Origin of the sequence: Fodinibius roseus (genome assembly GCF_900129315.1) — a bacterium.
In the GTDB taxonomy this organism is placed as follows: domain Bacteria; phylum Bacteroidota; class Rhodothermia; order Balneolales; family Balneolaceae; genus Fodinibius; species Fodinibius roseus.
This window is the reverse complement of record NZ_FQUS01000022.1, coordinates 1-57,671: the sequence shown is the minus strand read 5'-3', so window position 1 is coordinate 57,671 and position 57,671 is coordinate 1. Positions and strand designations below refer to the sequence as shown.

Annotated in this window: 46 protein-coding genes, 1 tRNA gene and 2 pseudogenes (1 of these 49 running past the window's edge); 15 read left to right on the top strand and 34 right to left on the bottom strand. The window is 49.0% G+C overall.

All coding sequences use genetic code 11. The features are described from left to right. Positions 1 to 61: the 3' portion of a trans-sulfuration enzyme family protein gene (locus BUB16_RS17005; RefSeq protein WP_073067295.1), read on the top strand. It extends 1,106 nt beyond the left edge of the window; only the last 61 of its 1,167 coding nucleotides appear in the window; the start codon falls outside the window, past its left edge; its stop codon occupies positions 59 to 61. A 146-nt stretch (positions 62 to 207) separates the two neighbouring features. Here the strand turns inward: BUB16_RS17005 and ilvD are convergent, their stop codons facing one another. After that, complete coding sequence (gene ilvD / locus BUB16_RS17000; protein WP_073067292.1) at positions 208 to 1,887, bottom strand: dihydroxy-acid dehydratase; 1,680 nt, start codon at positions 1,885 to 1,887, stop codon at positions 208 to 210. Positions 1,888 to 2,508: 621 nt separating this feature from the next. On the opposite strand from ilvD, the gene ilvB reads away from it, so the two are divergent. The 9 genes and pseudogenes from ilvB to BUB16_RS16955 all read left to right on the top strand — a co-directional run bounded on the left by ilvB (position 2,509) and on the right by BUB16_RS16955 (position 13,759). Next, the gene (ilvB, locus tag BUB16_RS16995) at positions 2,509 to 4,254 is read left to right on the top strand and encodes a biosynthetic-type acetolactate synthase large subunit (RefSeq protein ID WP_084088387.1); all 1,746 of its coding nucleotides are present in this window, start codon (positions 2,509 to 2,511) and stop codon (positions 4,252 to 4,254) included. A 3-nt stretch (positions 4,255 to 4,257) separates the two neighbouring features. Then, the gene (ilvN, locus tag BUB16_RS16990; RefSeq protein WP_073067290.1) at positions 4,258 to 4,785 is read left to right on the top strand and encodes an acetolactate synthase small subunit; all 528 of its coding nucleotides are present in this window, start codon (positions 4,258 to 4,260) and stop codon (positions 4,783 to 4,785) included. Positions 4,786 to 4,980: 195 nt separating this feature from the next. After that, positions 4,981 to 6,009 carry a ketol-acid reductoisomerase gene (gene ilvC / locus BUB16_RS16985; protein WP_073067288.1) on the top strand — a complete coding sequence of 343 codons (1,029 nt, stop codon included), beginning with the start codon at positions 4,981 to 4,983 and terminating at the stop codon, positions 6,007 to 6,009. Further along, entirely contained in the window at positions 6,009 to 7,601 is a 1,593-nt protein-coding gene (cimA, locus tag BUB16_RS16980) for a citramalate synthase (protein WP_073067285.1), read from the top strand. Before ilvC ends, cimA begins: the two co-directional genes overlap by 1 nt. Before the next feature lie 155 nt (positions 7,602 to 7,756). Next, positions 7,757 to 8,905: pseudogene (locus tag BUB16_RS16975) on the top strand (2-isopropylmalate synthase); the annotation flags it as partial. 84 nt (positions 8,906 to 8,989) lie between these two features. After that, entirely contained in the window at positions 8,990 to 10,303 is a 1,314-nt protein-coding gene (locus BUB16_RS16970) for a 3-isopropylmalate dehydratase large subunit (RefSeq protein ID WP_073067280.1), read from the top strand. Positions 10,304 to 10,341: 38 nt separating this feature from the next. Further along, positions 10,342 to 10,917 (top strand): 3-isopropylmalate dehydratase, encoded by a 576-nt coding sequence (locus BUB16_RS16965; protein ID WP_073067278.1) that lies wholly within the window; start codon positions 10,342 to 10,344, stop codon positions 10,915 to 10,917. Continuing rightward, entirely contained in the window at positions 10,908 to 12,017 is a 1,110-nt protein-coding gene (gene leuB, locus BUB16_RS16960; protein WP_073067276.1) for a 3-isopropylmalate dehydrogenase, read from the top strand. The genes BUB16_RS16965 and leuB overlap by 10 nt, the downstream gene beginning before the upstream one ends. Before the next feature lie 344 nt (positions 12,018 to 12,361). After that, positions 12,362 to 13,759 (top strand): glycoside hydrolase family 140 protein, encoded by a 1,398-nt coding sequence (locus BUB16_RS16955; protein ID WP_084088386.1) that lies wholly within the window; start codon positions 12,362 to 12,364, stop codon positions 13,757 to 13,759. Positions 13,760 to 13,840: 81 nt separating this feature from the next. Here the strand turns inward: BUB16_RS16955 and BUB16_RS16950 are convergent, their stop codons facing one another. The 6 genes from BUB16_RS16950 to BUB16_RS16925 form a co-directional block, all read right to left on the bottom strand. Then, positions 13,841 to 14,179, bottom strand: coding sequence for a ferredoxin family protein (locus BUB16_RS16950; RefSeq protein WP_073067274.1), 339 nt, complete (start codon positions 14,177 to 14,179; stop codon positions 13,841 to 13,843). Between the two features lie 223 nt (positions 14,180 to 14,402). After that, positions 14,403 to 15,086 (bottom strand): precorrin-2 dehydrogenase/sirohydrochlorin ferrochelatase family protein, encoded by a 684-nt coding sequence (locus BUB16_RS16945; protein ID WP_170864448.1) that lies wholly within the window; start codon positions 15,084 to 15,086, stop codon positions 14,403 to 14,405. A 1-nt stretch (position 15,087) separates the two neighbouring features. Further along, a complete protein-coding gene (locus BUB16_RS16940) occupies positions 15,088 to 15,867 on the bottom strand; it encodes a phosphoadenylyl-sulfate reductase (protein ID WP_084088384.1) in 780 nt (259 codons plus the stop codon). A gap of 12 nt (positions 15,868 to 15,879) precedes the next feature. Further along, positions 15,880 to 16,701 carry a uroporphyrinogen-III C-methyltransferase gene (gene cobA / locus BUB16_RS16935; RefSeq protein ID WP_073067270.1) on the bottom strand — a complete coding sequence of 274 codons (822 nt, stop codon included), beginning with the start codon at positions 16,699 to 16,701 and terminating at the stop codon, positions 15,880 to 15,882. 18 nt (positions 16,702 to 16,719) lie between these two features. Continuing rightward, positions 16,720 to 18,402: an NADPH-dependent assimilatory sulfite reductase hemoprotein subunit gene (locus BUB16_RS16930; RefSeq protein ID WP_073067267.1), complete on the bottom strand. Its 1,683-nt coding sequence runs from the start codon at positions 18,400 to 18,402 to the stop codon at positions 16,720 to 16,722. Between the two features lie 30 nt (positions 18,403 to 18,432). Further along, positions 18,433 to 19,275: a sulfurtransferase gene (locus BUB16_RS16925; protein WP_073067264.1), complete on the bottom strand. Its 843-nt coding sequence runs from the start codon at positions 19,273 to 19,275 to the stop codon at positions 18,433 to 18,435. A 945-nt stretch (positions 19,276 to 20,220) separates the two neighbouring features. Here BUB16_RS16925 and BUB16_RS16920 point away from each other — a divergent pair. From BUB16_RS16920 to moeB, 4 genes are read left to right on the top strand one after another with little or no spacing between them, the layout of a single operon-like run. Continuing rightward, the gene (locus BUB16_RS16920) at positions 20,221 to 21,165 is read left to right on the top strand and encodes a PLP-dependent cysteine synthase family protein (RefSeq protein WP_073067262.1); all 945 of its coding nucleotides are present in this window, start codon (positions 20,221 to 20,223) and stop codon (positions 21,163 to 21,165) included. A gap of 20 nt (positions 21,166 to 21,185) precedes the next feature. Beyond that, positions 21,186 to 21,626, top strand: a complete 441-nt coding sequence (locus BUB16_RS16915) for a M67 family metallopeptidase (protein WP_073067261.1) — start codon at positions 21,186 to 21,188, stop codon at positions 21,624 to 21,626. Positions 21,627 to 21,648: 22 nt separating this feature from the next. Next, the gene (locus BUB16_RS16910; RefSeq protein ID WP_073067259.1) at positions 21,649 to 21,969 is read left to right on the top strand and encodes a MoaD/ThiS family protein; all 321 of its coding nucleotides are present in this window, start codon (positions 21,649 to 21,651) and stop codon (positions 21,967 to 21,969) included. A 52-nt stretch (positions 21,970 to 22,021) separates the two neighbouring features. Further along, positions 22,022 to 23,206: a molybdopterin-synthase adenylyltransferase MoeB gene (gene moeB / locus BUB16_RS16905; RefSeq protein ID WP_073067257.1), complete on the top strand. Its 1,185-nt coding sequence runs from the start codon at positions 22,022 to 22,024 to the stop codon at positions 23,204 to 23,206. Between the two features lie 194 nt (positions 23,207 to 23,400). Here moeB and msrB read toward each other — a convergent pair whose 3' ends face one another. From msrB to BUB16_RS16850, 10 genes are all read right to left on the bottom strand, one after another. Next, entirely contained in the window at positions 23,401 to 23,850 is a 450-nt protein-coding gene (gene msrB / locus BUB16_RS16900; RefSeq protein ID WP_073067348.1) for a peptide-methionine (R)-S-oxide reductase MsrB, read from the bottom strand. A 270-nt stretch (positions 23,851 to 24,120) separates the two neighbouring features. Then, positions 24,121 to 24,195 (bottom strand) — tRNA-Pro (locus BUB16_RS16895). 513 nt (positions 24,196 to 24,708) lie between these two features. After that, the gene (gene gap, locus BUB16_RS16890; protein WP_073067255.1) at positions 24,709 to 25,713 is read right to left on the bottom strand and encodes a type I glyceraldehyde-3-phosphate dehydrogenase; all 1,005 of its coding nucleotides are present in this window, start codon (positions 25,711 to 25,713) and stop codon (positions 24,709 to 24,711) included. A gap of 136 nt (positions 25,714 to 25,849) precedes the next feature. Further along, positions 25,850 to 26,521: an ankyrin repeat domain-containing protein gene (locus BUB16_RS16885; protein ID WP_073067253.1), complete on the bottom strand. Its 672-nt coding sequence runs from the start codon at positions 26,519 to 26,521 to the stop codon at positions 25,850 to 25,852. An 85-nt stretch (positions 26,522 to 26,606) separates the two neighbouring features. After that, the gene (gene fmt / locus BUB16_RS16880; protein WP_073067251.1) at positions 26,607 to 27,521 is read right to left on the bottom strand and encodes a methionyl-tRNA formyltransferase; all 915 of its coding nucleotides are present in this window, start codon (positions 27,519 to 27,521) and stop codon (positions 26,607 to 26,609) included. A 16-nt stretch (positions 27,522 to 27,537) separates the two neighbouring features. Beyond that, positions 27,538 to 28,107, bottom strand: coding sequence for a peptide deformylase (gene def / locus BUB16_RS16875; protein WP_073067249.1), 570 nt, complete (start codon positions 28,105 to 28,107; stop codon positions 27,538 to 27,540). Next, on the bottom strand, positions 28,079 to 28,534 hold the full coding sequence (gene ruvX / locus BUB16_RS16870) for a Holliday junction resolvase RuvX (RefSeq protein ID WP_084088382.1): 456 nt from the start codon (positions 28,532 to 28,534) through the stop codon (positions 28,079 to 28,081). The genes def and ruvX overlap by 29 nt, the downstream gene beginning before the upstream one ends. A 2-nt stretch (positions 28,535 to 28,536) precedes the next feature. After that, on the bottom strand, positions 28,537 to 28,869 hold the full coding sequence (locus BUB16_RS16865) for an HU family DNA-binding protein (protein WP_073067245.1): 333 nt from the start codon (positions 28,867 to 28,869) through the stop codon (positions 28,537 to 28,539). A 366-nt stretch (positions 28,870 to 29,235) separates the two neighbouring features. Then, on the bottom strand, positions 29,236 to 31,485 hold the full coding sequence (locus tag BUB16_RS16860) for a RelA/SpoT family protein (protein ID WP_073067243.1): 2,250 nt from the start codon (positions 31,483 to 31,485) through the stop codon (positions 29,236 to 29,238). 572 nt (positions 31,486 to 32,057) lie between these two features. Continuing rightward, positions 32,058 to 32,636 carry a porin family protein gene (locus BUB16_RS16850; RefSeq protein WP_073067239.1) on the bottom strand — a complete coding sequence of 193 codons (579 nt, stop codon included), beginning with the start codon at positions 32,634 to 32,636 and terminating at the stop codon, positions 32,058 to 32,060. 493 nt (positions 32,637 to 33,129) lie between these two features. Here BUB16_RS16850 and BUB16_RS16840 point away from each other — a divergent pair, with 493 nt between their 5' ends. Beyond that, the gene (locus BUB16_RS16840; protein WP_073067346.1) at positions 33,130 to 33,348 is read left to right on the top strand and encodes a cold-shock protein; all 219 of its coding nucleotides are present in this window, start codon (positions 33,130 to 33,132) and stop codon (positions 33,346 to 33,348) included. Positions 33,349 to 33,556: 208 nt separating this feature from the next. Here BUB16_RS16840 and argJ read toward each other — a convergent pair whose 3' ends face one another. From argJ to BUB16_RS16765, 17 genes and pseudogenes are all read right to left on the bottom strand, one after another. Further along, positions 33,557 to 34,768 (bottom strand): bifunctional glutamate N-acetyltransferase/amino-acid acetyltransferase ArgJ, encoded by a 1,212-nt coding sequence (gene argJ, locus BUB16_RS16835; RefSeq protein ID WP_073067235.1) that lies wholly within the window; start codon positions 34,766 to 34,768, stop codon positions 33,557 to 33,559. Between the two features lie 54 nt (positions 34,769 to 34,822). Further along, a complete protein-coding gene (gene argC, locus BUB16_RS16830) occupies positions 34,823 to 35,860 on the bottom strand; it encodes an N-acetyl-gamma-glutamyl-phosphate reductase (RefSeq protein ID WP_073067233.1) in 1,038 nt (345 codons plus the stop codon). Beyond that, positions 35,847 to 37,043 (bottom strand): aspartate aminotransferase family protein, encoded by a 1,197-nt coding sequence (locus tag BUB16_RS16825; protein WP_073067231.1) that lies wholly within the window; start codon positions 37,041 to 37,043, stop codon positions 35,847 to 35,849. The genes argC and BUB16_RS16825 overlap by 14 nt, the downstream gene beginning before the upstream one ends. Before the next feature lie 791 nt (positions 37,044 to 37,834). Beyond that, positions 37,835 to 38,704 carry a glycerophosphodiester phosphodiesterase gene (locus BUB16_RS16820; protein WP_084088381.1) on the bottom strand — a complete coding sequence of 290 codons (870 nt, stop codon included), beginning with the start codon at positions 38,702 to 38,704 and terminating at the stop codon, positions 37,835 to 37,837. A gap of 212 nt (positions 38,705 to 38,916) precedes the next feature. After that, positions 38,917 to 39,162 carry a hypothetical protein gene (locus BUB16_RS22300; protein WP_350354147.1) on the bottom strand — a complete coding sequence of 82 codons (246 nt, stop codon included), beginning with the start codon at positions 39,160 to 39,162 and terminating at the stop codon, positions 38,917 to 38,919. A 26-nt stretch (positions 39,163 to 39,188) separates the two neighbouring features. After that, positions 39,189 to 39,923 (bottom strand): annotated as a pseudogene (locus BUB16_RS16815) (sulfatase-like hydrolase/transferase); the annotation flags it as partial. Between the two features lie 545 nt (positions 39,924 to 40,468). Continuing rightward, positions 40,469 to 42,148, bottom strand: coding sequence for a RagB/SusD family nutrient uptake outer membrane protein (locus BUB16_RS16810; protein WP_211483219.1), 1,680 nt, complete (start codon positions 42,146 to 42,148; stop codon positions 40,469 to 40,471). A gap of 136 nt (positions 42,149 to 42,284) precedes the next feature. Then, positions 42,285 to 45,548 (bottom strand): SusC/RagA family TonB-linked outer membrane protein, encoded by a 3,264-nt coding sequence (locus BUB16_RS16805; RefSeq protein WP_170864447.1) that lies wholly within the window; start codon positions 45,546 to 45,548, stop codon positions 42,285 to 42,287. A 465-nt stretch (positions 45,549 to 46,013) separates the two neighbouring features. Next, positions 46,014 to 46,784, bottom strand: coding sequence for an MIP/aquaporin family protein (locus BUB16_RS16800; protein WP_073067222.1), 771 nt, complete (start codon positions 46,782 to 46,784; stop codon positions 46,014 to 46,016). Positions 46,785 to 47,152: 368 nt separating this feature from the next. Continuing rightward, positions 47,153 to 48,712 (bottom strand): glycerol-3-phosphate dehydrogenase/oxidase, encoded by a 1,560-nt coding sequence (locus BUB16_RS16795; protein ID WP_073067220.1) that lies wholly within the window; start codon positions 48,710 to 48,712, stop codon positions 47,153 to 47,155. Between the two features lie 37 nt (positions 48,713 to 48,749). Next, on the bottom strand, positions 48,750 to 50,243 hold the full coding sequence (gene glpK / locus BUB16_RS16790; RefSeq protein WP_073067218.1) for a glycerol kinase GlpK: 1,494 nt from the start codon (positions 50,241 to 50,243) through the stop codon (positions 48,750 to 48,752). A 142-nt stretch (positions 50,244 to 50,385) separates the two neighbouring features. Further along, complete coding sequence (locus BUB16_RS16785) at positions 50,386 to 51,168, bottom strand: GntR family transcriptional regulator (RefSeq protein ID WP_073067215.1); 783 nt, start codon at positions 51,166 to 51,168, stop codon at positions 50,386 to 50,388. A gap of 597 nt (positions 51,169 to 51,765) precedes the next feature. After that, a complete protein-coding gene (locus tag BUB16_RS16780; RefSeq protein WP_211483218.1) occupies positions 51,766 to 53,403 on the bottom strand; it encodes a sulfatase family protein in 1,638 nt (545 codons plus the stop codon). A 228-nt stretch (positions 53,404 to 53,631) separates the two neighbouring features. Continuing rightward, positions 53,632 to 54,783, bottom strand: a complete 1,152-nt coding sequence (locus tag BUB16_RS16775) for an amidohydrolase family protein (RefSeq protein WP_073067213.1) — start codon at positions 54,781 to 54,783, stop codon at positions 53,632 to 53,634. Between the two features lie 139 nt (positions 54,784 to 54,922). Next, positions 54,923 to 56,335, bottom strand: a complete 1,413-nt coding sequence (locus tag BUB16_RS16770; protein WP_073067211.1) for a Gfo/Idh/MocA family protein — start codon at positions 56,333 to 56,335, stop codon at positions 54,923 to 54,925. Positions 56,336 to 56,341: 6 nt separating this feature from the next. Beyond that, the gene (locus BUB16_RS21640) at positions 56,342 to 56,485 is read right to left on the bottom strand and encodes a hypothetical protein (protein WP_170864446.1); all 144 of its coding nucleotides are present in this window, start codon (positions 56,483 to 56,485) and stop codon (positions 56,342 to 56,344) included. 1 nt (position 56,486) lies between these two features. After that, on the bottom strand, positions 56,487 to 57,398 hold the full coding sequence (locus tag BUB16_RS16765) for a PIG-L deacetylase family protein (protein WP_073067209.1): 912 nt from the start codon (positions 57,396 to 57,398) through the stop codon (positions 56,487 to 56,489). Between the last annotated feature and the right edge of the window lie 273 nt (positions 57,399 to 57,671).

Here is a 57,671-nt window from a genome sequence, read left to right as displayed (position 1 = left end):
TGCGGTGGGACTCGAATCTATAGAGGATATACAGGAAGATATTGGACAGGCCCTCAGATAAGATCAGCTACTTAACCTGTGTGTTAACGATGAAGTATCCGTTAACACTTAGCTAAACAGGCAGCATCATGCCCCCGCCCGTTATCCTACTTTTTTGCAGCGTTTTCAACGGACGCTTAAAGAAAGCATGTTTCACTGCCGCGATGATTACTGATCCGTAACGCATCCCTCGGAGGCGGAAGAGACCAACCGGGCATACTTGTAGAGCGCGCCGCTGGTAACCTGCAAAGGCGGGGCCTCCCAGTGTTCGCGGCGCTTTTCCAGCTCCTCATCGGAAAGTTCTACCTTTATGATGCGCTCATCGGCGTCAATAGTGATAGTGTCCCCGTCTTCGATCAACCCGATCGGTCCCCCTACCTGCGCCTCCGGCGTCACATGACCGATAACAAAACCATGGCTGCCGCCCGAAAAGCGTCCATCGGTAATAAGCGCCACCTCTTTACCGAGTCCCGCTCCCATAATAGCCGCCGTAATAGAGAGCATCTCGCGCATTCCGGGCCCCCCTTTGGGCCCTTCATACCGGATAACAACGACATCCCCTTTCTGTACTTTCCCATCCTGAATAGCTTTCAGGCTCTCCTCTTCCGAATTATAGACCCGGGCCGTCCCGGTAAACTTGGTCCCCTCTTTGCCCGTAATCTTTGCCACCGCGCCCTCCGGGGCCAAGTTGCCGTACAGGACCTGCAGGTGTCCCGTCTCCTTTATCGGATTCTCTACCGGGGCAATGATGTTTTGCTCTTCAAATAAACCGGGGACATCGGCCACATTCTCTTCGAGGGTTTTGCCGGTAACCGTAAGGCAATCTCCCTGCAGAAATCCTTCTTTCAACAATAACTTTTGCACCGCCGGAACCCCCCCCACATTGTAAAGGTCTTCCATCATATATTTGCCGCTGGGTTTGAGATCAGCCAGAAAGGGCGTCCGGTTGCTGATCTCCTGGAAGTCATCAATACTGAAAGGGACCCCGGCCGACCGTGCGATCGCCAGCAGGTGCATCACCGCGTTCGTCGACCCCCCGAGTGCCACCGTAATGGTGACCGCATTTTCCAGGGCTCTGCGCGTGATGATATCCCGCGGCTTGATATCTTTTTCCAGCAGGTGCAGGATAGCCTCTCCCGCCTTTTGGCATTCTTCTATTTTTTGGTTGTGCGTAGCCGGGATTGAAGAACTGAACGGGAGGCTCATGCCCATCGTCTCAATAGCCGAGGCCATGGTATTGGCGGTATACATACCGCCGCAGGCCCCGGCGCCGGGACAGGCATGCCGAATGACGTCATTCAGCTCATCCTCATCAATATTATCGGAAAGATATTCCCCATAGGATTCAAAGGCTGAAACGAGATTGAGGTCCTCTCCATTGAGCTTACCCGGCCTGATGGTCCCCCCGTACACCATAATCGAAGGACGGTTCAGGCGGGCCATGGCGATCACCGAGCCCGGCATATTCTTGTCGCACCCCACAATCGAGATATTCGCATCATACCACTGGGCCCGCATCACCGTCTCAATGGAGTCGGCGATAATCTCGCGCGACTGCAGCGAGTATTTCATGCCCTCCGTCCCCATGGAAATACCGTCACTCACCCCGATGCTGTGAAATATCAGCCCCACCAGTCCCGCATTCCAGGTGCTCTCGCGGACATGCCCGGCCAGGTCATTGAGATGCATATTGCAGGGATTCCCCTCCCACCCGGTACTGGCTATGCCCACCTGGGCTTTATCCATATCCTCATCCGTCAATCCCGCTCCGTAAAGCATGGCGCGGGAGCCCACCTGAGACTGCTGTTGTGTAAGTTGAGAACTGTATTTATTAAGTTTCCGGCCCATAAAATTTATTTATTTATCTGTTTAAAAACTGTTTCTGAGATTAGACCATCCAACCCGGACTTCATAAGAGGGCGCCTTTTTTGGGTGCAATGAACTTGCAACCGTAACTAAGGGATTAGTATCCCTTTTTTTATCGCACCTCACTAAACATATCAAGGTTTCGAAATCGAGGCTAATCATTTCAAATAACGTTTAAAAACTAAAAGAATCCACGAACTAAACAAGAGAAAAAAAAATAAAAAAAGTTGCTTTTTTATTTGACAACGAATGCTCCTTTTTCTATCATGCCTATTCTTAATTGAAAAGACAGCAACCGTTGAATACACAAGTATCACATACATCCGCAACTGCAGCACCTTCCGAACCTTTATTCGGATTGTCCTCGCAGGACTATATCTCGTTGATATTCGTTATTGCTTTATTCATATCGGCAGCTGTTTCTATCTCTCCTGAAATAGGTGTAATTAGTATTCTACTTATTCTACCTGTTCTAACTTCTGGCATTATTAACCTAATTCTAATTATCAGCTAATAATAGCAGCCAGGGGTTAGAATAAAAGTTCAACTAACAATTTTACTTCCTTCTGACCTCTGGTGGGAAAAGTATATTTACCAGGTCACATGGCACAAGCAAAAACACAAACAATCGACAGTGCAACCAACAAATCCCAGACACCCGAACCCGCTGTTTTAAACGGCGCGGAACTGCTGATCCGAACCCTTAAAGATATCAAGGTAGATACTATTTTCGGCTACCCGGGCGGGGCAGTACTCCCTATCTATGACGCGCTATTTGACGAGCACGATATCAATCATGTGCTGATACGACATGAGCAGGCCGGTGCCCACGCTGCGGACGGCTATGCCCGCGCTACCGGCAAGGCCGGTGTGGTACTGGTAACATCCGGCCCGGGCGGCACCAATACGGTCACCGGTATCGCCACCGCCGCGATGGATTCCATTCCGCTGGTTGTGTTTACGGGACAGGTGCCGACGGAGCTGATCGGCAATGATGCGTTTCAGGAGGCGGATATTGTCGGTATTACCCGTCCCATTACCAAGCACAACTACCTGGTCAAGGACGTCAATAATCTTGAGCAGGTGGTACGGGAAGCCTTTCATGTAGCGACAAGCGGGCGTCCGGGTCCGGTGCTGGTGGATCTTCCCAAGGATATGCTGAATACCGAGTGCCGCTACAGCGGACTGAAAAAGATTTCTATCCCCAGCTATAAGCCGACGGAAGAGGGTCACGCAACACAAATTTCCAAAGCGGCACAATTGCTCAGCGAAGCCAAAAAACCGCTGATCTATGCCGGAGGAGGTGCGGTACTGGGAGAAGCCTGGGAAGAACTTACGGCAATGGCCGAGCGGTTGAACATCCCCGTTACCACTACATTAATGGGGCTGGGTGGCTTTCCGGAAAGCAAGCCGCAGTCGGTAGGCATGCTGGGCATGCATGGCACCTATTATGCGAATATGGCGATGACCGAATGTGATGTATTACTGGCCGTCGGGGCCCGGTTCGATGACCGGGTTACGGGACGGCTGGATGGATTTTCTCCCCATTCGAAGAAAATCCACATCGATATTGACCCTTCCAACATCGGCAAGAATGTGCCGGTGGATATTCCCATTGTTGGCGATGTCAAAAAAGTGCTGCCCTCTATTGATCGTCAGGCGACGAAGCCAGATACTGAGAAGTGGTGGGATACCATCAACACCTGGAAGCGTGAACACCCGCTGAAGGTACCTGATTCGGAAACGACGATTAAACCACAGCTGATGATCGAACGAATCTCCCACTATACCAATGGCGAGGCTATTGTTGTGACGGACGTCGGCCAGCACCAGATGTGGGCGGCTCAGCATTATACCTTCAATTATCCGCGCTCGTTCCTCTCTTCCGGGGGACTGGGGACCATGGGCTACGGCTTCCCGGCGGCCATGGGAGCGGCTTTCGGCTGTCCCGACCGAACGGTGGTCTGTATCACGGGCGATGGCGGTTTCCAAATGACGGCCTATGAACTGGCGACGGCTGTCGAGTATGAGGTTCCCCTGAAAATTGCGATCATGAATAACGAATGCCTGGGGATGGTACGGCAGTGGCAGGAGCTGTTTTTTAACAAGCGCTACAGCCACTCGATCCTGAAGAAAGGGAATCCCGATTTTGTGAAACTGGCCGAAAGCTACGGGGCCGTCGGACTCCGGGCCACCAATCCCAAAGAAATGGATGAAGTCCTGGAACAGGCGATGGCGATCAATGACGGTCCCGTGGTCATGGACTTCAAGGTGGAAGAACACGAAAATTGTTATCCGATGGTTCCTTCAGGAGCCGCATTAAATGAAATGGTTGAAGGCGACGAGTAAATAATGAAACAGACAAACAATGTGACGAAGGAAAAAACAGTTGAAAAACACACGCTTTCGGTACTGGTAAGCTATAATTTAAATGCTCTTTCCCGCATAATCGGCATTTTCAGCGGCAAAGGCTTTGAAATTGACAGCATCAGCTTTGGCTCGGGCAAAAAATCAGACCTGGCTCGTATCACCATCACCACGCATGGCGATGTACAGATTATTGAGCAGATTACCAAACAGCTCAATAAGATTATTGACGTGGTAAAAGTCAACGACCTGACCTACGACAGCTTCGTGGATCGGGAACTGGCCCTGATCAAAGTGACCGCCACCCGATCCAGCCGGTCGGAAATCATGCAGATAGCCCAGGTTTTCCGGGCAAAAGTCATTGATATCAGCCCGGAGAAACTGACGATTGAAGTTACCGGCAACCGTGATAAAGTCAATGCCTTTATCGGCATGCTCTATCCTTTCGGAGTGGACGAAGTGGCGCGGACCGGGAGTGTTGCGCTCAAAAGAGAATTTGACGGAAATGTATAGAGGAGTTTGAAAACCAGGACCTTTGATCAGTCCAAAAGCCTGAGCGAATTCAAAACCAGAACATATTAAATATATGTCAGGATGTTGAATTCGCGAAAATGCAAAGGGTGGCCGAAAGAATGGTTTTGTAGAGCTCTCGTATAAAAATCTCATAAATAAGAAATAACTCATAAATCATTAAACGAAGAAGTAGACATGAAAGCTAAAACGTATTACAACGACGATGCCGATCTTAACTATCTAAGCGATAAAACGGTTGCCATCATTGGGTATGGAAGTCAGGGACACGCTCATGCTCTGAATCTCAAAGAAAGCGGCATCGATGTCGTCGTGGGACTTCGGGAAGACAGCTCCTCGCGGGAAGATGCCCGGAAAGCCGGCCTCAACGTATTGCCAACGGCGGAAGCGGCGGAAGCCGGTGATATCGTCATGATTTTAATTCCCGATCAACACCAGGCTGATGTCTATAAAAAGGAAATTCAACCGAATTTAACAGAAGGCAACGTACTGGCCTTTGCCCATGGCTTTAACATTCACTTCGGACAGATAGAGCCCGATCCGGATGTGGACGTGTTTATGGTTGCCCCCAAAAGCCCTGGGCACCTGGTACGCCGCGTGTATAAAAAAGGATCCGGCGTACCCTGCCTGATTGCTATCGAACAGGATTACACAGGAACAGCCCGGGAAACCGCCCTGGCCTATACCAAGGCCCTCGGAGGAACCCGGGCCGGGGTACTTGAAACGACCTTTGAAGAAGAAACCGAGACCGACCTTTTCGGGGAACAGGCGGTGCTCTGCGGCGGCGCCTCGGAACTGGTCAAACAGGGATTTGAAGTCCTTGTAGAAGCCGGTTACCAGCCCGAAATCGCCTACTTCGAGTGCCTCCACGAGCTGAAACTGATTGTGGATCTGATGTATGAGGGCGGTATTGAACGGATGTACTATTCGGTCAGCGATACAGCCGAGTACGGGGGACTTACCCGGGGGACCAGGGTGGTCGATTCCTCCACAAAAGAGCGGATGAAAGCAATTCTCAAAGAGGTGCAGGACCACACCTTTGCCGATGAATGGATCCAGGAGAACAAAGACGGGCTTCCCAGGCTTAAATCGCTGCGCAGTGATCTGAGCAAACATAAAATTGAAACCGTAGGCAGGGAACTCCGCTCTATGATGGACTGGATCGATGAAGACGATGAAGAAGTTGTAGAAACAGCAGCTGAATAATGAACAGATCAATTGACATATTTGATACCACGCTCCGGGACGGAACCCAGGGCGAAAAAGTGGCTTTTTCTGCAGAAGACAAGCTGCGGATCGCCCGACAGCTGGATGCCTTCGGCATTAATTATATCGAAGGCGGGTGGCCGGGCTCCAATCCCCGTGATATGGAATTTTTTGAACTGGCGGCCGATGCCTCGTTTGAACATGCCAGGATTGTAGCTTTTGGCAGTACCTGCCGCGCGGGGGCGTCCCCGGAGGAGGATCGAAACCTCCGGTTGCTGGTAGAAGCAGGCACCTCCGTCGTCTGCATTTTTGGCAAGAGCTGGTTGCTGCATGTCGAAAAAGCACTGCAAATTACGGCGGGACAGAATCTTGAAATCATTCGTGATTCCGTTGGCTTCCTCAAACAACACGGCAAGGAAGTCATCTACGATGCCGAACATTTCTTCGACGGCTACAAGTCGGATCCCGAGTATGCGCTCTCTACGCTCAAGGCGGCGGAAGAGGCCGGTGCCGACACGGTTGTTTTATGCGATACCAACGGGGGCACCCTCCCGCACGAGATATCCGAAATTGTTGCTGAAGTACACAAACGGGTTGACATCCCCGTGGGTATTCACGCCCACAACGACTGTGAGTTGGGGGTGGCCAATGCCATGGCCGCCGTGCGAAGCGGGTGCACCCATGTGCAGGGTACCGTTAATGGCTATGGCGAACGGTGTGGCAATACCAATCTCTGCTCGCTGATTCCGAACCTTCAGCTCAAACAAGATTATGAATGTATCCCTGATGAAAAGCTGGAAGAATTGACAGCCCTTTCGCGTTTTGTCAGCGAGCTGGCCAATCTGAATCCTGATATTCGTCAGCCGTATGTGGGGCGCAGTGCCTTTGCTCACAAAGGCGGTATCCACGTCAGTGCGGTCATGAAGAATGAAGATACCTACGAGCACGTCCCTCCCAGCCGGGTAGGCAATAGCCGGCGGGTACTGGTATCGGACCTGTCCGGCCGAAGCAACATCAGCTATAAAGCCGAACAGCTGGGGATCAAGCTGGACAAGTACGGTGATAACGTATCTGAAATCGTGCAAAAGCTTAAAGAGCTGGAAAATAAAGGCTATCAGTTTGAAGCGGCTGAAGCTTCATTCGAGCTGCTGGTCAAACGTATGACGGGCGTATGGGAAGAGTTCTTCAAATTGGAGGGATTTCGCATTATCGTGGAAAAAAACGTTTCCGGCAGCTCGCGCACAGAAGCGACCCTGCGGATCAAAGTCAATGACCAGGCGGAGCACTGCGCGGCCGAGGGCAACGGACCGGTCCACGCCCTTGATAAAGCACTCCGTAAGGCCCTGCACAAATTTTATCCGGAAATAAGCAATATGCATCTGAACGACTACAAAGTGCGCGTGCTGAATGAAAAAGACGGTACCGGCGCGGATGTACGCGTGCTTATCGACTCCGCCGAACACGGGAAAAGCTGGGGCACGGTGGGCGTTTCTCACAACATCATTGATGCCAGCTGGCAGGCTCTTACGGACAGCTTTGGCTATTACCTTGCGCAAAAACAGAAGAGCATACAACAAAAAGAAGTCATTTAATTCATGATTGGTAATAAGAATATGAATACCCTACGGACAGCACGAGACATTTTACCCTGCTATGCTATAACTGCAAAACGATTATCAGCTTTACATCGCCTGCAACCTTGCACTATTGTGAGAATTTAACTTTCAATATCTTTAATTCCACCACTATGGAAAACCAAATCAAAATTTTCGATACGACACTTCGAGATGGAGAACAGTCTCCGGGATTTAGCATGAACCAGGATGAAAAACTGCGGCTTGCCCTCCAGCTTGAACGTCTAAAGGCGGATGTTATCGAAGCCGGTTTTCCCATTGCATCGGAAGGAGACTTCAGAACGGTTCGAAAAATAAGCCAGCAGATCAAAGAAAGTACTGTAGCTGCGCTTTGCCGGACGACCACCAAGGATATCGACCGGGCCGCTGAAGCCGTTGAACCCGCTGCAAAACCGCGGATCCATACGTTTATTGCTACTTCGGATATTCATATGGAGTATAAGCTTAAGAAAAACAGGGAGCAGGTCCTGGAATCTGCGGTTTCGGCCGTGGAATATGCCGGTAAATTCTGTGACGAAGTGGAATTTTCGGCTGAGGATGCCTCCCGCAGTGATCCTGAATTCCTGTTCGAGGTTTTTACGGCCGTAATTGATGCGGGGGCCAAGGTTATCAACGTGCCCGATACGGTGGGCTATGCCCTGCCCTGGGAATTCGGAGAGCTGATCCGAAGCATCCGTGAAAACGTGCCCAACATAGAACAGGCCACCCTGAGTGTACACTGCCACAACGACCTGGGAGTGGCCGTTGCCAATTCGCTGATGGCGGTACGGAATGGCGCACAACAGATTGAATGTACCATCAACGGCATCGGGGAACGGGCAGGCAACGCTTCGCTCGAAGAAATTGTTATGGCCATCACAACCCGGAAAAACAACATTGGCAAATATACGAATATCGCAACGGATCAGCTGATGCCAACCAGCAGGCTCCTCACGGAGATCACCGGCAACGAGGTTCAGCTGAACAAGGCCATCGTCGGTGAGAATGCCTTCGCACATGAAGCCGGCATTCACCAGCACGGCGTCTTGAACAACCCGATGACCTATGAAATTATGACCCCGGAATCTGTGGGCCTGACCGGCAACAAAATTGTGCTCGGTAAACACTCGGGGCGCTTTGCACTCAACAAAAAGCTCCAGAAGCTGGGGTATTCTCTCGGCAAGGATGAGTTGAACCAGGTCTATGTGAAGTTCACCAATCTTGCCGATGAGAAAAAAATCGTTAACGAACAGGAATTGCTTGCGCTGGTCAGTGAAACGCTGCCGCAACAAAAGGTTTCGGGAGATACGACGGTGACCAGCTAACTTTCACTTATTAATTTCAAATACTCTTAAAAGATCAGAATTATGGGAATGACCCTCACAGAAAAAATATTAGCAAACCACAGTGGTGCTTCCTCCGTGGAGCCCGGCGAAAGTGTCTGGGTGGACGTAGATGTACTGATGACCCATGATGTTTGCGGTCCCCCGTCAATCGGCATTTTTAAAAATCAGTTTGGCGAAGACGCCCGCGTATGGGATAAAGAGAAACTTGTCATCATTCCGGACCACTACATCTTTACCAAAGATAAATACGCCAACCGCAATGTGGATATCCTCCGGGCTTTTGCCGCGGACCAGGACCTCCCCTATTTTTATGATGTCGGATCTGAGGATTACAAGGGTGTTTGCCACATCGCTCTCCCGGAAGAAGGATTTACGCGGCCGGGCGAAGTGCTTTTTGGTACGGATTCGCACACCTGTACGGCCGGAGCATTCGGACAATTTGCCACCGGTATCGGTAATACGGATGCCGCTTTCATCATGGGAACCGGGCAGCTTTGGGTCAAAGTGCCCGAAACCATGCGTTTTGAGTTTGAAGGCACATCCATGCCCCCCTATATCATGGCAAAAGATATTATTCTGAAAATTATCGGTGATATCGGCGTCGACGGCGCTACCTACCGCACCATGGAGTTTGGCGGTCCCGGGATCAGCGTCATGTCGATGGAAGACCGGATGACCCTCACCAATATGGTTATTGAAGCGGGCGGCAAAAACGGAGTCGTCGAACCGGATGCCAAAACGGAAGCGTATGTCCGACAGCGCACCGACAAGGATTTTGAACCCGTCTACAGCGACCCGGATGCCACCTACCACAGCAAATATCGGTACAATCTCGAAGACATGGTACCGATGGTTGCAAAGCCCCACAGCCCGGATAATAAAGCCACAGCCCTGGAGCTGGAAGGCACTAAGCTCGATCGCGCCTATATCGGCTCCTGCACAGGTGGGAAATTGTCTGACTTCGAAGCGGCGGCTGAGATTATTGCCGGCAACGACCTTAAGCTCGATACCTATATCGTACCCGCCACGACTGAAATTGCAGAGGGACTTGAAACACATACCCTGAACGGGAAGCCGCTGATCGATATCTTCAGAGAAGCGGGCTGTAAAATCGGACAGGCGTCCTGTGCAGCCTGCCTGGGCGGACCCTCCGATACGTTCGGCCGGCTCAACAACCAGGAAGTTTGTATCTCTACGACCAACCGTAACTATCCGGGACGCATGGGCTCTAAAGAATCACAGGTTTACCTGGCTTCCCCGTATACCGTGGCGGCATCGGCCGTAACCGGGAAGATTACCGACCCGCGTGTCTTTATACAGCAAACCGTTATATAGATCGAATCACAATCAATATTATTTCTTCATAATTTATTATGGCTAATCAGCAGCAAATTATTTCAGGAAAAGCGTTTGTGCTCGGTAAAAATATCGACACCGACCAGATTATTCCTGCCGAACACCTCGTGTACAGTTTAGACGACCCGGAAGAGCGAAAATTTTATGGCCGTTATGCCTTGTCCGGCGTGCCGGATGCCGAATCGGGGCTCCCCCAGGGGAACATCCCGCTGGTTGAGGAAGACCGGTTTGAAAGTGAGTTTAATATTATTGTGGGGGGACCTAATTTCGGGTGTGGGTCGTCTCGCGAGCATGCCCCGGCCTCCCTGGATATCGCCGGCGTGCAGGCGATCATCGCTCCCACCTTCGCACGGATTTTTTACCGCAACTCGGTAGACGGCGGCTTTGTCATTCCCTATGAGAGCCTGGAAGACCTGAGCAAAGAAGTTCACACCGGCGACAAGCTGGAAATACATCCCCAGGAGCGAGTGGTCAAAAACGTAACACAAAACGAAACCTATGATATTCGTCCCCTCGGCAGCGTGGCGGATATTGTAAATGCCGGCGGGATTTTTGAATTTGCACGAAAAGAGGGGATGATTCCATGTCAATAACCAAAGAAATTGCTGTACTATCCGGCGACGGTATCGGACCGGAAGTGACCTCAGTAGCCGTCAAAATTCTGCAGGCCGTCTGTGAGCGTCACGATTATACATTAAAAACGGAAAACCATGAGGTGGGCGGAGCCAGCATTGATCGCTTCGGACGTCCCCTTACCCGGGAAACACTGGAGGCCTGTAAAAAGGCCGATGCGGTCCTGCTGGGCGCCGTAGGCGGATCCCAGTGGGATGACCAGCCCAAGGACAAGCGTCCCGAAGCAGCGCTGCTGGGGCTGCGCAAGGAACTGGGCCTATACGCCAACCTTCGTCCCATTAAAACCTACGAATCGCTGATTCACGCCTCCCCCCTGAAAGAGGAGATCATCCGGGATGTGGACATCATGATTGTCCGTGAACTGACCGGCGGCATCTATTTCGGACGGCCCCGTCTGATCGAAAAAACCGACACCGGCGAGCGCGGCGTAGACACCCTGATCTATACCACTGAAGAAGTCAAGCGCATCGTTCATACCGCTTTTGAGACCGCTGCCGTCCGCAATCGCAAAGTCACTTCTGTGGATAAGGCGAATGTTCTCGATTCCTCGCGGCTGTGGCGGCGCACCGTGACGGAGTCGGCCAAGCAATGGCCGGAGGTAACCCTCGAGCACATGCTGGTCGACAACTGCGCCATGCAGCTGGTGCGGTATCCCAGCCAGTTTGACGTGATCGTGACCGGCAACATGTTCGGCGATATTTTGAGTGACGAAGCCTCCATGATCACCGGTTCCATCGGCATGCTTCCCTCTGCCAGCCTTGGTGAAAAGCATGCCATGTACGAGCCCGTGCACGGTTCGGCGCCCGACATAGCCGGGGAAAACAAAGCCAATCCCCTGGCAACCATCGCATCCGTGGCGCTTATGTGCCGGTATTCGCTGGATATGCCCGAGGCCGCCCGGGAGATTGAAGAAGCCATTGAGACCACCCTGAAAGACGGGTTCCGAACGGGCGATATCTCGACCGATCCCTCCAGGGAATATGTGGTGGATACCACGGAGATGGGCAGTGCGGTCCTGAAGCACCTCAATCCCAATCTACAGCCGGGTACGCTGCTGTAGGTAGTTGGGCAGTATGGCATCCGGGACCCGAAGGAAGAAACCGGAGTAACCAAAACGAATATGCGATATGCCGGGTTTCAAAGCCCCGGCATATCTGTTTTGAGGTAGATGTATTTATAATTTCCCTGCTCCAGCACTACCCTTCTTCCATAAATCAGCGCAGCATATCTTCCCGCGGGCTCCCAACTTTGTAAAGAGTACGCCTATGCCCTTTCAAACAGCCGGGCGACCCGGATCTCTTCATAACACATTTATTTCATTACATTACCATTAAAATGGTATCGCCATTCAGCTACTTTTTTGTATCATAATTATGACTAAAATTTCGAATCTATACAAAGATCATGTCTCATGACAGTATAATACGCCCATCACAAGTTGTTTCTGTTCTATCGGCTTTCATTCTCGTGTGCGTTCAGCCGGTCCTCCCCGCTCAGGCACAAACCCTGAAGGTCAGCGATAACAACCGGTATTTAATCAAAGAAGATAATACTCCTTTCTTTTGGCTGGGGGACACGGCATGGGAGCTTTTCCACCGTCTTGACCGAGAAGAAGCCACTCTGTACCTGGAAAACAGGGCGGCAAAAGGCTTCACCATCATCCAGGCAGTTGTATTAGCCGAGCTTAACGGGCTCGCCATCCCCAATCCCTATGGAGATCTTCCCCTGGATGACAAGGATCCCACTCGACCGAACGAAGCCTATTTCGAACATGTCGACTTTATCGTTGAAAAGGCAGAAGAATTGGGACTCCGTATCGGGATGCTTCCTACCTGGGGCGATAAGTTTAACAGGAAATGGGGCGAAGGGCCTGAAATATTCACCCCGTCAAACGCCCGGGATTTTGGCGCTTTTTTGGGCAGGCGGTATAAAGACGATCCGATCATCTGGATTATGGGAGGCGACCGTAATCCCGAAACAGAGCAACACCATAACATCATCCACGCTATGGCCGAAGGCATTCGACAGGGAGATGAAGGTCGTCATCTCATGACGTATCACCCGCAGGGAGGGAGCAGTTCAAGCCAATGGTTTCATGAGGCCGAATGGCTGGACTTCAATATGTTCCAGTCGGGACACGGAAAGGTCGACAACAAAAATTTTAGAATGATGTCTTCCAATTATCAGGAATCCCCGGTAAAGCCTGCACTGGACGGTGAGCCATGTTATGAAGATCATCCCGTTTCCTGGGATCCCGAAAATGGGTGGTTTCACGCTTTTGATGTACGTCAGGCGGCCTATTGGTCCATGCTGGCCGGGGCCCTGGGACATACTTACGGGAACCATAACATTTGGCAAATGTGGGAGCCCGGCCGTGAACCGGTATCTTCGGCTCGCACTCCATGGTATGAGGCAATGGACTATCCCGGGGCTTTTCAGATGAAATACCTGCGGACGCTTTTTACGTCCAGGTCATTTACCAAACTCATCCCCGACCAGGAGCTTATCGAAAAAGATTCGTTACTGGGCTCTGCTCCAGCCCGCGCGGCGAGGGCCCGGGACAACAGCTTCGCAATCATTTATATTCCACACGGACAAAGTCTGGATATAACCCTTTCGATATTTGACAACCATATTGTACAAGCCTGGTGGTATAATCCCCGGATGGGAAATAGCATACGCTTGAAACCATTTAAAGCTCAAAAAACCCATCATTTCGATCCCCCTGCGGATCCCATACGCGGCAATGACTGGGTGCTTGTAATTGATAAAGGAGAGGCTGAATATCCCCCTAACCGCTGAGATAACAATATACGGTTAATATTGTATTGATTGGATATTTGAGCCAGGTCATCCAGCATCCGAAAAGCCTGACAGAGCCGATCAATTCCACGACTCCACCAGCAGCTCTTCCTTGTCCTCTTTTTCCGCCCACTCGTCCGCATCGGGCATCGGGTCGGTAGTCTGATCGATATGGTGATCGATCCACTGCTCGGAAAGCCGGTCGTTCAAATCTATGTAATGTTCCCACTCCAGGGGTACTTCGTCATCGGGATAGATCGCCTCTACCGGACACTCCGGTACACAGGCATCACAATCGATGCACTCAAAGGGATCAATAACCAAAAAGTTGGGGCCCTCACGAAATGCGTCAACCGGGCAAACGGATGCGCAATGAGTGTATTTACAATTAATGCATGGTTCAGCAACTACGTACGCCATCGTTAAATTTTATTAGTCGAGTCAACAATTAGAATTATTATTAAAAAGGATTAACAAATCAATTGGCCATCCTGAAATGTCGTCGTTACAGGATTTCCTTTTAGCAACAATAGGAGGATTATACTCAGAAGATTCTTCGACAAACTCAGAATGACAAGCTTTAATGATCTTCAATGCCTACTGTCGTTCCTGTAGAAATAAATAAAATAAGTACTATTGCGAATCACGCCTCAATTTCTTCTATGGCTGATGCTCCCAGGGCGTCAGTCACCACCTCCTCGCCCACAATATCAGCGGTCCTGTGATAAGCTTCCTTTATCATCCCCTTCCGGAAAAGACTCAGCACATCAGAATCGATGACCTCATACCAGAGCCGCTTTCGCGTTTCAAACCGGGAGTGATGCCGGGACATCGGCTTCCTCAGCTTCTGCATAAAGTCCAGGAAATCACCGTACTCGGGACCGAACTCCTTCTCGAAGCGCTGGCGCAACCGCACCGACAGGGCCGGGGCCGCACCGCTGGTTGATATGGAAATAGTCAGCGGTCCCCGCTTAACGATAGAGCCGAAGGCAAAATTGGCGTGGGGAATATCGTCCATCACATTCACGAGGATGCCCCGCTCTTTGGCTTCCTGGTATACTTTTTTGTTTACGTCGCCTTCATACTCGGCCACGATAGCCATAAAAGCGTCCTCCAGGTCGCCCTGTTTATAGCTGCGCGGGATCCACTTGAAGCGGTTTTCCCCCACCCATCGCTGCATTTTTTCGGTTAAATGGGGACTGATGACCGTGAGCTTTGCATTTCGCTCTAACAGCTGTTCTGCCTTGCCCTCGGCCTCGTGGTCGCCCCCGACCAAGACGGTCCGGCGTTCATCCAAACGCCGTAAATAAATTGGAAACATATCCATATTACTGTCCATTACCATTCATATTTTTCTTTGCTGCATTGCCGTTTTTCTGCGTAGAGAGATGAATGCCGCATTCTGTTTTCTCCAACCCTTTCCAGCGGCCGGCCCGCTCATCGTCTACATCGCTGTCCACCGCCTGTGTACACGGGATACACCCGATACTCGGATACCCCTCGTCATGCAGTGGATTATAGGGGAGTCCCTTGCCCCGGATATAATTCCACACTTCCTTGCCCGTCCAGTTCGCCAGGGGATTGATTTTTACCACTTTGTTATCCGGGTCCCATTCGACAAACTGGGTATTGCTCCGGTCCTCTGACTGGCTTCTGCGCAGCCCGGTAATCCAGGCCTTCTTGTCGGAAAGATAATTACGCAGCGGAAGGACCTTCCTCAGATGGCAGCAGCGGTTGGGATTCGTTTCCCAGAGTTTTTCCCCGTATTTCTCAGCTTGTTCCTCCAGCGAAAGACCTGTTGTGACACGGGTGATCTCAAGGTCAAACCGATTTTCTACCCGATCTTTCAACTCGTAGGTTTCATCGAATAACAAGTGAGTGTCCAGGTAGAAAATGGGAATCTTGATCCCCAGCTCCCACAGGCGATAAATCAAAAACATTCCGGAGGGACCAAAACCGGTGCCCAGTACCATATCGGTCCCGAAAGTATGGTACCCCCAGAACAGCACCTGACTGGGACCCGCTACTTCGAATTGCCTGTTGAGGCGATCCAAAAAATCTTTGGATAACGTTTGATTGGGAATAATTTCTTCTTTAAGCTCTTGCATTGTTAAAATAGTTTAACCAGCAAATTGCGCTCGAGGTCTGGAGTTTGAAATAGTTTCCTGTTGGGTATTTTCCCCGGTCTTGCTATTAAACCAGGCCAGTTCCTTGCTTTTGGCTGCCAGCTCACCAATCACGATGGTCGCCGGTGGTGACAGCGATTCGGCCTTTTCCCCAATGGTCTCCAGCGTGCCCAGTACTGTTTGTTGAGACGAGTAGGTCGCCTGCTGAACAACACTGACCGGGGTATCCGCCGGACGCCCGAGACGCGTGAGCGTTTCAGCTATCTTCGGGAGACTTTTCACCCCCATAAGAATGACCAGCGTGTCAGCATTGACCAGGTGCTCCCAGTTGGCAAAAGTATCGGCATTTTTGACCGTATGACCGGTAACGACCGTAAACGACCGGGCCACCTTGCGATGGGTTACCGGGATGCCGGCAAAAGCGGGAGCCGCCAGCGCGCTGCTAATGCCGGGCACGACTTCGAATGAAATATTTGCGGCCTTCAGCGCCTCACACTCTTCGCCCCCTCGTCCGAAGACAAAGGGATCCCCGCCCTTCAGGCGGACAACAATCTTTCCCTCGCGGGCTTTGGCGACAAGGATACGATTAATCTGTGATTGCGAGACGGAAGGCTTATCCGGACGCTTACCGACATACAGGTGCTCCGACCGGTCTGAGGTCATTGCCAGGAGTTCGGGATTGGCCAGGCGGTCATATACGATGACGTCTGCCTTTTTCAGAACCTTTGCTCCTTTCACCGTAATCAAATCGGGATCGCCCGGGCCCGCTCCCACCAGATAAACTTTGCCGGTGGAATGGTACGTTTGCGTGCTCATAATGGTTTTCGATAAGGATTAAGCTGAGACTAATTCGGTTTCTTCGACATCAACCCGGTTCCAAAAGTCCCCGAAGGACTCGCCGTTTATCCGGTTTTTGCTAAAATGCTCCAGCAGAGGCGTTACTTCCTCAACCAGATTTTCACGTTCCACCAGGTCTTTATATTTCCTGTTCAACCGCGTCCCCGAAGGGTCTCCACCAATAAAGATGGTATATTTATCGAGCGAACGACCTACAAACCCTATATCGGCTACGTAGGGACGGGAGCAACCGTTCGGACAGCCGGTCATTCGGACGGACAGTTTCTCGTCCTCGAGGCCGAGGTCGTGGAGCACTTCATCCAGGTCTCTGATGATATCCGGCAGCGCCCGTTCGGATTCGGTGATAGCCAGTCCGCAGGTAGGCAGGGCCGGGCAAGCCATCGAATATTTGATGGCGTTTGAAAGTTCGTCGTCCAGCAATACGCCGTGATCATCAAAAATGTGCTCGATGCTCTCTTTGTCATCTTCAGCGATATCGGTAAGGATCACGTTATGGTTGGGGGTAAGCCGAACGCCCGTGCCATATTCCTTTACCACTTTACGGAGTGCGCTCTTCAGCTGAAGGGCCCCGTCATCTTTGATGCGCCCGTTTTCAATGGAAAGCCCCAGGAACCAGTTGCCATCCGACTGCCTGTTCCAGCCGAGATAGAGATCCAGTTCAAAGTCGGGCAACTCACGGAAAGGCTCCAATTCATACCCAAGGCGCTCTGTCAGCTCGTTTTCAAACTTTTCCAACCCCCATTTATGGATCAGGTATTTCATTCGGGCCTGCTTGCGGTTTTTGCGGTCCCCGTGATCACGCTGTATTTCGATAATTTTTTTCACCACGTCAACCACTTTTTCCCTGGGAACGTATCCGAGGTCGTCGCCCAGCCGTGGAAAGGTATCCTCTTTGCGATGGTTCATTCCCATGCCGCCGCCGACGATCACATTGAAGCCTTCGATCTCATTGTCATCATCGAAAAGAGCGACCAACCCGATATCCTGCGTATAGATATCGATGCTGTTGTCTTTTGGCAGGGCAATGCCCACTTTGAATTTCCGCGGCAGGTAACTGTGACCATACAGGGGCTCGCTGTCGGTAACTTCCTCCTTGCCGGAATAGACCTTGTCGCCGTTCAACCAAACTTCGTGATAGGCCTTGCTGGCAGGCAATAATATGTCGGACAGATCGTCGGCGAAGGCCTGGACCCTTGCCTGGCGTCCGTCGATATCCGGAGCCGGCGAGGCCATCACATTGCGCACGATATCACCACAGGCGCCAAGTGTGGTAATTAACGAATTATTAATCTCCTGTAGCGTCTTTTTGAGTTCATCCTTGATTACGCCGTGCAGTTGAAAGGCCTGCCGGGTTGTTACCCGCAGGGTTTGATCGGCATAATCGTCGGCTATTTTATCGATAGCCAGGTATTGATCCGGGGTCATTTTGCCACCCGGCAACCGGCCGCGAATCATAAAAATGTAGTGGCGGTCACGCCCTTCCCGGAGATCACGATCATCCTGCTGGTAGGTGCCATGAAATTTAAGCACCTGTATGGCCTCCTTGCCGAAGTGGGAAGAATCATTTCCCACTTCTTCAGCAAGAGGCGCACGCAGATAATCGCTGTTCTCCTTTATGACCTCAATTTTACTTTTTGTTCTTTTTCGTCGAGAACCCATAAAGGATCTTTAGTTTAATTAAGTTGGATTTTACCGTTCGATAGGTGCGTCAATCAGGTTGCCCCATTCTGTCCACGAACCGTCATAATTACGCACACTCGGGTATTCGAGCAGCTCGTTCAGGACAAACCAGGAATGCGCTGAACGCTCGCCAATCCGGCAGTAAGAAATAATATCCTTATCGGGCGTGATTCCTTCGTTTTCATAGATTTCTTTCAGCTCCTCTTCGCTTTTGAACGTTCCATCTTCGTTTACTGCTTTCGACCATGGAATATTTGAAGCTCCCGGAATATGACCCGGCCGCTGAGAGAGTTCATTCAAGCCCGGAGGCGCCAGAATCTTGCCGGTAAATTCATCCGGTGAGCGGACATCCACCAGACCGAAATCATTATCGTTCAGGCGCTCTTCAACATCCTGACGGAAGGCACGATATTCTTTCTTTACCCCGGATATCGTATAGTCCGTCGCAGGGTAATCCGGCGTGTCGGTGGTTAATTCGCGACCTTCTGCCTCCCATTTCTTTCGGCCGCCATCCAGAATCTTTACATCTTCATGGCCGTAATATTTCAGCAGCCAGTAAGCCCAGGCAGCGAACCAGTTGTTATTGTCGCCATAAAGTACGACCGTGGTATCGTTATCGATCCCGGATTCCTGCAAGAGGTTTTCGAAATCTTCCTTTGAACTGATGGTTCTTCGTAGCTGATCCTGCAGCTGGGTCTTCCAGTTCCATCCTACCGCGCCGGAAATGTGACCGGAGTCATAGGATTCGGTATCTACATCCACTTCTACGAACCGGATGCCCTCATCGTTGAGATGATTGGCGGCCCAATCGGTAGTAGCGAGTACTTCTTTGTTGGTTAATACGTCAGACATAGTGGTTTACTTTTGCTTTGTTTGTGGTTTGGTGATTTACTTGTATCTAACAAAGCCCTGCTGATGCAGGCAGGCGGGCATTATCAAATAAAAAAGCCCACTACCTGCAACAGGTAGTGGGCTTTTTTTGTCAGTTTCTCAGATCATTATTTTGACATATCAGCTCCACTACCTTTCAAAGGATTCATACAACAACACATACACATATCCATACGCATGGCAGTGGAGATCGCTGAAAAGTTGTGGTTCTGAGTTTCGTTATTCATCAAAATAATTAATTGGTTGTTTGACAATGACGTGTTGTCATCAGCGCTTTTAGGATAGAAACTTATGAAGTATAAGTCAACTCGAATTTCAAAAAAAATATATCCTTATTTTAGTAACCCCTTTTTTATCTCTGTTTGATCCCCCTTTAAGCATCCCAAACCCGATCGCAGAGTCAGCTGCATGAGGATCAAAATTGGATAAAACCTCACTGTTTTTGCTGCACCAAAAAAGCATGGCACTCACAACCGGCTGCCTACACGAGCCGGATGAATGCCGCTCTTTGTGCCGCAACACATAATTAAAATAGATATTTTATATTGTTCTTTAACATAGAATCCTATGGCCTGACTCACTTATGATGCACTATTTGTACAGGCAATTAAAAGCTGCGCAAACCTATTGGATTTATAAAATTTTTTCCTATCTTTGAACACATTCATAGATGTTTGCTGAAAAACGTCTAACATAATTATTCGAGATTTGACAGCAACACAACAAAACATATCAGTTCATTCTTCCCTCAAACACCACTGTTGTGCGTGTTGTTGCTGTTGTTGTAGATAGTTACCGGATCTAAACGCTCACATTCTCTTCTCATCCGGTAGTAAATCCGGGTCCCAGCCCAATTCATCTGCTCACGCCCATTTATTCCCCCGAAAATTCATTATTCAGAAAATCATGCAAACACCTGACCTTATTGAAAATCAGAACGTAACGTTGGAACAGAACATCGCACGGCTGGATAATTATATCGGTCATACGCCGCTATTCCCGATTCAGAACCTTCATACCAGCGAACAGGTTAGCATATTTGCCAAGCTGGAGTGGCAGCAATTCGGAGGAAGCGTCAAAACGCGTCCCGCTTACCGCATCATCCGGGATGCCGTTAGCAGCGGGAAGCTCTACAAAGGCAAACAGCTGCTGGATGCCAGCAGTGGCAATACCGGCATTGCCTACGCACATCTCGGGGCCGCCATGGGTATCCCGGTAACACTGTGCCTGCCTGAAAATGCTTCTGAAGAGCGAAAACAGATTCTGAGAGCACTGGATGTAAACCTTGTACTTACATCCCGAAGCGGAGGCACAGACGAAGCCCAGGAAGTCGCGCGTTCAATGTACGAAAGACAGCCTGACAAGTATTACTATGCCGACCAGTACAGCAATCCCAGCAACTGGAAAGCCCACTACGACACGACGGGACCGGAGATTCTGGACCAGACCGATTACGGGATTACCCACTATATTGCCGGTCTGGGCACTACCGGAACGTTCACGGGCACCGGACGGTTTTTAAAAGAATACAAAAAGAATATTCGACTTATCGCCCTGCAACCCGACCTGGCGATGCATGGTCTTGAAGGATGGAAACACCTTGAAACCGCCCATACCCCGGCTATTTATGACGCATCGGTGGCCGATGAAGTGCGAAGGGTCAGTACGGAACAAGCCCATCAGCTGGTCAGGCTGACCGCTCAAAAAGAAGGGCTGCTTATCAGTCCCTCTTCAGCTGCCAACCTGGCCGGGGCGCTTGAGCTGGCGGAGGAATTGGACGAGGGCGTCATCGTAACGATTTTCCCGGATGACCTCAGTAAATACGGAGAAATTAGCAACCAACTATTTTAAGCGTTTATATTTATTTACATATGAAACTGAACATCAGTAATCATGCTCTTCAAAAGATGCGAAGTCATGCCGAAGCGGACTATCCCAACGAATGCTGTGGTTTTTTCTATGGCCTGGAGGGGGAGGTCCGCCAGGTTCAGATTGCCCGGCAGGTAGATAATGCGAAGGATGGAGATCAACGAAGACGTTTCCAAATTGATCCCCGGGACTACCGGAAGGCCGAACAATATGCAATCGATCATGATCTGGACCTGCTGGGAGTATATCATTCTCATCCCGACCACCCGGCGGAGCCATCTGAGCACGACCGCAAAGTGGCCATGCCCTGGTTCTCGTATATCATTATCTCCGTTCGGGACGGAGCTGCGGCCGATGTTCGCTCCTGGCGATTAAATGACCACCGGGAATTTGAGGAAGAATCCACGGAAGTCAAAGAATTCATACACAACACAGAAACGTAAATCTAAAATACAAACAAGCTTTATGGCAACGATTATCATCCCGACTCCTCTGAGAAAATACACTGACCAAAACCGGCGTTTTGAGACCCGGCAAACCACCCTTTCGGGAGCGATTGAACAATTTATCGATGAATATCCTGAAGTTGAGCAAAACCTGTTGGACGAAGAGGGGAATATCCGGTCCTATATCAAGCTTTATATCGGCGACGAGGAAGTGGATCCGGCCGAAAATGGCTCCCTTGAGCTCAGTGAAGATACGGAGGTCAGTATTATTCCCGCCATCGCCGGCGGGATGGAGTATGCCACGCAAAATCGCTATGAATATTTCTTCACTGCTTCTTAGCGACTCTGCGTGAAATCACTGGATTCATATTGGAATTTAAAAAATAACTGTCATGGACAACTGGAAGAACATAGAATTTTCAAGTGAGGAACTCGGCCACTACAGCCGTCACCTTTCTATCCCGGAATTTGGCATGGAAGGCCAGCAGAAGCTGAAGGCCTCGAAAGTGCTGGCGGTGGGGACCGGCGGACTCGGTGCCCCGATGCTGCAGTACCTTGCGGCGGCGGGTGTAGGTACGATCGGCATTGTGGATTTTGACAAAGTGGAAGCCAGCAACCTGCACCGGCAGGTACTCTTCGGCGCCTCTGACGTGGGGCGGCCCAAAGTCGAGGTTGCCCGGGAAAGACTGCAGGAGATTAACCCGCATATTGATATCAAAATCCATAACGTGCGCCTGACCAGTGAAAACGCGCTCCAGATCATCGAGAAGTATGATGTGATCGCCGACGGGACGGACAATTTTCCAACACGGTACCTGATCAATGACGCCTGTGTAATGCTGGGCAAGCCGAATGTGCATGGATCAATTTTTCAGTTCGAGGGACAGCTTTCGGTGTTCAACTATCTGGATGAGGAAGGCAACCGCGGTCCAAATTATCGGGATCTCTTCCCGGAGCCCCCGCCCCCCGGACTGGTGCCGAGTTGTGCGGAAGCGGGCGTGCTGGGCGTCCTTCCGGGCATCATCGGCTGCCTGCAGGCCAGTGAAGTTATTAAAATCATTACGGGTATCGGGTCACCGCTTTCCGGGCAGTTGTTCCTGTTCGACGCCCAGGAGTTCAGCACTCGGAAAGTAACCGTAACGAAAAACAGGGACAATCCGCTGACGGGCCCGGAACCCGAGATCACCGAACTAATCGATTATGAGGCCTTTTGCGGGCTCCCCTCTTCCTCGAACGGACAGGAAGAACGGGAATCCGAAGTGCCGGAAGTTACGGTGCAGGAATATAAGTCGTGGCTCGAGCGCGGCGAAGAGGTACAGCTTGTTGATGTGCGCGAGCCCCACGAGGTGGAGATCGCTGAAATCGGCGGGGAGCTGATTCCTCTCAAGACCATCATTGATCATGCGGATAAAATAAGCCGGGACAAAAAAGTGGTTGTCCACTGCCGCAGCGGACAGCGCAGCGCGGATGCGATTAAACAGCTTAACGAGAAGTACGGCTTCGACAACCTCTATAACCTGAAAGGCGGTATCCTGGCCTGGTCAAAAGAAATTGACGACAGCGTGCCGCAGTATTGACGGCTGTAGCTGCTATTGTTGATTAAAAAAAGCAGATCCTACGCTTATTTTCCCTCTATAGGATGATGGACATGGCACAAGGAGGGATCCCAACAAAATGTATTCTTTGGCCATAAGTGTACAACTTTATTGTCAGAATGGTAAAGTTACACTCCATTAAATGACAGGGTGCCTGAGGAGCGCCCAATAACGATTTAATCTTCCTCAATCAGCTGCAGCGAAGCCGAATTAATGCAATATCGGAGTCCTGTAGGTTCGGGACCATCCGGGAAAACGTGTCCCAGGTGCGCATCGCACACATTGCATAACACTTCAATACGATTCATCCCCAGGCTTTTGTCCACCTCGTAGCGGATGGCATTATCCTGTACCGGTTCCGTAAAGCTGGGCCAGCCCGACCCCGACTCAAATTTTTCGGTGGAATCAAAAAGCTCGGTGCCGCAGCAAACACAGGCATAGAGGCCGGGCTCGTGCGATTCGCAGTACTGCCCGGAATAAGGCTGTTCGGTTCCCTTTTTTCGCGTTACCCGGAACTGCTCCCCGGTTAAGGCTTCCCGCCACTCAGCTTCACTCTTTTCTATCCTTTTGGGGGGATCAGGGTTCCCGTTCACTGTTTTCTTGTGGATCTGCTGCCAATCAATCATATCCGAAAAAATCAATAAGTTAATAAACTGCCACGAGGAAGAGCCATCGTGATCCGGGTATTCATTCGATTTGCTCGCCGCAAAACACTATTTATTTTTTCCGACCCTGAGGGCCGGGGAATTAGACCACATAGCCATTAAAAAGATCAAGCCAATCAATCAAACTTTAATTGCCAGGGAAAGTTCAGAACGGTCCCGATACCTTGCTCGTTCCGGACCACACTTCAGAACCGGAAAAACCTCTGTCCTGCAAATAAAAGGTGTCAACTGTCGGGGCGGCCGGATTTGAACCGGCGACCTCGTCGTCCCGAACGACGCGCGCTAACCGGGCTGCGCTACGCCCCGCAAATTTTTTCCGGAGCCTCCAAAATCGAAACTTTCTTGCCTAATTACAAAAATAGTTCCTGCCTTTTCTCTCTTCTAAAGAGGATAGCAAAAAACAAAAACTGTTTTGGTTAAACTTTCCCTTCGCGTCCATATCATTAAGAAAAAGTCCTGCAGAATGCCGGTCTGAAGGAACATACTCATGGCCGGTAGCGTTTAATCACAGTCCCTCTTATTTAATTTAATTGCCGAGGCTGTGGTACAGATAACAAAATTATAAAATTGAGCCAACATTTGTACAAGCTGACCCTCTTTGGGCCACAACGGGGTTTCTTGTTCTGATATCGGTAATCTATATACCGGGGACTCTCTTTACCTCCTGAAATCCTCTTTTCAATACTGAATGATCAGCACAATAAAAAAGCACAATACAAATCCTTGTATTGTGCTTAATGTTAATAATAGAGCAAATGAAATATCAGCCTGCGTCCTCCCGGCATAAATGCCCGGTAGACAAAAGCTATAATCTGAATATTACACGATCTTTGAAATCAGATCAGCGGTACGGGCAGAGTAACCGGCCTCGTTATCGTACCAGGCCAATATCTTCACCAGTTTTCCATTGGTTTTGGTAAAGCCGGAATCATAAATACAAGAGTGGGGATCACCCAATATATCGGTTGATACCAGCTCCTCTTCGGAGTAGGCTAATACACCCTTCATCGATCCGTCCGCAGCTTCCCTAAAGGCATTATGCACCTGTTCTACCGTCACATCCTTTTCGACAATAGCGGTAAGATCCGTCAGCGAACCGTCGGGAACCGGTACCCGGATGGCGCTTCCGTCCAGTCTGCCTTCAAGCTCGGGCAAGACGAGCTCTACCGTTTGAGCAGCCCCGGTCGTCGTAGGCACCAGGTTATGGGCAGCCGTTCGGCCTCTTCGCAGATCCTTATGGGGCCCGTCCAGTATATTCTGGCTCCCCGTATAGGCGTGGGTGGTGGTCATGAATCCTTTTTCCAGTCCGAAAGCATCGTCCAGTACTTTTACCATCGGCGCCAGGCAATTGGTCGTACAGCTGGCATTGGAATAGATTTGTGTTTCATCATCGATAATATCGTCATTGACGCCTAAAACAATCGTTTTAACTTCTTTATCTCCTTTTGCAGGTGCAGAAATAATAACTTTGTCTGCCCCGGCTTCAAGATGCTTGGAAGCGGCATCATAGGTTCGGAAAAAGCCGGTAGACTCAACAACTACGTCTGCGCCGAGCTCATCCCAATTCAGATTCACCGGGTCCCGTTCCGAAGTTATGCCGATTTCCATTCCGTCGATGGTAATAGCTTTCTCACTTACGTCGACCTCTCCTTCATAGGTGCCGTGAACTGAATCGCGTTTAAATAAATATGCCAGTGTTTCGGCATCGGTCAAGTCGTTGATCCCTACAATAGTAATTTCATCTTGGTGGTAAGACAATATCGATCGAGCTACCAGTCGACCAATTCGTCCGAATCCGTTAATTCCTACGTTAATTTTAGCCATAAAATTTTACTTTTTGTTAACTCCATTTGAGTGTGAAAACTTGTTTAAAGCATTGAGCGTTAATACATCCCAGGCGATAATCAAGCCGCCTAAAAATAACAGTAAATCCCTTTATTGTAAATGATTGAATAAAATTTTAATCCTCTTCCTCATCCAAATCCATATCTTCCGGAATCTCTTCATCGAGATCCAAATCGTCCACAAATTCATCCTCAGCATCGATCTCTTGCCGGCTTTCCTTTTTTTCCTCTGTTGCCCCCGCTTGTCGCAGCCGACTCGCTACTTCCACATGATCATTATCCAGGGCCATAGAGAGCGCAGTTGCCCCATTTTTATCACGCTTTTTGACTTTTGCTCCCCGGTCAAGCAGGTAGTCTACAATTTCCGTATGTCCGTCCCGCGCGGCAAGCATAAGGGCCGTATGACCCCATCGCTGGGTGGCATTTACATCCGCCCCTTCTTCACAAAGCAATTGCACCGCCTGCAGGTTGCCCTCCCTCGCGGCGGCAATCAGCGCCAGATCTCTGATTTGGGCACCGTGTTCCAGCAGCAGCTTCATCATTTTTGTATTGCCGTTTTCAGCCGCCCTGTTAAGAGCACTGCCGCCCAGAGATGTTGTTTTATTCGGATCGGCCCCTTGCTCAAGCAAATAGGCTACCACTTCCATCTGGTCATGCTGGGCGGCAAAAATAAGGGCGGTCGATCCATTCTTGGCAGTTTCCTCAATATTCGTTCCCTCCTGCACTAATTGTTTTAGCTCTTCAAGCTTTCCATCTTTTGCAGCTTGCAGTAACGGCTCCATCTCCATAGTATTTCAATTTTTGAAGGTTATATAAACTTTGAAAAGTATATCATCAATATCTCATTAATTATCAACCCATAATTATTTTTTTCTATTTCAGTCTTCCCGAGCCGCTGTACCCATTCATAAAATCCTTGCCGCTCATTCGCTGTTTGCCTTCCAGCTGTACTTGTTTCAGGATTACAGTGCCCTTTTGGCAGCCGGCCAATAACTCATCATCATTCATGGCTAATATCCCGGGTGCCAAATGTTGATCAGGCCCCAGGGCCGAGCGGTACATGTTAAATTTAAGACCATCCAACCGGGCCCAGGCCGTCGGAAAGGGACTGAGTCCACGAATGTTATCATGGACTTGCCTGGCCGGACGATCAAAATCTACTTTACAATCCCCGGTAAACAGTTTTGGAGCAGGGGTCGCTTCCTCATGATCCTGGCGGTGCGTCTCATAATCTCCCCGCTCAATATCATCAACGACTTCCGTAAGCAATACGCTTCCCATTTCTTTCAGGCGGTTGTATACATCACCGGTTGTCTCGTTTATACCGATGTTAGTTGCACGTTGAGCAATAATTTGTCCCGTATCTACCTGCTCATCCAGGAAAAAAACCGTGCAGCCGGTCTGCTTCTCGCCCTTCATTACAGCCCAGTGGATAGGTGCAGCTCCCCGGTATTTCGGCAGCAGGGAAGCATGAAGATTGATTGCTCCCCGGCCGGGAAGCTCCAGTAATTCAGGGGGAAGAATGCGAAAGGCCACTACGACAAAGAGATCCGCATCCAAAACTTTTAAATCGCGGTAAAAATCCGGGTTGTCGAGATCTTCCACTTCAATCACCGGCAGATCCAATTCCAGCGCCCTGGCTTTTACCGGTGTGGGAGACGGCTTTGCGCGGCGTCCACGGCGTTTATCGACATTGCTGACAACGGAGACAATTTCGTGGGCGGACTGGTGAAGCCTTTCAAGACTGGGAATAGCAAAATCGGGCGAACCCATAAAAACAATACGCATACACAATGGACAATCCTTATCCGGCTTTGGCTTTTTTGGGTTCGGTGGGATAGTCGATTTCGACTACTCCCGCATCAATATCTTTTAGCTTTGAACTCAAAAGCTTCCGCTTGAAGAGCGAGAGATGATCTAAAAAAAGGATTCCGTCCAGGTGATCGGTCTCATGCTGCACTATGCGCGCAAGCCAGCCGCCCACCTCCAGTTGCCGGGGTTCAAACCGGCGATCCAGATACTTCACGACGATCGTTTCAGGACGGCTTACCGGTGCGTTTATCCCCGGGATACTCAGACATCCCTCATTCATCTCTACTTCCTGTCCTTTTTTTTCAATAATTTCGGGATTAATCATGACAAGCGGCCCGTGTTTCGGCTCTTCCGCTTCTTCGGACATGGGGTCGGCATCCACCACGAACAGGCGCTTCAGTTCCCCGACCTGCGGTCCGGCCAGGCCCACTCCTTCTGAGTTATACATGCTATCGAACATATCGTCGATCAGCTGTTGAAGCTCTTCAGAATCCTTTTCTATCGGATTTGCTTCTTGGTGAAGAATCTCATCATCATACGTAACGATCGGTAATACGGACATTTTCTGATTTTTCAAATTCTATGTATTTCTGCAGAATGATCGCCGCAGCAGCCTGGTTGATACGGTCGGATTCCCGGCGCTTCATCTTCGGGACACCCGCCTCTACCATGGCGCGTACGGCTTCTTTGGAGGTATAGCGCTCATCCACTTTAACAACTTCCATATCGGGAAAATGTTCTCTGAATCGTTCAAGAAATTTCCGAACCATTTTAATGGCCCTTCCCTCCTCTCCAGCGGGCGTAAGCGGCCAGCCGACTACCATTTTTGTTACCTGCTCGTTCTCAACCAGCTCCTCGAGCTTATTAAAGACCTCATCCGAGCCATAGGTGCCCACCGGATTAGCAACCGTTCGGAGCAGGTCAGAACGGGCTATACCGAACCATTTGGTTCCCACATCGATTCCTACAAGTCTGCCATACTGTGCCACTGTCAGCCTTCCATTTCTTCCAGGTCCTCTTCTTCAAGAGGCTGTTTTAGAAATTGTTTTAAAAGTTTACTCGGTTTAAAGTGTGTTTTTCGGTGCGCCGGCACGTAAATCTCTTCATTCGTCCGCGGATTACGCGCCCGCGGCTTTGCTTTCGTCTTCTTTACTTCAAAAACACCAAAATCACGTAATTCGATCCGACAGGTCGGATCCGCATCCATCATGGTCTCCCGAAGAGCAACCAGTACCGCATCGACCCAGGGCTCGGTTTGAACCATCGGTTCATCCAGCTGATCCGCCACACGCCGTACGATATCTCTTTTGGTATAGGTAATCATAATGTACTAAAATATTAAATTAATACTGTCATGTGATAATACTGAAAAAGTATAACAGTGGACAATCGCATAATTGAGTTGATGATATTACATTTATAACGGATTTGAAAGTTTCGCCCGGGATTAATACCAGTTATTTGAGTTCTCGTGATCGTTGCGAGACATAAGCCCGGATTTTTTATTCTCGAAGAAACGATTTGAAAACCAGGCATTTTGATCAATATCAAAGCCTGAGAAAATTTAAAATCGTAGCATATACATAGGTATATGTGAGGATATTGAATGCGCAAAAATGCGGAATCGGGACAAAAGAACGGTTTTGCAAAGCTCTCTTAAGCAAATAACGGCTTACTGATAGCAGATATCTCACTCGTAACGGAAAACACTTTTTACGCCTTCTACCTTATGCAATTTGGTAACCACGCGGTCGAGATGATTGATATCATCCACATACACTGTCAGGATTCCTTCAAACATTCCGCTGTCGCTGGTCACATTGATGCTCTTCATGTTTGTTTCCATCGATTTAGACAGAATATCCGTAAGGTCGTTTATCAATCCTACGCGGTCTTCTCCAATGACTTTGACAGCCCCCAGGAATTTGGAATCAATATTCTTAGCCCATGACACATCGATAATACGCTCGCCGTCGGTCTGGATGAGATGGTGAATATTTTTACAATTGGACCGGTGAATCTTGACATCACCCGTGCGGCTGATGAAGCCAATAACATCATCGCCGGGAATCGGATTGCAGCAGTTGGCATAACTGTATTTAATATTTGAAATATTGTCATCAATAACCAGCGCCTTTTCATCGCCCAGTGAACGCGCCGAGTCGATATAGGTCTGCTGAATTTCCTCTTCGGTGACAACGGACTGCTCCTCTGACTCTTTTTCTTCTTCTATGCGACCCGTTCCGGTAAACTGCTTGACTGATTTAAACAGTTTATTTACGTCAAAATTTCCTTTGCCGATTTCATAGAACAGTTCCTGCGTTGAATCGAAACTCAGCTTGTGAGCAACCTGCATCAGGTCCTGCTCTGAGATTTCGATCTTTCCGCGCTTTGCCCGTTTCTCCCAAATTTCACGGCCTTCATCCGCAACCTGCCGCTCTTTTTGTTTGATAAACTGTCGGATTCGCGATTTCGCTTTATGGGTGACGACATCATCGATCCAGTCGGGATTTAAATTTATTTTATTGCCGGTAATAATTTCCACCTGGTCGCCGATCTCCAGTTTTTGGCGCAACGGGGCCATCTTTCCGTTCACCTTCGCCGCCATAGCGCGCTCGCCGATCTCACTGTGGATATCAAAGGCAAAGTCAATGGGGGTGGCCCCCTGCGGAAGGGTGCGCAGCTCCCCCTGCGGGGTGAACACATAAATTTCATCCTGGTACAGGTTCAGCTGAAAATCCTTAACAAATTCCGTGGCTGCCTCTGGACGCGGATTATCCAGAATATCCCGCACCCAGTGTACAAACTTGTCCAGCGTTTCCGACCCTTTTTTCCCTTCTTTATATTTCCAGTGGGCAGCCAACCCCTTTTCAGCAATATCATCCATCTGCCGGGTCCGGATCTGCACTTCGACCTTGCGTCCCTGCTTGGTTATCACAGTGGTATGCAGCGACTGATAACCATTGGCTTTGGGTACGGAAATAAAATCGCGAAACCGCTTGGGGATGGGAGTATACCAATCCGTAATAATAGAATACACGCGCCAGCAATCTTCCTTGGTATGGGGATCCTCCAGAATAATTCGAATCGCAAAAAGGTCGTAAATTTCTTCAAACGGCTTCTGCTGACGCTGCATTTTCCGAAAAATCGAATAAATATGCTTGGGACGCCCTTTAATTTCAAAGCGAAAGCCCTGCTTATGCAGCTCTTCGCGAATCGGCTGCATAAATTCCTCAATAAATCGCTCGCGCGACTCCCGCTTTTCGCGCAGTTTCCGCGAAATAAACTTGAACGAATTGGGATCGATTACCTTGAAGCAGAGATCCTCCAGCTCGCTTTTGATATTAAAGAGTCCAAAGCGATGAGCCAGTGGCGCATAGAGCTCCATCGTTTCTGTGGCCTTTTGCAGCTGCTTTTCGCGCGGCAGGTGCTGAATAGTACGCATATTGTGGAGCCGGTCGGCAAACTTGATCAGCACAACCCGGATATCTTCGGCCATGGAGAGCAACAGCTTCATAAACGTTTCGGCCTGCTTGGTATCCCGGCTCTTAAACACGCCGGAAATCTTGGTGACCCCGTCGATGAGATGAGCCACCGTATCGTTAAACTTCTCCCTGATATGCTCGAGCGTTACCTCCGTATCTTCAACGGTATCGTGCAGGAGTGCGGCCACGACCGAAACATCATCAATATTGATTTCTGAGGCCACAATCTTGGCCACCGACACCGGGTGATAGTAATAGGGCTCCCCTGAGGCCCTTTCGATACCCTCATGCGACAGATAGCACAGCTTGAAAGCGCGGGCAACCATCTGTTCATCAGGATTTTCGAGGTGCTCCCGGCATACCTCCAGCAGCTGATTCAGATCCTCCTGCTGGGACGAATTGAGCTTATATTCGTCCAGATCAATAGTATAGTATGTGGTTTTTGTCTCCGCCATAAATGATCAATTAAGAAAAAAAGCCCGTTCCGAGCAAGATCAAACTTTAAAACAATATCTTTTTCCATTGCATTCGACCGGGGATGACACGCGTTGCTCGCCCCGAAATTCGGTCGTCGCCAGGATTTTCTTCTCCCGGATACCTTCGGAATACAGAAGCCAGGCGAACGTACAAACTTGTCTGTATAACCCCGGAACAGCGGAAGGTCCTGAGGGTCAGCGCAACACCCGGGCCCTATTTTACAGCTCTTACGGAATCTAATGTTAGTTTATGCTTTAAACTCAAAGCTATTAAGAGGATAAGTGCTATTTCCTCACTATAAATACGGGCCAATCCCGGACATGGCGCCCATTGAAGCCTGTTAGACTTCGCAAAATCCCCTGCGAGTCCGTCAAATTTGGCCGGATTCCGAACTTTTCTTCGTTGACCGGGTTCACTATTTGCCTCAAAAGATCCCAAAATGGGACTCACATCGCCTGACTCTCCCCGCGCCATCTAAATCCGAGGGACTCCATAGGATACAAAAAAAGGCGGACACCGCCGGTGTCCGCCTCAAAAACCAGTTTATGGCTTAAAATGCGAGCGACAGTCCGATGATAAAGCGACCGGTGCTGGTGTCTATCGCATCCCTGTTAAGATCGCTGAACTCTTTGCTCGACCTCACCCGGTATTCCACAAAAGGCTTGATTGCCGGGACGGGACTGAGCTTGGCTCCCACAAAGCCGTTCCAGTACAGGTTACTGTCGGACCCTTCGCCTTCGGGAAGATTATCCCCATCCTTAAAATTGAGATCGGCGGTTTCAGATCCCAGTCCCAGTCCCACATAAGGGGCCACCAGACCCGCAGAAATACCGCCAACGGCCGCTAATCCGAAGTCGTAATTCGTTATTTCCGTTGAATAAGTTGCTCCATCCGAAGTTATCTGATTCTCATCATTAAAATAGCTGAAATGACCTCGTAGCCCCAGATTGACAAGAGGCAGCTTTTGCAGGATATCGCGCTCGAGGCGGACACCAAAGCCGTTCTTGGGTTCTTCATTTCTTATTTCGTAAGAAGCGCCCAGGCTCCACTGTGCAGAACTTGTTTGGGGTACAGCACTTAGCAATAATGCCAAAGTAGCAAAACCGAGTAATATTTTTTTTACCTTCATAGTATCTATACCTCTTATATTTAATGATATTTAATTATTATTTGCTGCCAGACAACAAGATAGACATTATATTAAAGCAAAGACAAATGTATCTTAGCCTCTCCCCTCCCGAGACCGGGCAGGGAAGTCTGGGAGCAGCTCAATCCCCCCAGGAAAATCCAGTAACGGTCTTGGGCGTTGCACAGATGTTTGACAAGCCGATGCAACCCTTGCTCCGCGTCTTTTCGCTCCGGTTATCGGAAGAGGATACGGGTAGTCTTATAACAGTACTATTGGTGGTTTTATTCTCCTCCCCTTAGAAATAATATGTCCCCTGATTAAATTTCCTGTATAAATTCCGGTTGAAATATGGACATTTTAAAAGAAGAATATTATCTTACAGCGTTATCATTAATTCCCACCTTCGAAGTGAAATCCTTCCAGGAACGACGCGTTAATTCAACTCTTCTCGATGGATGTAACCTTAGGTGACAAAACAACATTTATAGTACACATGACACAACAAGGAACAGTAAAATGGTTTGACGTCGAAAAAGGATTCGGATTTATCAAACCAGAGGACGGAGGCAAAGATGTATTCGTCCACCGAAACAACGTAGAAAATTTAGACTATAATCAAGGCCTCGAAGATGGCGAAAGCGTAGAATTCGACGTGGAAGAAACCCCCAAAGGGTTAAGCGCGATTGACGTTCGCAGTCTTGATTACAAATAGTTTCTGACTATTTGCAATATACAAAGCTAAAGCCCGCTTTTTCGAGCGGGCTTTTTTTATTGGCCGGCGGATCCGGGGATTTCCCCCGGCAGTCACGGGAACGAGAGCAGGGAGATATTCTATTCCTATTCCAGGCCCCCGGCTTTTGAAGTCGGGTATTAGCCCGGCCTTTCCCCATAAATCTTTGTGAAAAACCCGCCCCACCCTTTCAGGTCGTATACTCCGCATTGATCCGAATATATTCATAGGACAGATCCGGTCCCCAGCCCACTGCTTCTGCGGTACCCTGGTTTAAATCGAGAATTACCGTAATATTTGAAGCCTGCATCTCTTGTTTTACATCCGACCGGCTCTCTTTTACAGGTTGACCCTTTTTCAGGATCTGTACGCTTCGCTCGGCATCGGAACCAATGTAAAGATCCACCTTTTCGGGATCAAAGGAAACACCGGCACGTCCCGCCGCCCCCATAATACGTCCCCAGTTCGGATCCGTCCCGAAAATAGCCGTTTTTACCAAACTCGAATCGGACACCGTCCGTATAATCTTTCGGGCATCCTCTTCCGATTTTGCCTTTTTCACATGATATTCCACCAGTTTCGTCGCTCCTTCCCCGTCAGAGACAATCAGCTTTGCCAGGTGCTTGCACAGCTTTTCAAGGTTGGCATAGAACCGTTCGTAGTGTTCATCTTTGGTGGTAATTTTCTCGTTTTCCGCCATGCCGTTACACATCACAGCCACCATATCATTGGTAGAAGTGTCCCCATCCACGGTAATCATATTGAATGTCTTGTCCACCGCCTCGCGTAGGGCTTCATCCAGCAGCTTGGAATCAATCGCCAGATCACACGTAATAAAGGCAAGCATGGTTCCCATGTCCGGGTGAATCATCCCTGATCCTTTGGCTATTCCTGCCATATTGATGGTGGTGCCGTTTATTTCAAAGTCGGTAAATCCTTCCTTTGCAAAGGTATCGGTTGTCAGGATGGCATTTGCCGTCAGCGAGCCGGCCATTTCGCGGTTGGAGAGCTTCTTTGCACTTTCCTCGATGCCTTTGAGCACCTTCTCAGTGGGAAAAGGTTCACCTATCAGGCCGGTGGATGCTACCAACACCTCTTCAACGGGTATATCCAGCAGTTCTGCCGTCTTTTCTGCCATAGCTACCGCACCACGCCATCCGGCATCGCCGGTGCAGGCATTGGCATTGCCTGAGTTAACCACGATTGCCTGCGCTTTTCCATTTTTGATGTGCTTGCGGCTCAGCTTCACCGGTTCGGCACAAACCACATTCCGGGTAAATACCGCTGCAGCTGCGGCCGGCTTTTCGGAATATATGAGCGCCAAGTCTCGCCGTTTCGATTTAATACCCATATGGCTTCCCCAGCACTTGTATCCGCGTACGTGTGTAATATTGTTAAGCATGATAGATCAAAAATTTAGTCAATGAATGGTAGAGAGCGTTATAGATTATTATGATCAGGGACTCAGTGGCGATATCTCCAGTCCTGTGCGTTCAATAAAGCCAAACATTAGATTCATGTTCTGTACGGCCTGACCCGCAGCTCCCTTTACGAGGTTATCGATGGTAGAGACGGTCACTACCTTATTGGTGCGCTCGTCATAAGTTACATGAATATCACAATAATTGGAGCCCCGTACGTGCTTTAGATTCGGCGGGTGATCAACCACCCTGATAAAATACTCCTTCTCATAAAAGCTATAATACCATTCCCCGAGATAATTTTTATCAATTTCCCTTGCGGGTGTGGAATAGGTGGTGGTCAGGATACCGCGATCAATGGGGATAAGATGAGGTGTAAACAGTACCTCCGTGGGTTTGGTGGAGTACTGCTCCAGGTTATACTGTATTTCCGGCGTATGCCTGTGATTCAGCAATCCGTATGCCGAAAAGTTACCGAATACTTCCGGGAAATGAGTTTGCTGTTTTGCTTTGGCCCCCGCGCCGCTGACACCCGATTTGGAATCAATCATGATCTGGCCGGGCTCAATTATCCCGTCTTTAATCAACGGTGCCAGCGCCAGGATAGCAGAGGTGGGATAACATCCCGGGTTAGCCACCAGCTGCGCATTTCGAATCCGGTCCCTGAACAATTCCGGCAACCCAAAAACAGCTTCATTAATCAGCTCAGGCGCCACGTGCTCTTTTTTGTACCACTGGGTATACTCTTCGGCGGAGCCCAGGCGAAAATCCCCCGAGAGATCGATCACCCGAAAATCGTCGGGATTCCATTCCCGGACAAAGTCCATAGACACCCCGTGGGGAAGCGCCAGGAATACCAGATCCAGGTCGTGATCTTCCAGGTTTTTCAGGGGCTCGAGCTTCATATCCACTCGTCCCTTGAAATGGGGATTAATACTGGCAAAAGACTGTCCCGCTTTGCTTTCAGAGGTAATAATTTCAATACTTACATCCGGGTGATCAATCAGCAGGCGCACCAGCTCAGAACCGGTGTAGCCTGTAGCTCCGACAATTCCTATCTTATGCTTTGGCATCTGTTTGGACTGCTTTTAAAGATTCAAGAAATACATTAATAACGGTATCGATTTCCTCTTTTGTTATGATCAGCGGGGGCACAAATCGCATTACATTACCGGAAGCGCAGTTCGAAAGCACCCCGCGTTTCATCATCTCTTTGACAACCTCCCCGCCCTCAAAACTCAGTTCCACACCGATCATCAGTCCCCTGCCCCGTACCTCTTTAATAGCCTCGTGATCCTCAGAGACCGACTGCAGACGATTCATAAAATAAGCGCCTTTTTCAGCGGCCTGTCCCGGCATATTTTCTTCTTGCATAACCGAAAGGGTGGCATGCGAAGCTGCCGAAGCCAGCGGGTTACCGCCATAGGTCGTCCCGTGTTCACCGTGTTCAAACGCTTCCGCCACTTCTTTTTTAGTGATGACCGCCCCGATGGGAAAGCCGTTCCCCAGCGCTTTGGCCGAAGCCACGATATCGGGCAGTATGCCGTAATGCTGGTACGCAAACATTTTACCCGTACGGGCAATGCCGCACTGAATTTCATCCAGGATGAGCAGAATATCATGTTCATCGCACAGGGCTCGCACCTGTTTCAGATATTCTTCCTGCACGGGATTGATCCCCCCTTCTCCCTGCACCGGTTCTATGACAATGGCGATGGTTTCTTCATCAGCTTTCATTTTCAGTGCCTCTATATCATTAACCGGCACCTGTTCAAACCCTTTGGGGAGCGGGTGAAATCCTTTCTGGTATTTTTCCTTCCCCATGGCGATGGTCCCCAGGGTACGCCCGTGAAAACAATTTTCCATGGAGATGATGTTTCCCTTTTTTCCACGAATGGTACCGTACTTCCGGGCCAATTTTATGGATCCCTCCATCGCTTCAGCGCCGCTGTTACATAGAAATGACTGGTCCAGACCCGACACTTCCGCCAGTTTTTCCACCAGCTTGCTTTGAGGCCCGCTGTAATAGAAATTCGAAATATGCATCAGCCTGCCCGCCTGCTGTTGAACCGCCTCAACGACCCGGGGATGAGAATGGCCAAGGCTGTTAACAGCAATTCCTGCGAGAGCATCAATATATTCATTGCCCTCGGAGTCTGTTACATATACGCCTTTGCCTTCGACAAGGGTGATGGGATAACGGCCGTACAAATCCACGTGATAGCGATGAGCAAGTTCCTGTGCGGTATCTGCCATGAGTCTGAGAGATAATCAAATTAATATTAAATCTTCAATGCAAAGCTAAACAAATCCGTTCAAAGATAAATCATAATTAATGTGAGTTCGATAGGAGAAACAGTCCTCAGCATAATAATGCTCCTGCTGTGATAGATGTCAACGCACATCATAGTGTTATTTCAAGCGAAGACGCTTAAAGCAGCCATGCTTTCCATTTTAATCCTTAATCACGAACTCAGGTTAATGGTATGTTTAGTGCCCGGAATATAAATGAAGATAACCGACTATGCTATTTTTGAATTTGAACAGTTAAGCTCTCCCGCATCCGTACTGCATTGAGCAGTTATACCGAAGGGCAGCGGCTATGATTTCACCCATTGATTTTCCGGTTCCGCTGTCACAGGGAATTCATATTTAGCGGTCCATGAAAAATTCCCATATTGACTACGGGCTTACAACTAAAATCTCAAGCAATTCATTTCACCTGATTCCCTGAACCCCTGGGTAAATAACAAATTAGTAGCCATGGCATCACAAAGTCGAAGGAAAAAATTGAAAAGAAGCCTTTGCAAAACCGTTTTTTGGCCAATGTCGGCGTTACCGGTCGGTTGAAACCTCTCGTATAAGAGCTATATGCCCCGAGGGCAACCTCCCTCCGGCGTTAAAACAAAGCCCCTGGTTTTTCCAAGAATGCTGAACAGTATCATTTCAACCATTTTCATGTTAAATGAGAGAAAGATAAAAAAAGACAGCAAGCGTTTTTCCCCGTAAAATCCACAGGTTTCACGATCTTGTGTCATACCGGTTAACTATGGCTGCCGTCCGAGGGCGTTTTGCGCGCGGGTAATCCGGTCCGTGGTAATCCCGTCCACCCCCTGTTCGGCCAGCGCGGAGATGTCGTCCGACTCATTGACGGTCCAGACAAACAGCTTAAGGCCGGCCTTGTGGCTCGCCTCAACAAGTTCCGGGGTGACGCCCCTGTAATGTACATCCAGTCCATCCAGGTCATGCTCCTTTACCTGCTCCAGAAGGGCTGTATCGATAGACTGGTACTCTCCCGTGTCCTGATCCCGCGGGGCCGATCGCAACCAGTAGGCCGGCACCTCCGGCATCTGCTGTTTGCTGGCTTTCACCACCTCCAGGCTAAAGCTTATGATGACCATCTGATCCTGTTTTCCGCTCTGTTGAATAAGTTCCCTGACAGGGGGAATGGCCCGCTCGGAATCCTTCACTTCGATAAACAATCGCTTGTGATCGGGCACCGAAGCTATTATATCTTCCAGAAACGGGATCTCTTCCCCTGCAAATTCTTCCCCTTTAAATGATCCCACATCCACCGTCCGCAGCTTCTCCGAGCCGGTTTCTCTGACCGGAAGGGCTTTGTCGCCCGTACGCTCGGTAGTCTTGTCGTGGATCGCCATAACCCGCTTATCCGCGGACAGAAAGACATCGACCTCGACAGCATCGGCCTCTTTTTTCCAGGCGGATGCTACCGAGGCCATCGTATTCTCCGGAGCAGCGTGGGAATCACCGCGATGCGCGATAATTTCAACCTGATGTCCGGTGGAATCCCGATCATCCGATTGTCCGCCACTGCAGCCCTGCATCACAAGTAATCCCATAGCCCCCATAATTATATATTGATTGATCATTCGTACGCTGCTCTTCAGCTTGCTCATTTTCTCCTGTTAAGTTGTTTTTTGGTTTGGTCGTTAAAATAAGGTTTTCATGCTTATAAAACAGGGCTATCCACGGTTCACCCCATTTAACAATTGATAGCTGTGGAGTGCCCCACATCGTGTGCCTGCAGGCACCTTCTTCCATCCCGTTTTATAGCCATTGACGTTTTTAAATGCAACGAGTTACAACAAGGGATCTGACGTTTTCTTCCTCAATCCTTAATGGCACCCAGGGGACGCGAATGCTCTTCGATTTCTTTTTTGTGATTTTTAACCGCTTCCTCTAGTTTTTCGACGATCTCCGGGTGGTCAAGAGCCAGATTCCGCTGCTCCCCAATGTCCTCCTCCAGGTTGTATAGCTCTTCGTTTTGACGGAAGACAAAATCATCCGAATAGTCATAATGAATATTGTTGTAGTCCCTTCTTTTGCCTTCAAGATGTAGTTTCCAATCTCCCATCCTGACGGCTTGCAGATCTCCCAGTCGATTTCCTCGACGACATCCCCGTATAATCCAAAATCTGATGTACCACGGAAATCTTGGCTCGCGTGCAAAGGTACGTGGGGCATAGTGTGCGCCAAATAAACAAAGAATGGCTTATTCTTATGCTCCTCAATAAACTGAACGGTTTCTTCGGTATAGCGCTTCGTTAACTGCTGTTGATCTGGACCCCGTTCTATAACTTCCTCATTGCGCATGACCGGCAGCGGATCATAGGGTCCCTTGGCAGGTCTTGCATTCGGCCCCATGTCGTTACTAAATGGAAGTCCAAAGTAATAATCAAAACCCTGACTGGTAGGCAAAAATGGCTTCTTATGACCCAGGTGCCATTTTCCGATAGCCGCCGTTGCATACCCCTCCTCCTGCAATAATTCGGCTATCGTAATTTCATCGGGATTCAGTCCGTCGTCCGAATCCGGCCAAAAAACCGTGGACACTCCCACCCGCCTGGCATAACTTCCGGTCAGCAGGGCGGCCCGGCTTGGCGAACAGAGGTTTTCTGCATAAAACTCGGTGAATTTCATTCCCTGGCTTGCCAGCTTGTCGATGTGGGGGGTGTCAATTTTCGGGGCACCGTAGGTCCCCACATCGGCGTATCCCAGGTCATCGGCCAGGATTATTACAACATTGGGCGATTTCGGCTGCGCATTTGCCGGAAGGAATGCAAAAAGCGCAAAAGAAAGAATTACAAAAATAAACAGCAGTTGATATCTCTTCATTTTATTAAATTTGATTCCATACATGCTATAAAAAGCAGAAACAGAGCTGCTACAGAATATTTTTTCCAGGTTTGTACTGACATCCTATTTATTCAGTATGAAAGATAATGGGGCTGCTTTTGAGCATAATTTTTTTCTGTCACTAATTCCTTCTCTTTTATCTTTAGGAAGTTTAACTACCGATACAAGGCACAAACAAACTGTCAGGGCCACATGAATCACATCTTTAAAGCAACGTTATCAGCGATAAAAACCTCCAAAACGTGCCAATAATCCACTGATTCCACCATCACCAAGAGCAGTACTAGTACGGCAACAAATATCGTCCGTGTTATTCGTACAAATTCCCATAAATTCCGCCGGGATAAAACATATCCACACTGGTCAGATTCATAAAAAGCTTCAAGTAACGAGGTGAATTTTGGATAGTCATTGTAACCCCATCAGACGGCATTCTGCCATCCAATGGATATTACAACTTACTAAATCATTAATCTTTTAACCATATCCCAACCATTTGAATGGTATGAGAGTGTAAAGATCCTTTATTCTGGCCAACCTGGATTCTGCTCTAAATTGTCATTTAATTCTAAATCTTCACGAGGGAGCGGATAATAGTAATCCTTGGGTTCTTCAAATGTACCCCCGGAGAACAGTTCCAAGTTTCCGGATGTGCCCCCTGTAAGGGGCCTTTCATTTATATTTATTTTTGCAGTTACTTCGTCAGGTGCTCCGGAGTCGTCGCCATCATGTACATATACATCATAATCGCCATCGTTATTAAAATCATGAGCCCCCAGGCTAGAAAAGTAAATACCCCTTATTGGGTCTTCAACTTTTTGGCCTTCCTTCCATCTCATCAGGTCGCTCCACCGCAGTCCTTCATTCATCAATTCTACCCGGCGTTCACGTCGAATCTCCAGTATTACGCCTTTGTTGACTCCCTGATCTAAATTCTCGTATAAATTCTCCTGATAGGGATCGGGATTCGCATTGGCATCCGCCATATTCAGGTGCGGCATATCGACTCGATCTCGTAATTCATTGATTGAAATATCCAAATCTGCCTGGGTTAGCGTTCCCAGTTCCGCTTTTGCTTCAGCATAAATCAATAGCGCCTCGGCATAACGGAAAAGGATGACATCGTTGTACGATCCACCCGAGCCCCATTGCGGCCCTTTTGGAGGCAACGCTTTTATCACTCTGTATCCTGTTCTTGTTATATCTAAATTTACGGGTTCAGGGTCATTTGAGCCATAAGTTGAATAATCGGGTCCAGCGGTGGTTTGGGTCAACCGTGGATCTCTGTTCTGCATCTCCTCATAAAATCCCATGGTTTCATAACCATCCTGATCGGTAAATGGACTCCCGTCATTCATTAAATAGCTATTCACAAGATCTTTTGCGAGTCCCCATCTGCCCTGGGTTGGGGCCGTCATCCTGTAAGCTAAATCATGCGTTCGTATACCAAATTCATAATCCACCGCTAAAATAGTCTCTGTCATATCCTGATTATTTCTCGCAAACAGATCCAAATAGGCCTGATCCGGACCTCCATTGGTATACAGCGTGTAAGCCCCGGAATCTATTAATTCTTTGGCAGCAGAGGCTGACGCTTCCAAAAACTTTTCATGATTTCCCAAATCATGATATTTTCTAAAGGTCCCTTCAAACAAACCGATGCGAGCTTTTAAGATAAAGGCGGTATATTTTGTAATCTGATTTAATTTCTTTTCGGCTGGAATATTGTCGACAGCATAATTTATATCAGCAAGCACGGAGTCCATGACTAATGCTCGCGGATCCCGGGCTTTATTCAACAAATCTTCATCATCCTGATCAATTACTTCGCCATACCAGGGAACCTCTCCGAACCTCTTCACTTTTTCGTAGTAAAAAAAAGCTCTGAAAAATCGGGCTATGCCGGAGTATTGGGCCCTGGCAGCCGCATCATCCACCCTCTTGTAATTTTCAAGGAAGTAGTTGATTCTTCTCAGATGTCCCCAGGACCATCCCCCGCTGCCCCTGTCTGTTGGTACAGTACGTGTTCCTTTAAGCCTGTCGGCAGCACTTACCCCTAAAATATTATCGGAATCGGAGTCGTCCATATACACCGATTTTGTGGGCAAAACAGCATACAGGTCATTGGTGTATGCTTTTAGGTCGTCACCGGTGTTGAAAAACTCCTCCGACGTTACCGCATCATCGGGAGGTTGATTAAGCATATCCTGGCAGCTTGCAATTAGGAGGGACAACAGTACTATTGTCGATATTTGTATGATCCTACTCATTGTTATACCCATTTTTTCATTGTTAATTAAAGTATTCTTGGTGAATCTGTCTCGGAAATGAAGAGAAATATCACAGGCTAATTTCCACCCCTGCCGAATAGGTTTTCCCGATAGGATAAAGTTGCGTATTAGTAGCAGGTCTTGCACTCACACCATTGGGATTCGAATAACTTACATGTGCACCGACTTCTTCAGGATCCAAGTATTCCGTCAAGCCTCCAAAAGTCCAGGTGAACAGATTTTCACCACTAAAAAAGATTCTTACCCTTTTGAGATTGGCTTTCTGTGTCACGCCCGGCGGAAGAGTGTAGCCCACCGTTAGATTTTTAATTCTCAGATAACCTATATTTGTTAAATAATGGTCATTAAGGTTATACGACATGCGGCCTGAACTCAGAGCATTATACGCTCTCTGTCTTTGAGGATAAATTCTATCGGGATCATTCGGATGTTCCGGATTCCACACCTTATCCAGTATATCTTTTCTGATAAATGATACATACGGCCTGTGAAAAGTAGCCCAGTACAATGGACCTGACGGGTACCAGTGTTGTTTTGCCACGCCCTGCCCCATAACAGAGAGATCAAATTGTTTCCAGTTGGCGTTGATTTTAAAGCCAAAGGGAAACTGTGGCATCGCGTTTCCGATTCGTTCCAGATCTCCATGGTCTTCCAAGGTATTATTTCCATTGTTAATCTGACCATCTCCATCAACATCAACATATTTGAGATCCCCCCCCTTTAGGTAATTCCAATCTGTGTTTGATCCGTAATCAAGTATTCCCCTGTATACCTCAACCAAATTATCTCTGCCGAATTCATTTTGAAATGCTGCCGCTTCTTCATCTGAGCGAAACTGGTCGTCTATGCGATAACCCCAAATCTCACCAAGCTCCTGCCCTTCCCAAAAGGTACTCAATAACCCGTTCGGATTATCAAATTTCGTGATTACGCCCTTATTATTCGATACATTGGCCTGTATGTTAAAAGAAAGCGCAGAACCCATTAGGTTAAACTGGTCACTATAACCAACGGTTACTTCAAGCCCCCTGTTTCGCATGGACGCATAGTTTCTGCGAGGCTCCGATGCGCCAAATACAGCGGGAAGGGGTCTGCCGGGCAGATACATGTCGCTCGTATTACGTTCGTACAGCTCAACAGAAGCCGTTAACTTATCTTCAAGAAATCCGATGTCAGCGCCTATGTTCGTAGAAGTAATTTTTTCCCAGGCAATATTTGCCGGGAGTGGTGCCGGCGCCCTGGCATAATTAACTTCTGCCCCATCAACCAACCATGAGGTTCTGCCCATCCCTATCAGTTGTCTGAAGGTATTTACCCCCACGTTTTGATTCCCCAGCTTCCCGTATGAAGCCTTTAACTTTAATGAGGAAATGACATCTTCCAAAGAAGAAGACCAAAAGTTTTCACTGTCTACTTGCCAGCCTACTCCTACTGACGGGAACAATCCCCACCGGTTATCCTCCGGGAAACGAGAGGAACCATCATACCGTGTATTGATTTCCAATAAATATTTTCCGTCATAATCATAGTTAAAACGTCCAAAATAGCCTTGGACAGCCCATTCCAGGGTAGAACCATCCATATCTAGCATTTCAGTGCCAAATGCAAGGTTCCCCTTACCCCTTGTGAGCAAGTCTTCGATCCTGGCTCCTATTCTGTCACGATCAAATACTTCCTGATTAAAACCAAGCATTAACTTGACATTATGCTTGCCTGCCAGATTTTCGGTATAGGTACCATAAATGTTCAATGCTTTATAATAATCCTTCCAGCGATACTCATTGTGACGATTAAGACCCGCGTCCTCTACCAACTCGAGTTCATTACCTGACAGATAAGCAAAAGGGGTGTACGAAAAGGTACGGTCCGTCCTGTCAATGCTGTAGCTATAGTCCATATTAAGCGCTAATCCTTCAATCGGATTTACTTCGGCTTTTAGGGTATTCGTCTGTTTTTCATACTGCCATTGGCGATGTGCCGCCCCCTCTTTTAAAGCCCCCAAACGGCCGACATAGCCATTTCTGGTTCGTCCCACACTTACCCCATAACCATCTATGAAAGCCGGATAATTGGGAAAAAGATCACGCCATTTACTAACCCCGAGAGTTCCGCCCCAACCGTTTTTGGTCCCGGCATACTGTTCATCATACCTGCTGCTGAACTTGCTGACAGCAGATAGTTCCAACCAATCATAGGGGCTGGCACTCAGGTTGAGCTGCAGATTATATCGCTTCATCTCTGCATCCTGAATGTTTTGAATTTTTTTCCTTTCGTAAATCCTCCCTGATACAAACCCGGTTAATTTATCAGATCCCCCGGAGACAGAAATATTATGCATCTTATGGGGACGCCGGTTCTTAAACAGGATGTCATAATAATCATTGTTTTCATAGAATTTATAGGTCCCATCCGGCTGCTCTTCATAAAAAGGTTCTCTTTCGCCCTTAGCTACTTGCTCCGCAATCTCATAATCTTCTTCATCATAGCATACATAACAACCACTGTGGTAGTTACCAATTGCACCATCCGCCCACCGGGCATAGGTAGCGGGATTAGTCACAAAATCTGTACGAGCAGTATTTGTTGTAAAACCAATATTATTGGTATACTCGACAATAAACTCTCCCTCTCTGCCTGATTTCGTGGTTATCAAAACAACTCCAAAGGAACCCCGCGCACCATAAATAGCCGCAGCTTGAGCATCTTTTAAAACGGTTACACTTTCAATATCATTGGGATTAACATTCGCAAGATCTTCCTCTATTCCATCAACCAAAACCAGGGGCGATCCCCCGTTAATCGAGTTAAAACCACGTATATTAATCTCAGGAGTATCGGACGGATCACCACCGGACGACGCTCTGATATTTAATCCCGGTACGGCTCCCTGCAAAGAACTCGCTATATCAGCAGAGGGACGAGCTGATATATCCTCAATACTCGCTTTGCTAACCGACCCGACAAGATTTTCCTCTCTTTGGGTGCCATATCCGACCACAACCATTTCTTCACCGGTAATAGCCTCTGGCTGCATTTCGATATTAATTTCGGTGCGCCCATTTACAGGCACTTCGTTCGTTTGGTACCCAATAAATGTTACTATCAACGTGTCCTGAAGGCTTGCGACCGTAAGTTCGAATTTCCCCTCAGCATCAGTGGACGTTCCCGTCGTAGTGCCTTTGACCAGGATATTAACTCCGGGCAGAGGATCGCCATTTTCTGCATCGGTTAACACACCACTTACACTCTGACCCAACGATTGAGAAATGATTCCACCAACGAACAGTAGAATTAAGCTTAGAATTCGCATCATGTTATCCCTTTTCACCATATTAATTGTTATCTGTAGGTATAGTTGTATAGACAACTATACACCATTTTAATAAAAAAATAATTGCTTTGCAAATTGCGCTGAAAAATTGCAGCAATAATGTTTTTTTAAATAATAAATTATTGCATGTACAGGTGACCATGGGAAGACCCTCTCCGGACCATTCCGCAACCTGAAATCATGATCTTCTCACCGGACAGGATAACTCACTGCTACATAATATATACTGGATTATCCCATCCTCATCAGAAGAGTCGAGAAGATGTTTATCTCGTGTTAAGAACAGATTAACTCGAAATAAACCGTTTATTAACAATTAGTATGAGAAGGGTGTGAAACCGTGTGGTGATCTCAAACGCATCTTATGCTAAAACCTACCAGCTTTCCACATGTCATCTGGGGGAAAAATTCTGAGCCAGCCGAAAAGACGAAAGCGTTAACCTGTCTTTATAAAGACAGAAGCAGGTAAAGTCCCGCCGCCACAAGTCCGCCGACAATGGGGGCCGCTACAGGAACCCAGGAATAGGACCAGTCGCTGCTTCCCTTGTTGGAAATAGGCAGCAGCGCGTGCATGATGCGAGGCCCCAGATCGCGGGCCGGGTTGATAGCGTAGCCTGTGGGTCCGCCCAGCGACAGGCCGATGCCCAGGACCAGCAGTCCGACCGGGAGCGCGGAAAGCGCACCCAGGCCAAAGCCCACATCTTGTCCGTCAATAGTTATCGTTTCGAGCAGCTCACCGTTTGCACCTATAAATCCGGGGGATACCAAATACAACACGCCAAACACGAGCAGTAACGTACCGATGGTTTCCGTCATAAAGTTGGAAGAATAGTTTCTGATATTGGGAATGGTACTGTGGCAGGCTAAAATAAGCGTTTCATCCGTCGTTTTACGAAAATGGTCCCTGTAAGAAAGCCAGACCAGAAAAGCCCCTATGGCTCCCCCCACTATTTGTGCCATGATATAACCCGGCACGAGGGACCATTCAAATAATCCGGCAGCCGCGAGACCCACGGTTACCGCCGGATTAATATGGGCGCCGCTAAACTGTCCCATCGTATAGACGGCGACGAATACGGCGATCCCCCATCCCCAGGTAATAACGATCCATCCGCTGTCATGACCTTTTGTGTTGTTCAACAAGACATTGGCTACCACCCCATTACCCAACAGAATAAGTATTGCGGTGCCAATGATTTCTGCAATAAATGGTGACATCTATTTTCCCCACAAGATTTATTAACGGTTATTTTTCTAAAAAGAACAGGCCTTTACAATAAGTTGCCGTCCGACCGCCTCCTTAACGGGCAGGCGGCGGGTAGAATCAGAAAACAGGCAGCTGATGGCAAAAGCAGCTGTCTGGCGGGATATTTGCAAGAAGCCTTTGCAAAACCGTTCTTTTGGCCCTGCTCGACGTTACCGGCCGGTTGAATTCCTCACCCTCACATGCGGGCGATATGCTGTGACTGCCCCCCCCCGCTGACCTTGACCTTGAACAACATTCCTGGTTTTTCAAAGGCTTCTGTAAGTAAATTATGAAAGAACTTGAGGCAGAATTTTTCACCTAATCCCTGCTCCCGCCTTATTTATGATATCTGATACGATTTCGCAAGTTTTTTATACGCCGCAATTTGATTGTTAACCCAGTGGTCGTCACGACCTGCCTCTTCAGCCATCAGCCGGGCCACCTCCGGGGCCATCTCGACACTGGCTTTTGCATCCAGAAAAAGTGCCCGGCTGCGCCGGGAGTTAAAATCCTCCACGGTCATGGCCATCTCATTCCGGGCCGCCCACACCACTTCGGCTTTGATATAAGGAAGCCGCTCATGAAGCGGTTCCCCCAGTTCCGGGTTGTTGCCAACCAGTTCTTTTATTTCCGATCGGTCACTGCCGTAATGGGACAGCGGATCCTCCTTATCGATAATCTTATCCCACCCGTGGATCCTAAGCGTTTCGGTCACGCACCGCTGGTCCTCCAGGTCCCCCACCAAAGACGCCCGGTCCACCACATCCTCCGCCATCTTGCGATAGGTCGTCCATTTGCCCCCGGCAATAGTAACCAGTCCGGATGATGATACCATAAGGGTATGGTCGCGCGAAATTTCCGAGGTCTCTTCATTATCACCATTTTTGACGAGAGGACGCAGTCCGGCAAAGACGCTCCGTATATCCGACCGCGAAGGCTTCTCCGACAGGTATTCAGCGGCATGCGAAAGGATAAAATCAATCTCTTCCTCCATAGCTTCCGGTTCAGCGGTAATATCATCGACCGGGGTGTCGGTCGTACCGACCATCACTTTGCCGTGCCAGGGCAGGGCAAATAAAATGCGGTCATCGCTTGTTTTGGGAATCATTATCGCCGTTTCTCCGGGCAGAAAGTGCTTGTCAAGAACGATATGTACCCCCTGGCTGGGTTCGATGACGGGTGTCGACTCCGCCTGATCCATCTTCAGAATAGTATCGGTAAACACTCCCGTAGCATTGATAACAGCCCGCCCTTCGATCTCAAACTCTTCTCCACTAAGCATGTCCCGCGCTGTCACCCCGCTCACCTTCCGGGAGGATTTCAACAGGCCGGTCACTTTCATATAGTTAATGGGTACACCGCCATGTTCTGCACTGGTCTTGGCAAGATTTACGGCCAGTCTTGAATCGTCAAACTGCCCGTCATGGTATATGATACTGCCCCGCAGTCCCTCTGACCGGAGCGTCGATACTTTTTCCAGCGTTGTTCGGGCGGACAAATGCCTTGACGGTCCAAGGCCGAGTTCACCGGAGAGGATATCATATATTCTCAGGCCCAGCCAGTAATAGAGGCCCCGCCACCAGCTGTAATAGGGCACCACAAATGATTGGTTGTGGACCAGGTGGGGGGCGTTTTGTATCAGCAGTCCCCGCTCTTTAAGCGCTTCCAGTACCAGCGGCACGTCTCCCTGCTCCAGGTAACGAACGCCGCCGTGCACAAGCTTGGTCGACCGGCTGGAGGTTCCCTTGGCGAAATCATCCATCTCCAGAAGCAGCGTTTTATAACCCCGGGAGGCGGCATCCACGGCTGTTCCCAGTCCTGTTGCCCCGCCCCCGATGATAATAAGATCCCATACAGCGGTCTCGTTTTTGACCGCCTGAATCATTTCTGAGCGTTTCATCAAACCTTGCTTCTACTCCTTATACATATATTTTAACCTATTTCTCCGACCAGTGAATAGCCGCATCCAGGGCCTTGTTCCAGCCCGCCCTTAGTTGTTGGACCTGATCCGCTGATTGTTCCGGGGTAAACGTTTTATCTTCCTGCCACTGGTTATTGATCTCCTCATGATCTTTCCAGTATCCCACAGCCAGTCCCGCCAGGTAAGCAGCGCCGAGTGCGGTGGTCTCCAGGGTTTTGGGACGTATGACCGGTACCTGCAGCAAATCCGACTGAAACTGCATGAGCAAATCATTCGCTGTAGCCCCGCCGTCTACCCGCAATTCTTTAATCTCTATACCTGAATCCGCTTCCATGGCCGTTATGACATCCATAGTCTGGTATGCAATACTTTCCAGCGCAGCCCGTGCGATATGTCCCGCATTGGCGCCGCGTGTCAAGCCCACCATCGTGCCCCGGGCATGCTGGTTCCAGTGAGGCGCTCCCAGGCCTGAAAACGCCGGTACCAGATACACCCCGTTGTTATCTTTAACCGAAGCGGCCAGTCCCTCTACTTCTGAGGCTTCCCGTATGATGCCAAGCTCATCGCGCAGCCATTGGACCACAGCCCCGGCTATAAAAATGCTCCCCTCCAGGGCATACTCCACATGGTCATCGATCTCCCAGGCGATGGTCGTCAGCAGGTTGTTTTCGGAAACAATGGGTTTCTCTCCGGTATTCATCACCATAAAACAACCCGTACCATAGGTATTCTTGACCATGCCCGGTGTTATGCACCGTTGGCCGAAAAGAGCCGCCTGCTGATCGCCGGCTATACCGGCGATGGGAATATCCTCGGCGAGAATTTTCGTCTCCCCGTATACTTCACTGGATGATTTTACTTCCGGCAGCAAGCTTTCGGGGATATCCAGCAGGTCCAGAATTTCCCGGTCCCATTCTCCCTCGTGAATATTATACAACATGGTTCTGGAGGCATTGGTGGCATCGGTAACGTGCGTTTCACCACGGGTGAAGTTCCATATCAGCCACGAATCAATCGTACCAAAAGCGAGCTCTCCATTTTCGGCCCGCCGGCGGACCCCCTCCACGTTATCAAGAATCCATTTTATTTTGGTGGCGGAAAAGTAAGCATCTATAATCAGGCCCGTTTTTTCACGGATATTTTCTACCAGTCCCTCCCGCTCCTTTAACTCGTCACAAAAATCCGAGGTTCGCCGATCCTGCCATACAATCGCATTGTAAACAGGCTGACCTGTCTTGCGATCCCACAGCAAGGTCGTCTCCCGCTGGTTCGTGATACCGATGGCCGCGATATCCTCTGCATGAAGCCCAGCTTCAGTAATGGCCTCGGATGCGACCGATGACTGGGTCGACCATATCCTCGCCCCGTCATGTTCCACCCATCCGGCTTTGGGATAGATCTGCCGAAACTCCTTTTGCGCTATGGACTTGGTGGTTCCCTGCTTGTCAAATACAATAGCCCGTGAACTTGTTGTGCCCTGATCGACCGCCAAAATATACTTATCCGCCATAGTATGTTCACTGTGTATTATTTTTTGTATAGATGTCTATACAAGTTTAGTTAAACAACATCATTATGTCAAATCGTTTTTCAGTTGATTTCAATAAAAAAAAGATCACTTACCTCCCTGCCCGACTAAATACAAATCAGGATCACCAGCTCTGATCCCGGAGCTCAAGCGGCAATCCATGGTTGTCATGGCTGTTTTCATAGGGCTTGGTGGTCGTTGTAAAATTAATGCGATCACTCCGGTACAGATCTTCCGAATACTGAAAATAGTTTCCCTCTTTTGTTTTAATCAGCCGTTTCATAAGCAGCAGGGGAGCACCAGTGTCAACATTCAGGAGGTCGGCCTCTTCTTTTTCTGCGTTGACAGCCGTAATCCTTTGCCTTGCTTCACCCAGCCGGGTATCTGTGTATTTATACAACAATTCATATATGGAATTGGCTTCAAGATCCATTTCATAAATGGGCTGAAACAAATCATAAACAAAATAGGACTGCTCGATAATTAACGGTTCCTCATTGCCGTATCTGATCCGAACGATACGCACCATCCGGGTTTCGTCTTCCAGGTCCATGAGTCCTTTTAAATCCAGGGGAGCATCCACCACTTCCCGCTCAATAACTTTTGCCGAGGGTTCAATATCGTGTTTCACCATCAGTTCCGTAAACCCCATAAGCTTGTCTGAATCCTGTTCTATAGTCGGACTTGTGACAAAGGTTCCCTTCCCCTGCTCGCGCACGATATATCCCTGTTGAATCAACAATTTTACTGCTTCGCGAATGGTGCCACGACTGACGTCATACTTTTCCACAAGCTCTGTGTCACTATAAAATCGATCGAATTCCTCGAATTTTCCACTTCTGATTTGCTTCAGTAATTTTTTATAAATTTGATAATATTTCGGTATGGGTTGCGTGATCTCTTCCATTTATGGTTGTAGATATTTATTGCTTGGTATATAAGTGATTAAAGGAAACGCATGCCATTCTAAACAACAAATGAACAGGTGAGCTCAATCACTAAATGAATTATATTTTAATATAAAGACGAAAAGATATAATATTCAGAAACTTAGAAGAAGTTGCAAGTTTCAGCCTGCATAGCTTTTAAGCCGGATTATTCACCAAAATAATTTGGATGCAGACAAGGCGAAGTTGACCCGCCGTAGTGCCTTATGCGGTCCTGCCGTAAATCCACTTCCTCAGCTGTCATATCAAGGGTCCCACAACTGCAGCCGTGTAAACGAATGTTAAGCCAAAGGTATCTGATCCGCCGGTCGATACCTGTTCATCTGTCATGCGGTTGAAAAGCTTTAATAAAAAGACCCCCGGCATTAAACCGGGGGCCCGATTCCGAAGACGGTAACCGGGTCTGCCCAAGGGGAAAAGACAGATTACCGGTTAGTCGCCTCCGGGTTATGAATAAAGTCGCGTTAGCAAAGCCTTTGTTGCCCCTGAAAATTTATATCGTGTGATACCTTGCATGTTCTTTCTTTTTTTTCTGTCTGCATTGCAATTTATATCTGCTACTGCTGCTGTACCGGAAGCGGTTCTGTTTCAAAATCGCTTCCGTTAACCCAACCGGCATCGCTTTTCTCCAGGTCCCCCTCCATATAACGGTGATAAAAATTATAATTGGCCTGATTCATATACCGGTACGCGTCAAAGACGTACCCACGCCCCAGTACCCGGGGATCTTCTTGCTCTTTCAGTTTTGCATAAAGTTCCTCTTTCAGCTGCTTTTTTTCCTCCGTATATGCGGGATCTTCGGCAAGGTTATGCAAACAATCGGGATCCTCGGCAATATGGTACAACTCCTCGCCGGGACGTTTACCGAAATTCCATGCCCAGTAGTGGTATTGTCCCGGCGCCGTTCGCCTGTCCAGGACAGCGGTTTTTGTCGGACTCCCATCCGTATTGAGATAACCGGTTTCAGGATTGCCGACCGGCCAGCGGTCCGGCTTAAAATTTTTAAGGTAGAGCATATCCCCTTTAATAATACCACGAACCGGGTACCCCCAATCGTAGGGGCGGCCCACATCGTGCCGCTCTTTCCCCACCAAAACATGGTCCCGATCCGGATTAACAACCCCCTCCCGGTCAGAATACAAAATATCAGTCAGGCTGCGTCCCACTGTCGCATGCATACCCGTTTCTTCCCAGTCCAATCCCGCCAGCTCGATAAACGTAGGGGCAAAGTCGGCAAAGCTGACAAAATCATCTACTTTTCGACCGGCATTGACGATCCTCTCCGGCCACATGAGCGCCAGCGGCATGTGGGCCGAGTACTCGTACGACTGCCCCTTGATACGTGGAAACGGCATACCGTTATCGGCTGTTACCACCACGAGCGTATTACCCAGTTCCCCGCGCTCTGCAAGCAGATCGAGCATTTGCCCCAAGTGCTCATCAAAATGCTCAATCTCAAAAGCATAATCAAGCAGATCGGTCCGTATAGTGTCGTTATCCGGGAAAAAACCGGGCATTTCATCTATCTGATCCAGGGACTTCCCGCCCTTGTTGAGGCCGGACTGCCATTCATACCCGCGGTGGGGCTCATATCCGCCGTACCAGAACACAAAAGGTTCGCCGGCGGATTTCTCTTTTAAAAATGCTTCAAAATTTGCCGCATAATCGTTGCCGGATATGCCGCCGGCGGGCGGGGTCTCCAGCTGGTGCTCGTTGAAAGGACGGCCGGCCAGATGGCGCGGTGCCCCTTCTTCATTGTTGGCAATGCCCGGCGCCCATCCCTTGCCCGTACTCCCTACAAAGTACCCGTGCTCGGCAAGTACTTCGGTATACACCTTGAATTTCTGCGGAAAATCAGGCCAGTGATTGGCCGCTTCTTCCAGCTGCCATGAATTTCGTCCCGTCAGAATGATAGACCGGGAGGGAGCGCACTTCGGGTTGGGGACATAAGCGCGGGTGAACAGGATGCCCTGCTCCGCCACCCGGTCGAAGGCAGGGGTATCGACCCAATCCGCCCCGTAGGCCCCCATGTGGGGGTAGGAGGCGTCATCAGCAATAGCAAACAATATATTGGGTTTATCGGTCGACTGCTGTCCCACTGCCACCAGGCACTGCAGCAGGAGCAGCACGGTCGCGATACATCCGATTGCAATATGATTCTTATTTTTCGTCAACCAGTCTAACACGGTGTGCACATCTTTGTATTCAGGTTGTCTCTTCCAAATTATATTTTTTGGATGACCACAAGGCGTTTTACTCGTTGTTAAAAAACGCCGTATAGCCGTTCCTGCGGCCAATCTCTGCAGGTACGAGAATTTAAAAACCCCACCTTTGCCTTCTATGCTGAGGTTTTGAATTCGCTCAGGGTTTGATTTCAATTAAAATACCTGCTTTTTCAAAAACCCTCTGTTAAAAACACGTTCCTATTCTAAAATCTTCAGGGCATTATCGCGGTAGATTTTCTGTAAAGCTTCATCGCTTAAATCCAGTCCGTACATGGGCCAGCGATAGCCCACCAGGTCCGTGATATAAAAATGCTCGTCCCGGGTTTCAAGGACTCTGAACGTCATCCGGAACATTTCCAGGGTCGTTGTATTGTTTCCGTACGGTTTATCCGGATCATCCGGGAAGGTCTCAAACCCGTAATCCGTGCCGTAGACGATACGATCCTGATATTTCTCAAAGAAATCTGCTGTGGTTCGCGGAATCGTGGAAAACTCGGCAAACCGCGCCGATATATCCGCATACAAATTCGGGTGCTTCTCAAAAAGACCGGCCAGCAGGCTGAAGTCATTGCTGGTATTGGCCAGGTGCGCGGCCACAAACGTCGTATTGGGGTGACGCTCGAGCGTATTATCCAGAATTTCAATCATCCCGTCGTGACCTACGATCTGGTCCTGGTTTTTCACCTGCCAGGTGTGTGCTCTCATCAGTCCGTCATTGGTCGAGTCCATCGGCTCATACATCCAGATCGGCTCGGCCACATGCAGGTTTACCGGGATTTCCAGGCTGGCCGCCTCTTCAAAGATGGCATCCATGCGGGGGTCGTCGGGATGCATGCCCGGTCCCGGCGCACCGCCCATCCCGGCCCCTTTATCATGCATTTCCCCAAGTCCCGAGCACCCGGCCTCCACATCTCTTCTCAACTGATCCACGGCCTTTTGACTCCACCCGTCTTCCTCAAACCCCTCGTAGTCAATACCACAATACACTTCAAACCGGTCGGGATATTTCGAATAAAGGCTGTGTATTTCCTTAAACTCATCCCCCGTCGCCTTGGTCAGGATCAATGATTTTTCGATACCCGCCGCATCCATGATCTCCACGCGCTTATCCACTTCTTCCTCCGTTTTGGCATAGGCGTGGGCATGCAGGTCTATAACCGGATACTTTGCTTGCTCGATATCGGTATTCCCCGCCTTGTGGATCGACTCGGGCATCCAGTCTCTCAATTTAATGTCCGCAATGTCATCATTCGACTCTGTTTGTGCGGTCGCATCGGGCTGCGTACAACTGCTTACAAGAAGCGATAGCAGGCCGGCCATAAGCGTAAATACTGGTACTGTTCTATTCATAGTGAAACTTCTTTCATATTTTCGTTAAATTAAGATTGGAATAAAGAAATCATCCAATGACAAAATTCGATTAACCCGGATTATTCACCGGGAAACCTGACTGCGGACAAGACCAAATAGTTTAAGTCGGCCCATCCGGTTATATGATTTTAGTGGTGCCTCCCTCCCGGAGTTCAATATCCATTCTCCGTTCATTGGTCTTCCAGGCGCCCCCCGTGAAATCGGGGACATCAAGAGTTTCTGATTTGTTGGCTACCGAACGCTCACTCAGCGGTATGACCGCACTCCACTGGGCGGCATCGTAGACATCCATTTCCAGCGGCAGGCCGTTGCGGAGACAATCGATCATCCGCCAGTCCATCAGGGTATCCATTCCACCATGTCCCCCCACTTCTTGGGCCAGCTCTCCAACTCTTTTAGTGATTTCCGGAGTATACTTCTCTTCCAGCTCACCGAACTCTTCATCCGAAAGCCAGTCCTCATGTCCGGTAGCAATTTTGGCGGGCAGCGGCCATTTCCTTGCAATGCCCCTGGTACCGCTCAACAGGTGAATCCGGGAATAGGGACGCGGAGAGGTCACGTCATGCTGCAACATGATCGTGCGTCCCCGGTGAGTACGGATCGTGCTGGTATTCATATTGCCCCGGTAGTCCCAGTGCGTATACTGCTCCCAGAAGTCATCTTCTTCAGCCAGCTCTTCAGCTTTTTCACGCATCATAAAATCATCACTCGACATAGAGACCATATAATCCATCTGGTCCCCGCAGTTGATGTCCATGGCCTGGGCGATGGGACCCAGGCCGTGCATGGGATACAGGTTCCCGTTTCTGTTCAAGTTCTCATGCAGACGCCACATGTTGCTATAATTGTCCTTTGAGAAATTATGGTTGATCAACTGGTGAATGTAAGCCCCCTCGCCGTGCATAATCTCTCCAAAAAAACCGTCCCGTACCATATTGAGCGTAACCATTTCAAAAAAGTCGTAACACGCATTTTCCAGCATCATGCAGTGCCGGCGGGTCTTTTCCGAGGTCTCCACCAGCTCCCAGCACTGCTCAATGGTTTGTGCGGCCGGTATTTCGGTCGCTGCATGTTTTTCATGCTTCATGGCAAAAACCGCCATAGGCGTATGCCACTCCCACGGCGTACAAATATAAATCAGGTCGATATCGTTGCGGTCGCACACCTTTTTCCATTCCTCTTCATCGCCCCAGTATCCCTCCGGGTTGTGATCGGTATCCGAAATGGAGTCTATAGCTTCCTCCACCCGTTCCTGTTCCAAATCGGAGATGGCTTTGATATCCACTCCTTCGATGCGCGAAAGTCTTCTGACCGCTCCCGAACCCCGGTTGCCGACGCCGATAATCCCCACCCCCACGGTCTCCAGCGGCGGGGCAGCGTATCCGCGCATGTTAAATCGCTGGGGCTGCGTTTTTTTATATGGATTTCCTTTCTCATCCTGCGACATCCAGTTTGATAGTACGCCCGTTCCTGAGAAACCAGCTAATCCGAGAAATTTTAAAAATTCTTTTCTTCCAAAATTATGACTCATGATCACTTAATTATCTAAAAATTGAAATTGTTTGTTCATACCGGTTTTCACTTTCTTTTGCCATTCCGGATTATAAAGAGCTTCCAAATGACTGCCTTTCTCCTCACCGGGAGGGATAAACTCATCTCCCCGGCGTTTATGACCACTCATTTCAGTCGAAAGTGGGTAAAAGATGTTTAAGTTCTTCCACTGATACTTGTCGGCCGTACTGGGACAGTTCGAATGATTCGGCATATCGAATATCTTGCCCGGTTTCCGACCCATAGAGCTCTATAATCCGGTCTCGGTACGTATCCGCCTGGTTTTCAAATCGTTGCTTGATTTCATCGATACGCATTTCCATACGCTTGTCTTCATCATCCGGGACCTCCTCGCGTGTGCCCCAGGTCCACGACTGTTTATCGGAAAACTGCGAGGGCATTTGTGCGATCGCCTTCCATTTCTTCTCCGCCACGTCATCTATCCCTACCACAACATCCGGTTGAAAGGGATAAGGTTTCTCAAAGCCGTCATGGTAATAGAGCACGACGGGATTTCGGGCAAGATGGGGCGTATCCGGGGTAAAATACTTGGCCATTACAAGCACCGTGGCATCATCAATCAGTACTCCGCCGTAGCGATGATCGGGATGATAATCATACCGGCGGTGAACCATTACGATATCGGCCTGCCAATCGCGGATGAGCCTGGCCACTTTTTTCCGGTTTTCGAGCGTCGGCATCAGCTCACCGTCATGGATATCCATAACTTCCGTAGAAATACCCAGCACCTCTGCGGCCTCCTCTACTTCTTCCATGCGTCTCAGCGCAAGCTCTCCACCTGACATTCCGAAGTGGCCGATATCTCCATTAGTCATAGAAACACATTTGAAAGCATGTCCCTCTTCCGCCCAGAGCGCGGCAACGCCGCCGGAGTTCAATTCACAATCATCCGGGTGGGCCCCAAAGGCAATAATCCGAAGTTTTTCGTCATCAGAGGCTTGTCCCCATGAATCACCGGGCATTGCACAAACCAGCAAAGCTCCGATAACAGGTAGTAAAAAGAGGCGATTAATTGAGCTCATAAGCAATAATTAGTATTTATTTACAAAAAAATCGACCTGAAATTTTACCAAATCCTGGCCTATGCACTTTTCTGTTTCAACATATTTTTTAAAAGATCTTTTTAATTTTCAGGGAAGATATCTCTTTTCTCAATTACGCTTATCATCCCCCAGCGCTTCCATTTTAAACTGCTCTATATCGGGGACGGTGTGCTCGCGCTCCATGATGGTCCGGATGCTGTCGACCACCTCCGGGTGCTCGCCGGCTACGTCGCGCTGCTCCCGGATATCCTC

Coding starts and splice junctions, on each gene's coding strand:
- ilvD (WP_073067292.1), bottom strand. CDS start 1,887: ATGGGCCGGAAACTTAATAAATACAGTTCTCAACTTACACAACAGCAG.
- ilvB (WP_084088387.1), top strand. CDS start 2,509: ATGGCACAAGCAAAAACACAAACAATCGACAGTGCAACCAACAAATCC.
- ilvN (WP_073067290.1), top strand. CDS start 4,258: ATGAAACAGACAAACAATGTGACGAAGGAAAAAACAGTTGAAAAACAC.
- ilvC (WP_073067288.1), top strand. CDS start 4,981: ATGAAAGCTAAAACGTATTACAACGACGATGCCGATCTTAACTATCTA.
- cimA (WP_073067285.1), top strand. CDS start 6,009: ATGAACAGATCAATTGACATATTTGATACCACGCTCCGGGACGGAACC.
- BUB16_RS16970 (WP_073067280.1), top strand. CDS start 8,990: ATGGGAATGACCCTCACAGAAAAAATATTAGCAAACCACAGTGGTGCT.
- BUB16_RS16965 (WP_073067278.1), top strand. CDS start 10,342: ATGGCTAATCAGCAGCAAATTATTTCAGGAAAAGCGTTTGTGCTCGGT.
- leuB (WP_073067276.1), top strand. CDS start 10,908: ATGTCAATAACCAAAGAAATTGCTGTACTATCCGGCGACGGTATCGGA.
- BUB16_RS16955 (WP_084088386.1), top strand. CDS start 12,362: ATGTCTCATGACAGTATAATACGCCCATCACAAGTTGTTTCTGTTCTA.
- BUB16_RS16950 (WP_073067274.1), bottom strand. CDS start 14,179: ATGGCGTACGTAGTTGCTGAACCATGCATTAATTGTAAATACACTCAT.
- BUB16_RS16945 (WP_170864448.1), bottom strand. CDS start 15,086: ATGGATATGTTTCCAATTTATTTACGGCGTTTGGATGAACGCCGGACC.
- BUB16_RS16940 (WP_084088384.1), bottom strand. CDS start 15,867: ATGCAAGAGCTTAAAGAAGAAATTATTCCCAATCAAACGTTATCCAAA.
- cobA (WP_073067270.1), bottom strand. CDS start 16,701: ATGAGCACGCAAACGTACCATTCCACCGGCAAAGTTTATCTGGTGGGA.
- BUB16_RS16930 (WP_073067267.1), bottom strand. CDS start 18,402: ATGGGTTCTCGACGAAAAAGAACAAAAAGTAAAATTGAGGTCATAAAG.
- BUB16_RS16925 (WP_073067264.1), bottom strand. CDS start 19,275: ATGTCTGACGTATTAACCAACAAAGAAGTACTCGCTACTACCGATTGG.
- BUB16_RS16920 (WP_073067262.1), top strand. CDS start 20,221: ATGCAAACACCTGACCTTATTGAAAATCAGAACGTAACGTTGGAACAG.
- BUB16_RS16915 (WP_073067261.1), top strand. CDS start 21,186: ATGAAACTGAACATCAGTAATCATGCTCTTCAAAAGATGCGAAGTCAT.
- BUB16_RS16910 (WP_073067259.1), top strand. CDS start 21,649: ATGGCAACGATTATCATCCCGACTCCTCTGAGAAAATACACTGACCAA.
- moeB (WP_073067257.1), top strand. CDS start 22,022: ATGGACAACTGGAAGAACATAGAATTTTCAAGTGAGGAACTCGGCCAC.
- msrB (WP_073067348.1), bottom strand. CDS start 23,850: ATGATTGATTGGCAGCAGATCCACAAGAAAACAGTGAACGGGAACCCT.
- gap (WP_073067255.1), bottom strand. CDS start 25,713: ATGGCTAAAATTAACGTAGGAATTAACGGATTCGGACGAATTGGTCGA.
- BUB16_RS16885 (WP_073067253.1), bottom strand. CDS start 26,521: ATGGAGATGGAGCCGTTACTGCAAGCTGCAAAAGATGGAAAGCTTGAA.
- fmt (WP_073067251.1), bottom strand. CDS start 27,521: ATGCGTATTGTTTTTATGGGTTCGCCCGATTTTGCTATTCCCAGTCTT.
- def (WP_073067249.1), bottom strand. CDS start 28,107: ATGTCCGTATTACCGATCGTTACGTATGATGATGAGATTCTTCACCAA.
- BUB16_RS16865 (WP_073067245.1), bottom strand. CDS start 28,869: ATGATTACCTATACCAAAAGAGATATCGTACGGCGTGTGGCGGATCAG.
- BUB16_RS16860 (WP_073067243.1), bottom strand. CDS start 31,485: ATGGCGGAGACAAAAACCACATACTATACTATTGATCTGGACGAATAT.
- BUB16_RS16850 (WP_073067239.1), bottom strand. CDS start 32,636: ATGAAGGTAAAAAAAATATTACTCGGTTTTGCTACTTTGGCATTATTG.
- BUB16_RS16840 (WP_073067346.1), top strand. CDS start 33,130: ATGACACAACAAGGAACAGTAAAATGGTTTGACGTCGAAAAAGGATTC.
- argJ (WP_073067235.1), bottom strand. CDS start 34,768: ATGCTTAACAATATTACACACGTACGCGGATACAAGTGCTGGGGAAGC.
- argC (WP_073067233.1), bottom strand. CDS start 35,860: ATGCCAAAGCATAAGATAGGAATTGTCGGAGCTACAGGCTACACCGGT.
- BUB16_RS16825 (WP_073067231.1), bottom strand. CDS start 37,043: ATGGCAGATACCGCACAGGAACTTGCTCATCGCTATCACGTGGATTTG.
- BUB16_RS16820 (WP_084088381.1), bottom strand. CDS start 38,704: ATGAGCAAGCTGAAGAGCAGCGTACGAATGATCAATCAATATATAATT.
- BUB16_RS22300 (WP_350354147.1), bottom strand. CDS start 39,162: ATGGGAGATTGGAAACTACATCTTGAAGGCAAAAGAAGGGACTACAAC.
- BUB16_RS16810 (WP_211483219.1), bottom strand. CDS start 42,148: ATGCTTAATCAACCTCCCGATGATGCGGTAACGTCGGAGGAGTTTTTC.
- BUB16_RS16805 (WP_170864447.1), bottom strand. CDS start 45,548: ATGATGCGAATTCTAAGCTTAATTCTACTGTTCGTTGGTGGAATCATT.
- BUB16_RS16800 (WP_073067222.1), bottom strand. CDS start 46,784: ATGTCACCATTTATTGCAGAAATCATTGGCACCGCAATACTTATTCTG.
- BUB16_RS16795 (WP_073067220.1), bottom strand. CDS start 48,712: ATGAAACGCTCAGAAATGATTCAGGCGGTCAAAAACGAGACCGCTGTA.
- glpK (WP_073067218.1), bottom strand. CDS start 50,243: ATGGCGGATAAGTATATTTTGGCGGTCGATCAGGGCACAACAAGTTCA.
- BUB16_RS16785 (WP_073067215.1), bottom strand. CDS start 51,168: ATGGAAGAGATCACGCAACCCATACCGAAATATTATCAAATTTATAAA.
- BUB16_RS16775 (WP_073067213.1), bottom strand. CDS start 54,783: ATGAATAGAACAGTACCAGTATTTACGCTTATGGCCGGCCTGCTATCG.
- BUB16_RS16770 (WP_073067211.1), bottom strand. CDS start 56,335: ATGAGTCATAATTTTGGAAGAAAAGAATTTTTAAAATTTCTCGGATTA.
- BUB16_RS21640 (WP_170864446.1), bottom strand. CDS start 56,485: ATGAGTGGTCATAAACGCCGGGGAGATGAGTTTATCCCTCCCGGTGAG.
- BUB16_RS16765 (WP_073067209.1), bottom strand. CDS start 57,398: ATGAGCTCAATTAATCGCCTCTTTTTACTACCTGTTATCGGAGCTTTG.